Consider the following 56,393-nt stretch of genomic DNA (forward strand, 5'->3'; position numbering starts at 1 on the left):
TCTTTTCTCGATCCGATTTCCTCGGTGCTTTCCAGGTTTCCGCTCTCGCGTTTCCCTTTCCGGCGGTTCCGACTCTATCAGATCCTTTCGGCGTCTGACCCCCAGTCAGCGGGGCTTGTCCTCGCGGCCGTTGGGCCGTTCCGACGTCTCAAACCTTAGCGGATCCGCTCGGCGATTCCCAATCGGGCCGTCGAGTCCCTATTCGAATTGAATTCAGGCATGCTGAAATCAATCCCGTAGGGAGATCGTGCTGATGGTGTGAGGTGCCGCTCGAGGCGGCGGAGGTGTCGTCGAGGAACCGTTACGGCTCCGCGGCAACCCGGAGAACGTTACGGATCGAGCAGGGGGGTGTCAAGCCACCCCTGTCAAGATCTTTTGTGGAGCTCAGTCCAGGTCGGTGAGCCGGCCACCGGCGTCCGGCTGGGCGTGCTCCACCCTGCGCAGGAGCCTGGTCAGCACCTCTCCGAGCACCGTGCGCTCGGCGGGGCTGAGGTCCTGGAGCAGTTCCTCCTCGAAGACGGTGGCCAGGCGCATCGCCTCCAGCCACTTCTCCCGGCCCTCGGGAGTCAGCTCGACGATCACCCGGACGCGATTGGTCTCGTCACGCTCACGGGTGACCAGACCCTCCGTGACCATGCGGTCGATGCGGTGCGTCATCGCGGCCGGCGTGAGGCCGAGCCGCTTGGCCAGGTCGCTGGGTCCCAGGCGGTACGGAGCGCCGGAGAGGACCAGGGCCTTGAGGACCTCCCACTCGGCGTTGCTGATGCCGAGGTCGGCGGTCTGGCGGCCGTACGCGACGTTCATACGGCGGTTCAGCCTGGACAGCGCCGACACGATCTTCTCGACCTGGGGGTCGAGGTCCTGGAACTCGCGCTGGTAGGCGGCGATCTGTTCTTCGAGGGTCGGCTCCGTGACGCCGGGCGTGTCGGCCATGGCCGCAGTATGGCACGACGTCCCTTTGCCTTGAAGTCCTTCAGTGTGTACTCTTTAGCTTCGAACTTTAGCTTCGAAGTCTTCACTCCTAACTAGTGAGAGAGGTGAACGTGACCAGGGCGATGGGCGCAGCGATGCGCCGGATCCACGTGGGCAACGCACTCAGCGCATTCGGGCTCGGCTTCACGGTCCCCTACCTGTACGTCTATGTGGCGCAGGTGCGGGGACTCGGTGCCATGACGGCGGGTCTCGTACTCGCCGTCTTCGCCGTGGCCGCGCTGATCGTGCTGCCGTTCGCCGGCCGGGCGATCGTGCGCCGCGGCCCGCTGCCGGTTCTGCTCGCCGCCCTGGTCACCGCCGCGCTGGGCGCGCTGAGCCTGGGGCTCGCGGGCAACGCCGGCGCCGTACTGCTGTCGGCCGCCGCGCTCGGCGCCGGGCAGGCCGTGATGCAGCCGGCCCTGGCGACGATGATCGTGGACTGCTCCACTGCGGAGACCCGGTCGCGGGCGTTCGCGATGCAGTTCTTCCTGCAGAACCTGGGGCTGGGCGTCGGCGGCCTGATAGGCGGCCATCTCGTCGACACCACCCGGGTCTCCTCCTTCACTCTGCTGTTCGCGATCGAGGCGGGGATGTTCCTGCTGCTGGTCGCCGTGATGGCGACCGTGCGGACGCCGCACTCGCCGCGTATCGCCGATGCTCCTTCCGATGGGGCGAGGGGAAGCTGGAAGCGGCTGCTCGGGAACCGGGCGATGGTGCAGCTGTGTGTGCTGGGCTTCGTGCTGTTCTTCGCCTGCTACGGACAGTTCGAGTCGGGACTGAGCGCGTACGGCGTGGAAGCCGCGGGCATATCGACCTCGGCGCTCGGTACGGCGCTGGCCGCCAACACGCTGATGATCGTCGTCGCGCAGTTCGCCGTGCTGAGGTTCGTCGAGCGTCGCCGGCGGTCGCGGGTGATCGCCGGTGTCGGGCTGGTCTGGGCCGTTGCGTGGCTCGCGGCGGGTTACGCGGGGCTCGGGCACGGCAGCCAGGAGATGGCCACGGCCGCGTTCGTGTCGACGTACGCGCTGTTCGGTCTGGGTGAGGCGATGCTGTCGCCGACGGTCGCCCCGCTGGTGGCGGATCTGGCGCCGGAGGGGATGGCCGGGCAGTACAACTCGGCGTTCGCCCTGGTCAAGCAGTTGGCGCTGGCCGTCGGGCCGGCGGTGGGCGGGCCGCTCGGTGCCTCGCTGCACGCGCCGTACATCGTGACGTTCCTGCTGTTCTCGCTGGGGATCACGGTGCTGGCGTTGCGACTGGGGCGGGGGCTGACCGTCGCACAGGATCAGCCCTGGGCTGCCGCGAGGAGTCGAGTGGTGGCGCGGGGTGCGGCGGCGGAGCCGGTTTCCGCCGAGGCGTAGACGGCGTGCCCGGAGCTGCGGCGGTGCGGCTGTCCGCTGCTGTGTGGGCTTCCTAGCTCTTCGGCAGCAGGAACTCGCACCAGACGGCCTTGCCGCCGCCCGGGGTTCTTCTCGAGCCCCAGGTGGAGGCGATGGTGGCCACGATGGCGATGCCCCGGCCCGATTCGTCGGCCGGTTCCGCCTGGCGGCGGCGGGGGAGGTGGTCGTCGCCGTCGGTGACCTCGATGATCAGGCGGCGGTCGGTGCGGCGCAGCCGCAGGCGCATCGGGGGCGTGCCGTGCTGGAGGCTGTTGGCGACCAGCTCGCTGGTGGCGAGGACGCCCAGGTCGTGCAGTTCGGCGGGGAACCGCCAGCTGGTCAGGACACCCGAGGCGAACGCTCTGGCCCGGGGGGCCGCTTCCACACCGCCGAGGAGTTCCAGGGCCGCGTTGCGGAAGAGGTCGCCCTCGGGGCCCTTGCGGGCGGGGTGCTGCAGGACGAGGACGGCCACGTCGTCGTCGTGGTCGGCGGTGACGCCGGCCGAGCGCACCAGGCGGTCGCAGACGACCTGGGGGGTGCCGGTCGCGCCGGACAGCGCGCGTTCCAGGGACGCGATGCCCTCGTCCAGGTCCTCGTCCCGGCGCTCGACCAGGCCGTCGGTGTAGAGGACCGCCGTGGAGCCGGGGCCCAGCGCGATCGAACCGGAGGCGTGCATCCAGCCGCCGGTGCCGAGCGGCGGGCCGGTGGGCTCGTCGGCGCGCAGCACCGTGCCGCTCTCGTCGCGGACGAGGATCGGCAGATGGCCGGCGGAGGCGTACACCAGGCGGCCCTCGTTGGGGTCGTGGACGGCGTAGACGCAGGTGGCGATCTGGTTGGCGTCGATCTCGGTGGCGAGGCCGTCGAGGAGCTGCAGTACCTCGTGCGGGGGGAGGTCGAGGCGGGCGTAGGCCCGTACGGCCGTGCGGAGCTGTCCCATGACCGCGGCCGCCCGCACGCCCCTGCCCATGACGTCGCCGATCACCAGGGCCGTGCGGCCGCCGCCGAGGGTGATCACGTCGTACCAGTCGCCGCCCACGGCGGCCTCGGTGCCGCCGGGCTGGTAGGTGGCGGCGATGCGCAGGTCGTCGGGCTCTTCGAGTTCCTGCGGGAGCAGGGAGCGCTGCAGGGTGACGGCGGTCTCGCGCTGGCGGCGCTCGCTGGCGCGCAGGCGTTCGGCGGCCTCGGCGTGGTCGGTGACGTCGGTGGCGAAGACGAGTACACCGGCGTCCCGGTCGCCGCCCTCGGCGACCGGGGTACAGGTGAACGTGTACGAGCGGCCGTCGACGGCCTTGCGGGACTTCAGGGTGCGGGACCTGCCGCTGCGCAGTACCTGGTCGAGGAGCGGGAGCAGGCCGAGTTCGGCGAGTTCCGGGAGTGCTTCGCGGGCGGGGGCGCCCGGGGGCCGCAGGCCGAAGGCCGAGGCGTAGGCGCCGTTGACGTAGGCGACGCGGTGGTCGGGGCCGTGGACGAGGGCGACGAGGGCCGGGACGCGGTCGAGGACGTCGCGCGCGGGCAGTTCGTCGACGACGGGCACCGGCGCGGTCCCGTCGGCCGGCTGTCCGGCGCGGGCCATGGGCACGGAGCCTTCCCCCCGGCGGTCCGGGGAGACCGCGGTGTCGGTTCGCGCGGCGGCGCGGCGCTGCGTTCCGGGGAGCCGGGCGCTCCAACGCGTGAAGTTCACAGTGGGGAAAGCCTCGTGGGTGCTGAGGGCGGGCAGGTGCCCGTCCGAGGACGTGGGGCAGTCTGTCAGGTGGCCGTCCGCGGCGATATTCGTCAGACGCCGGGGCGGCCCGTGGAGTTCCCGGGTCCGGTCAGGACGACCCCTTCGGGTCGTCGGAGGGGCTGTGAGGAGGCTTTCCACCGGCCGCGAGTTCGAACTCCGCTCGGGGGTGTTCGAGTGAACCCAGCGAGACGATCTCACGTTTGAAGAGCCCGGCGAGGGTCCACTCCGCCAGGACCCGTGCCTTGCGGTTGAAGGTGGGCACCCTGCTGAGGTGGTAGACGCGGTGCATGAACCAGGCAGGGTAGCCCTTCAGCTTGCGCCCGTAGATCTGGGCGACGCCCTTGTGCAGGCCGAGGGAGGCCACTGAGCCGACGTACTTGTGCGCGTACGTCTCCAGGGGCTCGCCGCGCAGCGCGTGGGCGATGTTGTCGCCGAGCACCCTGGCCTGGCGGACGGCGTGCTGGGCGTTGGGCGCGGTGTGGGTGCCGGGTTCGGCGGCGGTGACGTCGGGGACGGCCGCGGCGTCACCGGCGGCCCAGGCGTGCGGGGTGCCGTCGACGGTCAGCTCGGCGGTGCACCGCAGGCGGCCGCGCGCGTCGAGGGGCAGGTCGGTGGCGGCGAGCAGCGGGTGCGGTTTGACGCCCGCCGTCCACACGAGCGTGCGGGTCGGGAAGCGCTGGCCGTCGCTGAGGACGGCGACGCGGTCGGCGCAGGAGTCCAGGCGGGTGTTCAGCAGGACCTGGATGTTGCGGCGGCGCAGCTGGGTGACGGTGTAGCGGCCCATCTCCTCGCCGACCTCCGGCAGGATGCGGTCGGAGGCCTCGACGAGGATCCACTTCATGTCCTCGGGGCGGACGTTGTGGTAGTAGCGCGCGGTGTAGCGGGCCATGTCCTGCAGTTCGCCGAGCGCCTCGACCCCGGCGTAGCCGCCGCCGACGACGAGGAAGGTGAGGGCCGCGTCGCGGACCGCCGGGTCGCGGGTGGAGGAGGCGATGTCCATCTGCTCGATGACGTGGTTGCGCAGTCCGATGGCCTCCTCCACGGTCCGGAAGCCGATGCCGTATTCGGCGAGGCCGGGGATGGGCAGGGTGCGGGCGACCGAGCCGGGGGCGAGGACGAGTTCGTCGTAGCCGATGAGTTCGGCGGTGCTGCCCTCCTCGGCGGTGGCTAGGGTGGTGACCGCGGCGGTGCGCACCGCGTGGTCGATGGAGGTGACCTCGCCGACGACGATGTGGCACTGGTCGAGTACGCGGCGCAGCGGTACGACGACATGGCGGGGGGAGATGGAGCCCGCGGCCGCCTCGGGGAGGAACGGCTGATAGGTCATGTAGGGGTCGGGAGTGACGACGGTGATGTCGACCTCCCCCCGCCTGAGCTCCTGCTTCAGCCTCCGCTGCAGGCGCAGGGCCGTGTACATCCCGACGTAGCCGCCGCCGACAACCAGAATGCGCGCACGTTCCTTCACCATCCCATGACGCACCCGACGCTCTTGTTTGTCCACAGCCCCGGCAATTTGTGTGACCGGCGAGCGGGTGTACGCGTGTCGGCGCGCGCTGCCGGAGCGGGGAGAAAGCGGGCAGGTCAGCACGGGCGGGCGAGAGGGGGCGAAGGTGCGTTATCGGGGCGCAACCGGCCCGTACTCCGATCGAGGGGCGCACTGTGCGGAACCTGCCCCTTCTGAATTGACTGCCTCTCAACTATGTTCGTGTGTCGACGGGGTGTAGGGGATGTGGTCGAACGGGTCCGCGAAGGACGGTCCCGCTCGGGACCGATGCCAGGTCCGCGCACTCCGGATTCAGTGGCGGGGAGTCTCCGGGGGGAGACGTCATTCACCGGGGGAAACACATGCATGTTCAGGACACTCATTGGTCGTCGGCAGCCGCCCTCGCCTCGGGCGGCACGGCGGTGAGCGCGGCGGCGGGCAACGGGCGCGCGGACTCGGCGCGTACGACGCCGCTGCGGGTGGACGCACAGCGCAATCTGGAGCACGTGCTGCGTGCGGCGCGTGAGGTGTTCGGCGAGCTGGGGTACGGCGCGCCGATGGAGGACGTGGCACGGCGGGCGCGGGTCGGGGTCGGCACGGTGTACCGGCGCTTCCCGAGCAAGGACGTGCTGGTCCGGCGGATAGCCGAGGAGGAGACCGCTCGGCTGACCGAGCAGGCGCGGACCGCGCTCGGGCAGGAGGACGAGCCGTGGTCGGCGCTGTCCCGCTTCCTGCGGACGTCCGTGGCGTCGGGTGCGGGGCGGCTGCTGCCGCCGCAGGTGCTGCGGGTCGGCTCCACCGGTCCGGGCGAGCCGGGCGGCCCCGTCGGGCTGGTGGGCGCGGTCGGTGCGGGTGGTCCGTTGGGTTCGGGCGGCTCGGGCGATGAGCCCCGGGTGCCCCAGCAGCGGATCCAGCCGGGCGCCGGTGAGCTGCGGCTGGTGCCGGAGGACGCGTCCCCGGCCGTGGCCGACGACGCCGGGGTCGGCGCGCTGCTCGAGGTCGTCGGGCAGTTGGTGGACCGGGCCCGGGAGGCGGGGGAGCTGCGGACGGACGTGTCCGTGGCGGACGTGCTGCTCGTGATAGCCACGGCGGCGCCCTCGCTGCCGGACGCGGCGCAGCAGGCCGCGGCTTCGGCGCGGTTGCTGGACATCCTGCTGGAGGGGCTCCGGTCCCGGCCGGCGTAGCGGCGGTGGCCGTTCGCCGCCCCGGCTCCGCTTCGGCGGGGTCCTCCACACCCGCACCACCCGTGTGCCATCGCGGCCGGGGGGGGTGCGGGTGGCCCCGCGCGGGGTGCGCTGTACCGGCCGGTGCGGTGCCAACTGGGCCCGGACCGGCCGAATTTCTCGTTCGGGTGACGCCTGCTACTGCGGGGATCGGCGCTGTGGCACCCTGAGCCGGTGACGGGTTGGGCTTTGCCGGTTTCGGGGGCTTTGCGCGATGGGCATTGACGGGTGGGACGAGTCGCGTGGTGACGGTGACTCCGAGGCCGGTGGGCTGACCTCGCCGCAGGTGCCGAAGCAGGGCGGGCCGGCCGGGGCGCCCGCCGAGCCGGGCGTGCCCGCCCAGCGGGACGGCAGGGTGCCCTCGCCTCGCCGGACGCCGCCCGCGGACGGCGAGCTGATCCACCGGATGCGTACGGGCGACGACTCCGCCTACGAGGAGCTGTACCGGCGGCACGCGGACGCCGTGCGGCGCTACGCCCGTACCTGCTGCCGTGACGCGCACACCGCGGACGACCTGACCGCCGAGGTCTTCGCCGGGATGCTCCAGGCGGTACGGGGCGGCGCGGGGCCCGAGTACGCCGTGCGCGCCTATCTGCTGACCTCGGTGCGGCGGGTGGCCGCGCACTGGGCGAGGTCCGCCCGGCGCGAGCAACTCGTCGACGACTTCGCGGTGTTCGTTCAGCAGGCCGCACGGCCCGCCGAGGGGGCCGGTGACGACGCGGTGGACGTGGGCGCCGATGTGCGTGCGCTGCACGAGGCCGAGCAGTCCATGGCGCTGCGCGCCTTCCGGTCGCTGCCCGAGCGCTGGCAGGCGGTGCTGTGGCACACCGAGGTGGAGGACGAGTCGCCCAGTGAGGTGGCCGTTCTGTTCGGGCTGGACGCCAACGGCACCCGGGTGCTGGCGAGCCGGGCCCGGGAGGGGCTGAAGCAGGCCTATCTGCAGGCCCATGTCAGTGCGGCGCTGACCGGGGACGAGGAGTGCGCCCGTTACGCCGACCGGCTCGGCACCTATGCCCGGCGCAAGCTGCGGCTGCGCGCCGAGCGGGGGCTGCGCAAGCATCTGGAGGAGTGCGCCAGGTGCCGGCTGGCGGCGGCGCAGATCGAGGAGGTCGCGGGCGGTATCCCGGCGGTGGTGCCGGTCGCGGTCATCGGCTGGTTCGGGGCCGCCGGGTACGGGAAGGTCCTCGGGATCATCGCCGGTGGCGCCGGGGTGGGCGCCGCGGGGGCCGCCGCGGCCGGCGGATCCTCCGCGGGTTCGGGGTCGGGTGCGGGCGGCGCGGCCGTCGCCGAAGGGCTCGGGGCGCCGGTGAAGGCCGGGATCGCGGCCGGTGTGGTCGCGGTGGCGGCGGCCGCGGTGGCGCTGGCCCTGGTGAACGACGGCCACCCGGCGAGGGAGGTGGCCGGGCCGTCGGCGGCCGCTCCCGTCGTGCGGACACCGCGGCCGTCGGTCTCACCGCCGGCGTCCGCATCGCCGCCCGCTTCGCCGCCCGCTTCATCGGCCGCCACGAGGAAGCCGCCCGTCGCGCCGCCGGTGGTGCCGGCCTCCGGGACGAGCCCGGCGCCGGCCTCTTCGGCTCCCGCTCCCGCGCCGAAGCCGACGGGCGCTCCGCGGCCCACTTCGCGGCCGGGTCCCGATCCGCGTCCGACGGCCACTCCCAGTCCGGCCCCCACTCACCCGCCGGCTCCCGTCGTCTACGAGTGGAGCGGTCTGCGCTACGACGTCGACGGTGACGGGGACGGGCCGGAGATGCGGCTGTGGGGGAGCACTTGGGTGTGGCAGCGGTACGGGATGTCTGTCGGCGGGAAGCGGTACGGGCGCGGTGTCAGCGTGCACGGGGGGTCGTCCGTGGTCGTCGACCTCAATCGCCGGTGCACCGCGTATGACGCGCTGGTCGGCGTCGACGACATGACTCCGGGTCTCGGCAAGGCCGTGTTCTCCGTGTACGCCGACGGGGTCCCGGTGTGGCGGTCCGGGGTGGTCGGGGGGCGGGACGCCGCTGTGCCCGTGCATGTCGATCTCACCGGGCGGGAGACCGTACGGCTGGTGGTGTCGCCGGGGAGCGGGCGGTTCGGGCAGGTGGCGCTCGCCGACTGGGCGGAGGCGCGGTTCAGCTGTTGATCGTGCCGGTGCGGGTGTTCTCGGCGGGGTTCTGCCGGGCCGGTGCTTGTCGGTTCCGCCTCGGTGCCGCCCTGGGGGTCCCAGGCCCTCGAGGCACTGAGGGAGGCACGCGTGCCCGCAGCTGCCCGGGGACGTCAGCCGTCTGCTGGGTGGGCGCCCACCCGGCGGTGCGGCCGACCGCGGCTGCGCGATCACGTGAGCCACGGCGTCGCCCACCACCCTCCCGCCCTCACGGCTGACCTGATCGGCGGAATGCCGCACGCGGCCCTTACCGCCGTCGAACACGGCGCCCCGCTCGATACGGTCACGGAGCGCGCTCTCGTACTGGTGCGCCGCCGCCTCGCTCCGGCCGGCAGCATGGTCCACCAGCCAGAGGCAGGGCACTGAAGCCCTCGCACGGCATCCCGAGGGACAAGGTCTTCAGCGAGAAGACCAGCACCCGGGTGCGGGTCCGCCCCCGTTCGAGGACAGGCGCCCGGAGGGTCAGGCGCCGGAGGCGAGGGCGTTCTTGCGGGGCTGGATGCCGGAGGGGACCGCTCGGGCTCGGGCCGGGGTGCCGGTCCAGCAGGTGCCGCGGCGGGACAGCAGGCGGCGGAGCCAGAGTTCGAGGGCGGTCAGGTCGGCCAGGCCGTCCAGGGGCAGGGGTTCGCCCGCCGCCGCGGCGCGGACGGCCTTGCGGATCACCCGGGCCTCCACCAGGCCCGCGTCGGCCAGCAGGGGTGTGGCGAAGAGATCCATCAGGTCGTCGGCGGCGAGGCGCAGGCCCGCTCGGGTGGCCGCCGCCGAGGAGGCGTGGGACGGGGCTCCCCAGCCGTGCGGGAGGTCGGTGACGCCGGCGCCCTCCAGGACCCTGCGCAGGACGGCGGCGCGGGCGCCCGGCTGGACGCGCAGGGCCTCGGGGAGGGCCCGGCAGGCGCGGACGACCTGGTTGTCGAGGAAGGGCGCGTGCAGCCGCTGGGAGCGGACCTCGGCGGCCTGTTCCAGGACGCGGAGGTCGGCGGCGTGGCGGGCGAGGGCGGCACGCGCGCGGTAGTCGCCGGGGCGCTGGCCGGAGCCGAGGGCGGACCGGTCCGCCTCCCCCTGCAGCAGAACCGATACTTCAGCCAGTGCCTCCCCGGTCAGCCAGCGGGCCGCCGGGCCGGGTCTCGCCCAGGTGAGCCCGGCGAGGGAGGCACCGACCGCGCCCTTGGGCTCGTCGAAGCGGTGGCGCATCAGCCGCTCGGCGAGCAGTTCCAGGCCCGTCCGGTACGGGGTGCGGGCCAGCCGCCGGGCGGCGCCGTACACGCGTGCGGGGACCATCACCGAGCCGTCGGCCCGGGCGAGCGCGGCGACCGGCCGGACCATGTGGCGCCGTCTGCGGTCCAGGAGGAGGTCCGCGAGGCGGGCGGGGTGGGCGTCCAGGACCTGGCGGGCGCCGTGTCCGGTGAAGTGGTCGGCGCTGCCGGCTGCGAGGCGGGCGCGGTGGCGGGCGGCCGTCACCAGGGAGGGTCCCGGCTCGTCGGTGAGGGGGCCGTCGAGATCGGCGTACGGCAGGCTCTCCTCGCCGCCGGTGACCACCACGTGGTGCAGGCGCGGGTTGGCCGCGAGGGTGCCGGCCCGCTCGACCTCGGACTCGCGTCCGCGGACGGCCAGGTCGTTGAAGGTGACGGCGAGCAGCCGCTCACCGGCGCCCGTGCCGTGGCCGAGCAGCGTGCCGGGTCTGCCGGGCAGCCCGGCGGCCAGCAGGGCGAGGGTGCCGGAGGCCGGTCCGCCGGACAGGTCGGCGCCGATGCCGGGCACGGGCATCCCGCGCGCGGCCCGCCGCTCGGCCGGTCCCATGCCGGGCACCGGCCCGGGGTCGAGGTCGGGCACGTGCCGGGGTGCCGACAGCCGCGCGCGTACCGCCTCGATGAGGGCGTCCCGTACGGCGTCCACCGCGACGTCCGGGTCGGCGGGGGGCGCGGCGACCGCGAGGGAGGCGACCGGCTCGTAGCCGGTGATCTCACGTGCTCCGGCGCGCAGGACGAGCGCGTGCCCCGGCGGAACGCGCCGCACGCCCTCGTACGGGGTGGTGTCGCGCAGCGCGGCCGGTACGTCGGGGGCGGCGAGCAGGGCCGCCAGGTGGCCGAAGTCGAGGTTGGCCTCGATGAGGTCGGCGAGCGGCAGCGCCGCGGTGGCGTAGGCCGTGCCGCCGTCCCAGGGGGTGTGGAAGACCGGGCGGGCGCCCGCGAGGTCGCCGCAGACGGTGATGCGGCGGCCCACCTGGACGACGGCCGTGTAGCTGCCCGGCCAGGTGGTCAGATGGCGCAGCGCGCCCCCGCGCGCGGTGAACAGGCCGCGCCGCAGTTCCTCGTCGGTGGCGCCGCAGGTGCCGAGGACGGCGATGCGGTTCTGCGCGTCGGCGTGCACCACACGCACCTCGTCGGGGCGCCAGTCGCCGACGGCCCACAGTGGGTCGGGGTCGCCCCACAGGAGGTGGGAGCCGACCGGGTGGAGCGTCTCGCCGTCGTACCCGGTGGCGCCCGCTGAGCCGATTTCGGCGACGCCAGCGGCGGTGCTGCTCCAACCCACCAACCACCGCATCGACGCCTCCACACAGCGTGGACAACCAGTGCACCGTACGAACCGGACCCATGCTGCCATGAAGAACGCGCCACGGAGGCGCGGTGACGCCGCCTTCGATCGAGGAAAACCGGTGCCGGGGGCCGCAGGGGGCGGCAGAGTATCGGTTGCGGGCCCGTGGATGAACACCTGGGCGGCCAGGCGAGGATGCCGGAAGTGAGTGCGAGGGGTGCGACGCGAATGCGCCCCCTGTGTGCGCCCCGAAAACGCCCTTCACGCCCTCAAGTACCGTGGTGGGAGCGGTAATCGCTCATCCGAGGCGGGGGCCTTTTTCAGCCAAATCGGTGACAGCCGCACGGGTTTGAGCACGCTCCGTACAGGCCTGCGCAAGACCCTCCGGCACGGGCACGCGCACGGTCCGGGAGGCGGTCTTCGCCTCCCGGACCGGTCCGCCACCCGCGGGGATGAAGGCGGCGGTGTCCCCCAGCCCACTGGATCCAGTACAGCGGGCCGACCCACGCGACAGCCATGGAACCGCTCCCCGGGTGGCCGGAGAAGAGCGCACGGACGGGCGCACGGCCACACGTGCGGGGGCACGCGGCGACGCCCCGTGCACGGTGCGTACAGGGCCGTACTCCCGTACGGACCACAATCCCGCCATCCGGAACAATGCCCCTTAACGCTTGGGATGCGGCGAACTACGCTGGGTTTACGAATGCCGCACGGTTATGCCAGCGCGGCAGCCGTCTGTGTCGAGGGGTGGCTCATGTCCAGGGAGCAACGCGGGCCGAACGACAAACTCGGCGCCGTTCTCGCCCTCGCGGGAATCAGCAACGCGGGACTCGCGCGACGCGTCAACGACCTTGGCGCCCAACGCGGTTTGACGCTTCGCTACGACAAGACCTCGGTGGCGCGCTGGGTCTCGAAGGGGATGGTGCCGCAGGGCGCGGCGCCGCACCTCATCGCGGCCGCCATCGGCCAGAAGCTCGGCCGCCCGGTGCCGCTCCACGAGATAGGCCTGGCGGACGCGGATCCCGCACCCGAGGTGGGTCTCGCCTTCCCCCGGGACGTGGGGCAGGCGGTGAGGTCGGCCACCGAGCTGTACCGGCTCGACCTGGCCGGGCGACGGGCCGGCTCCGGCGGCATCTGGCAGTCCCTCGCGGGGTCGTTCGCGGTGACCGCGTACGCGACGCCCGCGTCACGGTGGCTGATAACCCCCGCCGACAGCTCGGTCGCGCGGGAGGCGAACGCCGCCGAGGACTCCGGCGCACCGATCAAAGTCGGCCACAGCGATGTGCAGAAGCTGCGGGAGGCCGCCGAGGACGCCAGACGCTGGGACTCCAAGTACGGAGGCGGCGACTGGCGTTCGTCCATGGTGCCGGAGTGCCTGCGGGTGGAGGCGGCGCCGCTGCTGCTCGGCTCCTACTCGGACGAAGTGGGCCGCGCCCTGTTCGGGGCCTCCGCCGAACTGACCCGGCTGGCCGGCTGGATGGCCTTCGACACCGGGCAGCAGGAGGCGGCCCAGCGCTACTACATCCAGGCGCTGCGGCTCGCCCGCGCGGCGGCGGACGTCCCGCTCGGGGGCTATGTGCTGGCCTCCATGTCGCTGCAGGCGACGTACCGGGGCTTCGGCGACGAGGGCGTAGACCTGGCGCAGGCGGCCCTGGAGCGCAACCGGGGACTGGCCACCGCCCGCACCATGAGCTTCTTCCGGCTGGTGGAGGCGCGGGCACACGCGCGTGCGGGGGACGCGCCGGCCGCCGGCGCGGCACTGAAGGCGGCGGAGAGCTGGCTCGAGCGGTCCAGGGACGGTGACAACGATCCTTCTTGGCTTGGTTTCTATGGTTATGACCGGTTCGCCGCCGATGCGGCGGAGTGCTACCGCGATCTGAAGGCGCCGCGCCAGGTGCGGCGGTTCACCGAGCAGGCGCTGTCGAAGCCGACGGAGGAGTTCGTCCGGTCGCACGGGCTGCGCCTCGTGGTGTCCGCCGTCGCCGAGCTGGAGTCGGGCAATCTGGACGCCGCCTGCGAGCAGGGGGTGCGGGCCGTCGAGGTGGCCGGGCGGATCTCCTCCGCGCGCACGACCGAGTACGTGAAGGACCTGCTGCACCGGCTGGAGCCGTACGGGGACGAGCCGCGGGTGGTGGAGCTGCGCGAGCGGGCCCGGCCGCTGCTGGTGGCTCCGGCATAGGAGCCCCGATCCGGGTTTGAAGGCATTGTCAGTGGCGCAGTGCACTATCGGAACCGGAGGTGGTGCGGGTGCGTGAGGGTGCGTACGACTGCGACGTGCTGGTGATCGGAGGCGGGATCGTCGGCCTGTCGACGGCCTACGCGATCACGCGTGCGGCGCCGGGTACGCGGGTGACCGTGCTGGAGAAGGAGCCGGGGCCCGCCCGGCACCAGACGGGGCGCAACAGCGGGGTCATCCACAGCGGCGTCTACTACCGGCCGGGCTCGCTCAAGGCGCGGTACGCCGTGCGGGGCGCGGCCGAGATGGTGAAGTTCTGCGCCGAGTACGGCATCGCGCACGCGGTCACCGGAAAGCTGATCGTCGCCACCGAGCGGGACGAGCTCCCCCGGCTGCACGCGCTCGTGCAGCGCGGCCGGGAGAACGGGATACAGGTGCGCGAGCTGGGCGCCGCGCAGATCGGCGAGTACGAGCCGGAGGTGCGCGGGCTGGCCGCGATCCACGTCGGCACGACGGGGGTGTGCGACTTCGTGGGCGTGGCCCGGCAGCTCGCGCGGGCCTCGGGGGCGGAGATCCGGTACGGCGCGCGGGTCGTCCGGGTGGACCGGCGCCCGGATCGGGGCGTCGCCGTGCTGACCGCGGCCGGGGACGTCGTGCGGGGCCGGGTGCTGGTGAACTGTGCCGGGCTGCACTGCGACGAGGTGGCGCGGCTGACCGGGGACGAACCCGGGGTGCGGATCGTGCCGTTCCGGGGCGAGTACTACGAGCTGGCGCGGCCGGAGCTGGTGCGTGGGCTGGTGTATCCGGTGCCGGATCCGGCGTTCCCGTTCCTCGGGGTGCATCTGACCCGGGGGATCGACGGCGGCGTGCACATCGGGCCGAACGCGGTCCCGGCCCTGGCCCGGGAGGGTTACGGGTGGGGGGTCGTACGGCCCGGGGAGCTGGCCGGGACGGTGGCGTGGCCCGGCTCGTGGGTGATGGCCCGGCGGCACTGGCGATACGGAGCCGGGGAGCTGCGGCGGTCGGTGTCGAAGGGGGCGTTCCTGACGGCGGTGCGCCGGCTGCTGCCGGCCGTCGAGGAGGCGGACCTGGTGCGCGCCCCCGCCGGGGTGCGGGCGCAGGCGGTGCTGCGGGACGGGACGCTGGTGGACGACTTCCTGATCAGGGAGGGGAGCCGGGCGGTGCACGTGCTCAACGCCCCGTCCCCCGCGGCGACCGCTTCGCTGCCGATCGGCCGGGAGATCGGACGCCGGGTGCTGGACATGCTCGGTGCGCTGTGACCCCCGTGCGCTGTGACGTCGCCCTCCCCTCCGGGCGCCGTCCCGGGAAATCGCGCCACCGCCGTAAAATCGGTGTCACTGTGTCTGACTCGCTGAACCTCCCCGAAGCCCCCCGGCCCGCGACCGCCGCCGCGCCGCGGCCCTCGCACGTCCCCGGTGTGTCCGTGCGGCACAGCCGGGCCAAGGGGGAGCCGCGGTTCCCCGACGGGCCCAGGGCGGACCCGGCAGGATCGCACTTCGAGCGGCGGATCCGGAGCTTCCAGCCCCGGCGGAGCCGGGTCACGGCGGGGCAGGCCGACGCGCTGCAGCGGCTGTGGCCGAAGTGGGGTCTGGACATCGACGGGCAGCGGGTCATCGACCTCGGCGAGCTGTTCGGTGACGGCGGCCCCGTCGTGCTGGAGATCGGGTTCGGGATGGGTGAGGCCACCGCGCGCATGGCGGCCGGGGACCCCGGCACCAACATCCTCGCGGTCGACGTGCACACCCCGGGCCAGGGCAACCTGCTCAACCTCGCCGACCAGAGCGGGCTGTCCAACGTCCGGGTGGCCAACGGCGACGCCATCATCCTGCTCCGGGAGATGCTCGCGCCCGACTCGCTCGACGGGCTGCGCGTGTACTTCCCCGACCCCTGGCCCAAGAAGCGGCACCACAAGCGGCGGCTGATCCAGCCCGAGTTCCTGACGCTGGCCGCGAGCCGGCTGCGGCCGGGTGCGGTCCTGCACTGCGCGACCGACTGGGAGCCGTACGCCGAGCAGATGCTCGAGGTGCTCACCGCCCACCCGGACTTCGAGAACACCCGGACCGACGGCGGTTTCGCGCCGCGTCCGCAGTTCCGGCCGCTGACCCGTTTCGAGGGACAGGGGCTGGAAAAGGGACACGTGGTGAACGATCTGCTCTTCCGCCGCGTACCGCACCGGGATCGCTAGGTCCTGTCCTTCCGACCAGCACCAGCCCGTTCCCCCGGTCACCGTTAGGGTCGATGCCGTGGCCATCAGTCCCCCGTACCCGAGCTACTCACCCGGCCCCGGAAGCGGAACGCACCCGCACTGGTGGCAGCGCCGGTGGGTGCGCTACGGGGCGCTGATCACGCTGCTGGCGCTGTCCGGCCTGGTCATCCTGGCCCTGGTGCGCCGGCAGACCGGCACCACGGGGTTCCTGGTCGGTCTCGGGCTCGCCGTGCTGCCCGTGCCCTGGCTCCTAGCCGCCTTCCGCTGGCTGGACCGGGTCGAACCCGGCCCCTGGCGGAACCTGGTCTTCGCGTTCGCCTGGGGCGCCTGCGCGGCGGCGCTGATAGCCATCGTCGCCAACAGTTTCGCGACGAAGTGGATAGCCACCTCGACCGCCGATCCCGCCGGTGCCGACACCCTGGGCGCCACCGTGATAGCTCCCGTCGTCGAGGAGTCCGCGAAGGCCGCGGCCGTGCTGCTGGTCTACCTCTTCCGCAGACGGGACTTCACCGGGATCGTCGACGGCGTGGTGATAGCCGGGGTCACCGCCACCGGCTTCGCGTTCACCGAGAACATCCTCTACCTGGGCACGGCCTTCGGGACCGACCAGCTCAGCGGCGGCCACGGCATCGCCTCCGTCACCGCCGCGACCTTCTTCGTGCGCGTCGTGATGTCCCCGTTCGCGCACCCCCTGTTCACCGTGTTCACCGGCATCGGCTTCGGTGTCGCCGCGCTCTCCACCGAACGGCAGCCCGCCCGGCGCGTGCTGGTCCCGCTCGGCGGACTGCTGCTGGCGATGAGCATGCACGCCCTGTGGAACGGCTCCGCGACCTTCGGCCAGTTCGGGTTCCTCGCCGTCTACGCCGCCTTCATGGTGCCCGCGTTCGGGCTGCTGACCTGGCTGGCGGTCTGGACCCGGCAGCGGGAACTGCGGACCGTGCGGGAGGAGCTGCCGGCGTATGTCCACGCCGGGTGGCTCGGGCCGGCCGAGCCGTTCGTCCTGGGGTCGATGCGGGCGCGCCGCGCCGCCCGGGATCACGCCCGCCGCCACCTCGGCGGGCGGCCCGCCGGGCGGGCGGTCGCGCAGTACGAGGCGTACGCCACCTCCCTGGCCTTCCTGCGCCACCGGGGGCGGCGGGGACGGGCCGGCGCCGACTCCGCCGCGCGGGAGCAGGAGCTGCTCGCCGAGCTGTGGCGGCGCCGGGAGGTGGCCCGGCCGGCGCTGGAGCACGCGGCCAGGACCGTGGCCCCGATGCCGGCGGCCTCGGCGTACTGGGCGCGGTACGGGTATCCGGCGGTGCCCGCCGGCCGCCCGGCGGCGTACGGGCACCCGACGGCCTACGGGCACCCGCCGGGCTACGGGCACCCGGCGGTGCCGTACGGATATCCGGCGGTGCCGTACGGGAACCCGCCCGTGCCGCCGGCCCGGTACCCGGGGTACAACCCGTACCAGTCCTGACCGGGCATCCGCCCCCGGCCGGGGGTCAGGCGGAGGCCTCGTTCAGGCGGTCCAGTTCCTCCTGGGTGAGCCGCAGCTCCGCCACGCCCAGCAGCGCCGGGAGCTGTTCCACCGTGCGGGCCGAGGCGATGGGGGCCGTGACCGTCGGCCGGGCGGCCAGCCAGGCGAGGGCGACCGTGGCGACGGGGGCGTCGTGCGCGCCGGCGATCTCGTCCAGGGCCGTGAGCACCCGCCGGCCGCGGTCGGAGTCCAGGTGCTTGGCGGCCGAGCCGGCGCGGGCGCTGTCGACCGTCGCGCCGGGGCGGTACTTGCCGGTGAGGAAGCCGGAGGCGAGGGCGAAGTACGGGACCGCCGCGAGGCCCTCACCGGCGGCCAGGTCCTGCAGCGGACCCTCGTAGGTGTCGCGGGAGACCAGGTTGTAGTGGGGCTGGAGAGCGACGTACCGGGCCAGTCCCTCGCGGTCGGAGAAGTCGAGGGAGGCCCGCAGCCGCTCGGGGCTGATGTTGGAGGCGGCGATCTGCCGGACCTTGCCCGCCTTCACCAGTTCGTCCAGGGCGCCGATGATCTCCTCCACCGGCACCTCGGGCTTGTCGAAGTGCGTGTAGTAGAGGTCGATGTAGTCGGTGTCCAGGCGGCGCAGGGAGGCGTCGGCGGCGGCCTTGATGTTGGCCGCGGTGAGCCCCTGGTACTCCGGGTGCTGGCTCACCTTGGTCGCGACGACGACGTCGGAGCGGTTGCCGCGGGCCTTGAGCCACTTGCCGATGATGGTCTCCGACTCACCGCCCTTGTTGCCCTCGATCCACGCCGAGTAGGAGTCGGCGGTGTCGACGAAGTTGCCGCCGGCGGCCGTGTAGGCGTCGAGGACGGCGAAGGAGGTCTTCTCGTCGGCGGTCCAGCCGAAGACGTTGCCGCCGAGGGCGAGCGGGAAGACCTCGAGGTCGGAGGATCCGAGTTTGCGCAGAGAAGCAGTCATGCCCTGTTACAACGATCACCCCGGTACCGCCCATTCCGGGATCTCGCGAACGGTGTGTGAACACGACCGGCCGCCCTGACACCGGGGTGGCGTCGGGGCGGCCGGGGAAGCGGTCCGAGGTGCCGGGCCGGTCAGGAGGCTCGGGGCCGGCTCAGGGGTTGAGGCCCTTGCCGTGCAGCCACGCCATCGGGTCGATGCCGGTGGCCGCACCGCCGGGGTGGACCTCCAGGTGCAGGTGCGGGCCGGTGACGTTGCCGGTGGCGCCGACGCGGCCGATGACGTCGCCGGTGCTGACCTTCTGGCCGACGGAGACGCTGATCGAGGACTGGTGGCAGAACCAGAGCTCGGTGCCGTCGTCGAGGGTGAGGATGGTGCGGTAGCCGTAGGAGCCGGCCCAGCCCGCCTCGGTGATGGTGCCGCTGTGGACGGCCTTGATCAGCGTGCCGGTGGGCGCGGCGAAGTCGAGGCCGGTGTGGTAGCCGGAGGACCACATCGAGCCGGCCTGACCGAAGGTCGAGGTGATCGTGTACGAGGACGTGGGCAGCGTGTACTGCTTGGCCAGCTCGGCCAGCCGCTCCTCCTCGGCCTTCTTCTTGGCGGCGGCCTCGGCCTCCTCCTTGGCCTCGGCGGCCTTGGCGGCGGCTTCCTTCTTCGCCTTGGCGGCCGCGTCGGCGGCCTGCTTCTCGGCGGCGGCCGCCGCTGCCGCTGCGGCCTTGGAGTCGGCCTTGCTCTGCTGCTGCTCGGCCTGGGCCATGATCCGGTTGCGCAGGGTCTCGCCCGCGTCGGAGCCGTCCTGGTCGCTGTCGGCGGCGGCGGTGGTGCCGACCGTGCTGAGCGAGGCCGTGGTGGCCTCGGACGCCTCTGAGTGGTCGTCGTCGAACAGGGAGCCGACGGAGGGCAGATCGGGCATCGAGATGGACACCGGCGGCTTTCCGGTGTGGGCGCTGGCCATGCCGCCCGCTCCGACGGCCGCTATGACGCCGACGCCGAGGACGGTGGAGCTGCGGGCGAGTCCGCCGCCGCGCTGCTTGGCGACGCGGTGCCGGCCGCGTACGGGGCGGATGGACTCCTCGGTGGGGTTCCACTCCTCCCAGGGGCCCTCTTCGGCGCGGTAGCCGCCGTAGCCGAATGTTTCGGTGTCACGCTGGCTGGGCACGAATGGGGCTTCGGGGGCAGGCCGGTTGGACGCCACGCGGGCGTACTCCTTTCCTTCCTCCGCCTACCGGGTTAGCTGACGGGTTCGGAGCAGGAAGGTCTCCTACGCGCGTATACGTGCCGGGAACCGGATCGGTTCACGGTGGCATCCGCGTGATTCACCCCAAGGTGGTGGTTCCCCGGTTCCCTTGCGGGATTCGGCGCGTGCGCACGGAGCCGCCTCTTGTGACGGCTGGGACGACCGCGCTGCGTTATCGAACGTTAATAGACCCACCTGTGAGATTCCAAGCCGTTCGGCTTGATCATTAATGTTCCCCAGGGTGGACGTACGCCGCACGACCGTGAAAAACGGGCGAGTTGACCTGCTTTCAGGAGTCAGCGGGTTTTTGATGGTGACTCAGCGGGCAAGCGGAGGGCTGCCATCCGATCACTGTTGGTCACATCGGCCGGGTCGGCGCACGGCCAGCAGCGCCATGTCGTCCGCCATGCCGCCCCCGGAGTGCCGCCTGACGTCGGCGGCGAGCCGGGTGAGCAGGGTGCGCGGATCGGGGAAGCGGCGCCCGGCGAGCCGGCGCGCCGGGTCGTAGAACCGGCCGTGGGTGTCACGGGCCTCGGTGAGGCCGTCGGTGTGGAGCAGCAGGGTGGCGCCGTCCGGGAAACGGGTCTCGGCCGCGCGGTCGGGCCACCGGCCGAGCTCGGCCATGCCGAGCGGCAACGCGGGCTCGTCCGCGGTCAGGGCACGCAGGGTGCCGTCGGCGTGCAGCAGCAGGGGCGGCGGATGACCGCGGTTGACGATCCGCACCACCCCCTCGCCGTGCGGCAGTTCGGCGAGCACGACGGTGGTGAAGCCCTCCAGCGCGTCGACCCCGTCGCGCCGGGTGCCCTCGCGGGCCAGCGCGCGCTCCAGCCGCCCGGCCACCGCCTCCAGCGTGGCCTCCTGCTCGGCGGCCTCCCGGAACGCCCCGATCACCACGGCGACGGCGGCGACCGCGCCCATGCCCTTGCCGCGCACGTCCCCGACGACCAGCCGTACGCCGTGCGGGCCGTCCTGCACCGCGTACAGGTCACCGCCGATGAACGCGCCCTCCTGCGCCGCCTCGTACCGGGCCGCGATGTCGAGGCCGGCGATGCGCGGGGCGGGCTCGGGCAGCACGGCCCGCTGGGCGGCCTCGGCGATCTCCCGGACGGAGGCGAGCCGCCGGTCGCCGAGGCGTACGACGCGGTTGATGGCGACGGCCAGCAGGGCGACCGTGGCCACGGTGACGACCTGGGTGACGGTGTTGACGTCCAGCCCCGGTCCGAAGTGGGCGTGCACCACATAGGTGGCGGCCAGGGCGGCCAGCCCGGTGAGGAGCGTGGTGCGCAGCGAGGTCAGGGGCGCGGCGACCAGCGGTGCGGCCGTGAAGAAGGGCACGGCGGTGAAGTCGCGCGGGGTGAGCAGGTCGTACAGGAGCCCGCCGGCGATGAGCAGGAGGGCGAGGAGGCTGGGCAGGGCGTGTGCGACGGGGCGGCGGCACCGCTCCGGAGGCACGGGCGCGGGGCCGGTACCGAGGCCCGGATCCGGGACGGGTCCGCCGGGGAGCCGGCCGCCCGCCCTGGCGTACGGGCTCTCCTCCACCTCACCAGGGCGCACTGCTGGTCTCCCGTGTCCTCGACGTACGACCAGCGTGGCGGGGGCGCGGGAGGCGGGCGACTGCTGTGGCCCGAGCGGATGACCTGCTGTGACGTACGCCACTCGACTCGCGAGGCGGCCTTCCCCGGGTCCGGCGGGAGTCCAGTGGGAAACACTCAGGGCCGGAATCCATGAACTGGATTCCGGCCCTGAGTCTTCAGTAGCGGGGACAGGATTTGAACCTGCGACCTCTGGGTTATGAGCCCAGCGAGCTACCGAGCTGCTCCACCCCGCGTCGTTGTGTCTCAAGCATACGCCATGCGCGGGGGTGCTCCGCACACACGTTTCCGCGCGGCGCCGGTCAGGGCAGCAGGTGGGCGTTCGGCGCCTTGGCCGGGCCCTCGTACTCGGGGAGCAGGACGACGTCCACGCCGGCGGCCGCCAGCACCCCGGTGCCGTCGGCCCCGGGTACGAAGGTGTCCGGCTCCCGCCAGGCCGTGACGACCCGGCGCACGCCCGCGCGCAGGATCAGCTCGGCACAGGGTGCGGGGCGGGAGGCGCGGCGGGAGCAGGGCTCCAGGCTGCTGTAGACGGTGGCGCCGGGCAGCCGGGGGTCGGCCGGGTCGAGCTTCGCCAGGGCCGCCTCCTCGGCGTGCACCACGGGGTCGCCGCCCTCGCGCGAGTGGCCCCGGGCCAGCTCGCTGCCGTCGGCGGCCACCACCACCGCGCCGACGCTGAACGCCGTGCGGGAGGGCGGGCACAGGGCGGCCAGCTCACAGGCGGTGGCCAGCCAGCGCCGGTCGGCGGCGGCCGGCGCCGAGCCGGTGCCGGGGGCGGTGGGTTCGTAGCGCATGAGGACGACGTCCTCGATCCGGCGGTACTCGGTGAGCCGGAGCCGGCCGCCCTGGTACTCCCCCGGGCCGAACAGGCGCGGAGCGGCCGGGTCGCCGACGAACAGCGGAGCGAGGACGAGCTGGAGCTCGTCGGCGAGGCCCTGCTGGAGGAGCTGGGTGTGGATGGTTCCGCCGCCCTCGACCATCAGGCGCCGCACCCCGCGCACGTCGTGCAGGTGCTCCAGCAGGGCGCGCCAGTCGAGCTCGGGGCCGAGGGGGACCACGTCGGCGGTCCCGCCGAGGGCGCGGGCGGCCCGTTCGGCGCCCCGGTCGGTGGTGTACACGAGCTTCTCGCCGCCGGTGTGCCAGAAGTTCGCGGCCGGGTCGAGGTCGCCGGAGGCGGTGACGGCGATCTTCAGGGGGTACGCGGGCCGGCCCTCGGCCACCCGGGCGGCGCGGCGGCCGGGCGAGTTGACGAGGAGCCGGGGGTTGTCGGCGCGGATGGTGCCGGCGCCGATCAGGATGGCGTCCACCGAGGCCCGCACCTCGTCGACGCGGTCGAAGTCGGCCGGACTGGAGAGCAGCAGCCGGTCGGGGCCGGTGTCGTCGAGGTAGCCGTCGAGGGAGACGGCGGCGGACAGCAGGACGTACGGGTACGGCATCGGCGCGCTCCCTCGCGAAGACTCCGGCGGAGTCTTGGTTCAAGTTTGAAACAAACTTACACTGGCGGCATGACGACCCGCTGGCTCACTCCCGAGGAGCAGCGCGCCTGGCGCGCCTACATCGCCGCCTCCCGGCTGCTGGAGGACGCCATCGACCGGCATCTCCAGCAGGAGGCCGGCATGCCCCACCTGTTCTACTCCGTGCTGGCCAACCTCTCCGAGGCACCGGACCGGCGACTGCGCATGACCGACCTCGCCGAGACGCTGAAGATCACCCGCAGCAGGCTGACCTACGCGGTGACCAGGCTGGAACGGGACGGGCTGGTGCGCCGGGAGGACTGCCGCTGGGACCGGCGCAGCAGTCTCGCGGTGCTGACGCAGGAGGGGATGGCCGTGCTGGAGCGTACGGCACCCGGACATGTCGAGACGGTCCGCACGACCCTGTTCGACCGGCTCACGCCCGAGCAGGTGGGGCAGCTGGAGGAGATCTGCGCCGGGGTGGCCCGGGTGCTGGAGGGGGAGGAGGCGGGGGCCGCGGCGGAGGACGTGCCGTGGCGGCGGCGGTCGTCGCCCTGTTCGGGGCAGCCGCCCGAGCCACCCCGGTCCTGAGCGCGGGCCGGGCGCGGGCGCCGGGTGGTGCCTCGCAAACGCGTTGCTTTAACTTTTAAGCATGCGGTAGGGTCCCGGACCGAGCTGCTGCTTCAAATCTGAAGCAGGTGCCAAGGGACGGAACCCGGAGGCCCGCATGACCGACACCCCCGCCGCCACCCCGCGCGCCCGAGTCCGGGTGCCGCTGCACTTCCACGACGGCTACCGCGTCGACGCCGAACTCGTCACCTTCCACGGTCTGGACGACGGCCGGGAGCACGTCGCCGTGGTCCTCGGCGAGCCCGGGGCGGTTCCGCTCGTGCGGCTGCACTCCGAATGCCTGACCGGGGACGTCTTCGGCTCGGCCCGCTGCGACTGCGGGCCCCAGCTCCGCGAGGCGGTCGAACGCATCGCCGAGCGCGGGGGCGTGCTGCTCTACCTCCGCCAGGAGGGGCGCGGCATCGGCCTGTACAACAAGCTCGACGCCTACGCCCTCCAGGACCAGGGCCTCGACACCTACGAGGCCAACGCCGCGCTCGGCCTCCCGGAGGACGCCCGCGACTACACGGCCGCCGCGCAGATGCTGCGAGCGCTCGGCATCGGGGAGCTGGACCTGCTCTCCAACAACCCGGACAAGGCCGAGCAGTTGCGCTCGCTCGGCGTCCTCGTCCGGGACCGGGTGCCGACCGGTGTCTTCACCACGGCCCACAACGTCCGCTACCTGCGCGCGAAGGTCCTGCAGACCCAGCACACGCTGCCGCTGGTCGAGTTGGACGTCCTGCCGGAACTGAGCGCGGGCTGAGCGGGGCCCGCACGGCGCCGGGTGGGGCCGAGCGGGGCCGAGCGGGGCCGGGTGGGGCCGGGTGGGGCCGAGCGGGGCCGGGTGGTTGCCGGACTAGTGCACGGACAGGCCGCCGTCGACGAAGACCGACTGGCCGGTGACATAGGCGGCCGCGCGGCTCGCCAGGAACACCGCGGCGCCCGCGAAGTCCTCGGCCAGGCCGTTGCGCCCCACCATCGTGCGGGCGGCGAGCGCCGCCACCCGCTCCGGGTCGGACGACAGACGGGCGTTGAGCGGCGTCATGACGAACCCCGGCACCAGCGTGTTGCAGGTGACGCCGTACGGCGACCACGCCTCGGCCTGTGACCGGGCCAGCGACTCCAGCGCGCCCTTGGAGACGCCGTAGGCGCCGCTCTGCACGAAGGCCCGGTGCGCCTGCTGGGAGGTGACATGGATGATCCGCCCGAAGCCGCGTTCGGCCATGCCGGGTCCGAACCGCTGTCCCAGCAGATAGGGCGCCTCCAGGTTCACCGCCATGGTGGCGTCCCAGACGTCCTCGCCCAGCTCGCTCATCGGGGGCCGCAGATTGATCCCGGCGCAGTTGACGAGGATGTCGGGCTCCCCGAACACCCCGGCCACCTCCTCGGCTGCCGCGCGCACCCCGTCGCGGGTGCTCAGGTCGGCGCTCACCCGGGCCGCCCGGCAGCCGTGGGCCGCCAGCTCCTCGACCGTGGCGGCGAGTTCAGCCTCCCGGCGCGCCACCACCACCACGCTCGCCCCGGCCCGCGCCAGGGCACCGGCGACGGCCCGCCCGATGCCGGAACTGCCTCCGGTCACCACGGCGGCCAGACCGTCCAGCGAGAACAGCTCCGACAGATACGCCCGCGAACTCATCCCCGCACCCTAGGACCCGCGGCGAGAGTCCCCAGGACCGCCCCATCCGTCGAGCGACACCTGGGTGGCGCCGCCGAGGTATCCGGAGAGCGCGCGGCGGATGCCGGGCACGCTGTTCTCCGGAAGCTCGTCGATGCCGGTCCAGCGGACCCGGGCGTGCTTGGCCGGTTCCCGGTTCGCGGGCTCTCCTCCGTCGGTCTGCGGGCGGGTCACGGCATGTCCCTCCGGCGGGCCGTCGGGCACCGGCCCGTGGTCGCGGAGAGCCCCGGGAAACGGCTCGCCCCCGGCTCGGTGTGTCGTTGAGCCGGGGGCGTCACTGCGTAGGCCCTGTGGGACTCGAACCCACAACCAATGGATTAAAAGTCCACTGCTCTGCCAATTGAGCTAAGGGCCCTGGCGATGTTGCCTGTCCGAGCATAGCCGGACGCGGCCGGGTCTCCGATCGGGTATTGCCGACCCGGCCGCGTCGGATGGGGGACGTGACTAGTTCTCGACCGGTTCGGCCGGCTCGGGGGTGTGGGTGCGGGCCGGCCGCAGGAACCAGTGGCGGGCCGAGGCCAGCCACCAGGTCGCGGCGAAGCCCAGGACGACGAGGACGGCGACCGGGGCGTAGTTGAAGGTCTTCCAGGTGACCGGGGAGACCTGGGGAAGCATGAACAGGACCGTGATGACGGCCACCCAGGTGACGGAGACCAGGCCGATCGGGACCGACCAGCGGCCCAGGTGCCACGGGCCCCGCTCGAAGGCGTCGCCCTTGCGGACGCGGAGGAAGGTCGGGACGACGTAGGCGATGTAGAGGCCGATCACCGCGATCGAGGTCACCGCCGCGTAGGCCGTGGAGTTGATGAGGTAGGGCAGACCGAGGGCCAGGGCGCCGAGCGCGGCCAGCCAGACCGCCGCCACGGGGGTGCGCGTGCGGGGGCTGACCGTGTGCCAGACCCGCGAGAAGGGCAGTGCTCCGTCGCGGGAAAAGGCGTAGATCATGCGGCTGTTGGCGGTCACCGAGGCCATACCGCAGAAGAGCTGGGCCCCGATCACGACCAGGAGCAGGAGCTTGCCGGCCGTGGCGCCCAGGGCGTCCAGGAGGATCTGGGCGGGCGGTGCGCCGGTCGGGGACGCCAGCTCCCTGTCGTACGACTGGATGGCGAAGGTGAAGCCGAGGAGCAGGACGAAGCCGGCGATCCAGGAGGTCCAGATGGAGCGGACGATGCCCTTCGGGCCCGCCGTCGAGGCGTCGTGGGTCTCCTCCGTCATGTGGGCGGAGGCGTCGTAGCCCGTGAAGGTGTACTGGGCCATGAGCAGGCCGAGCAGGACGACGTAGAAGCCACTGCCCCAGCCCGTCTCGTTGACGAACTCCGTGAACACGAAGGACGCCGACTGGTGGTGGTCCGGGACGAGGGCCAGCGCGCCGACGATCACCGCCACGCCCAGGACGTGCCACCACACGCTGACGCTGTTCAGGAAGGCGACGATCCGGACGCCGAAGGTGTTCAGCAGGCCGTGCAGGAGAAGGATCGCCGCGAAGAGCAGGACGGTGCGGCCCGGAGTCACCCCGAAGCCGAACTGGAGGTTCAGCCAGGCGCCGAGGAACGACGCCGCCCCGAAGTCGATACCGGCCGTCACCGCCACCTGGCCCAGCACGTTGAACCAGCCGGTGAACCACGCCCAGGCCGCCGCCGAGCGGGGCGGCGCAAGGCGGTGGGCCCAGAAGTACAGGCCCGCCGACGTCGGGTACGCCGAACAGATCTCGGCCATCGACAGACCCACGGACAGGGTCATCAGACCGACCGCCACCCAGCCCCAGGTGATCACCGCGGGACCGCCGGTGACCATGCCGAACAGGTACAGGGTCAGGCAGCCGGACAGGACCGAGATGATCGTGAAGGACACGGCGTAGTTCGAGAACGCCGACATACGTCGGGCGAGGACCTGGGTGTAGCCGAGCTGGGCAAGCCGTTCCTCGTCCGACGGCCCGTCCGTGCCACTCGTCGCTATCGCGTCTTCTGTCATGCCCCCAGCGATTCCCTTCCATCTGCCGTGACATGCGTCACACGGGCTCCGCCCTCCGCGCACACCCCCCGCTTCCCCACCGCGGGCGGGCCCGGGCCCGCCCGGAGACCGCCGGCGTCGTCGGTGGGGGGACGGCGGAAGGGCGGCCCGGGGTGTCCGGGGCCGCCCTTGCCGGGTTGGAGGGGTCAGGGGGTGTGGAGGGTGTGGGGTACTGCGGGGGCCTTGGTCTCTATGAGGATCTGGCAGGAGAGGCCGCAGACCAGGAGGGCCTCCAGCAGCAGGGCCGGCAGGTCGCCGCCGGCCAGGCCGAAGAGGGTGAACGCCGCGGCGAGGCCCAGCCGGGACCAGGCGCGCAGGTCGCCGCCGAGGCCCACGTTGAGCAGGTGGATGCCGCCGACGCCGAGCAGGAACACGGCCATGCCGAAGCACAGCACCGGACCGCCGTCCAGGGCCGGGTGCCCGTGGCCGCGGGCGTTGGCGGCCTGCGCGGCGAGCAGCCCGCCGACGCCGGTCACCGTGATGCCGCCGTGCACGAACAGATGGCCGTAGACGTAGGCCTGGCCGGTCAGCCGCCACTGGCGCAGCGGTGACGGGTCGACGTGGTCGAAGACCAGCCACCACTGGCAGGCGGCGATCAGGAAGGAGCCCGCCACCACGGCCATGGTCTCGGCCCGCAGCCCGCTGGCGGCGATGCCGATGGCGTTGAGGGCGACGACCTCCCCCAGCACGATGATGGTGAACAGGCCGAAACGCTCCGGGATGTGCGAGGCGTTGAACGGCACCCGCGCCACCGCCGAGGCGGACAGGATCGGTGTCAGCAGCTCGGCCAGCAGGCCGGCGCCCCACAGCACGTAGCAGTGGGGCGTGGGCAGCAGCGCCGACGCTCCCCAGATCCCCGCGCCGAGCCCGTACCCCTGGAGGAAGCGCCTGGTCAGGGTCCGGGCCCGGGGCACGTGGTAGTGGGCCCGCAGATAGAGGCCCAGCAGGATCAGCCGTACGAGGAAGTAGCCGAGGGCGAAGCGTTTCGCCCCGGCGGTGCCCGTGAACGCCCCTGGCACGGCCACCGACACCGACAGGACCGCCATCATCGCGATGATCATGATGAGCCGGTAGATCCGGTCGTCGTTGTCGAAGCGGTCGGCGTAGAAGGAGTAGCCGACCCAGGCCCACCAGATCGGGACGAACAGCGCCCCGAACCGCAGCACGCCCGCCCAGGTCGGGGCATGCAGCAGGACCTCGGTGAGTTCGGCCACGGCCACCACGAAGACCAGGTCGAAGAAGAGCTCCAGGGGTGAGGCGGCCCGGTGGTGCCCCTCCTCGGGCACCCTGAGCCGCACTCGCCCCCGGTGCAGTCGCACCTTGCCGGTGTAGGTGCCGCGCGCGACGCCCGCCTCCGGCGCGCCCACCCCCCGCATGCCGGTCAGCCCCCGGCGACCTGGGTGTGGGCGTCGTCGTGGTAGCCCTTGATCTCGGTGATCAGGCCGTCGTCGCCGACCCGGAACGTGTCGATGCCGCGGTCCTCCACCACTCCGCCGTCCTTCTTGTGGGCGGTGATGTGGAAGGTGAACGCGGCCTCGTCGCCGCTGATCACCACGTCGGTGACGCGGAACTCGACCCGGTCGATGACCTCGAAGACGCCGTCGAAGAAAGCGGTCACCGCGGCCCGGCCCCGGTTGGCGGGCGCGCCGACCGGCTCGTACTGGACCACGTCCGCGGCGAGCAGGGCGGTGAACCGCTCCCGGTCCCGCTTGGCGAAACTCTCCGCGTACCCCTCGACGGCGGCGCGGATCTGCTGCTGGTCTGGCATGACTTCTCCGTACGTAGGTGTGGGGCGGTGCGGGCGGGGTCAGGCCTGCGCTTCCACCTCGCGGACGAAGGCGGCCATGAAGTCCCCGGTCACCTGCGGGTGCTTGGCGGTGATCAGGTCGCCGTCGACCACCAGGTCGGCGGTGCCGTCGCCCTCGTAGACGATCTCGGCGCCGGCGTTCTCCACGTCGCAGACGATGTTGTGCGCGCAGGTCACCCTGCGCCCCTCCAGCAGGGTGCGGTCGGCGCACAGCAGCCACAGCGAGTGGCAGATGGTGCCGACCTTGAAGCCCGGCGCGGCCATCGCGGCCCGCAGGAACTCCACGGCCGGCGCCTTGTTGCGGCTGCCCGGGCCCGGCACCTCGACCTGGTAGCGCAGCCGGTCCATGGCGTACGCGCCGATCAGGACCACGCCCACGTAGTCGGCCGGGTCCAGCGCGGACACCTCGCGGGTGACGGTGACGTGCTCCTCGACGTAGCCGTCGTCGGGGTTGCTGCCGAACGTCAGCGACGGCTGCCCCCACAGGTGGGAGACGTAGTCGACGGCGTACCCCCGCTCGGGGAAGTACGCGTTGAAGTCACGGAACTCCGACGGGTCGAAGTGCTCCTCGATCAGGACCGCGATCCGGCCCCTGTCCGCCGCCACCCGCTCACCCGCCCAGGCCGAGCGGGCCGAGGAGCTGGCGCGGGTCGAAGAAGGCGTGGACCTCCTTGATGCGCCCGTCCTCGATCCGGAAGATGTTCGCGCCGCGGACCGTGATCGGCTCGCCGGTGGGGGCCGCGCCCATGAAGACACCCAGGTGGGTACCGGTGATGGTGAAGGACGCGGCGACCTTGTCCCCCTGCTCCAGCAGTTCGTCGATGGTGAAGACGCGGTCCGGGAAGCCGCCGTACCAGCGCAGCGCGAACTCCTTGTACGCCGGCAGGCCGTGGATGCCGTCCGGGGAGATCGGGTTGTCGAAGACCACGTCGGTGGCGAGGATCCCGTCGGCGATCCGGAGGTCGCCGGGAGCGGTCAGGAACTGCTCGTAGTACGTGCGGACGAGCTTGGAGCCCTCGTCGGAAACTTCGGCCATGGGTTCAACTCCTCAAGTGTGGCGGGGTTCACAGGCCCGGACCGCCGCCGCCGTAAGGTCACGCGGCGGTCCGGGATCCGTCCGGCGGCTCAGGCGTCCGCGAGGAACCACTCGGCGGCGCGCTCGCCGATGACGTAGCAGGTCAGGTTGGGGTTGGCGCTGACGTGCGTGGGCATCACGGAGGCGTCCACCACGCTGAGGTTCTCGATGCCGTGCACCCGCAGCCGCTGGTCCACGACCGCGCTCTCGTCGCCGCTCGGGCCCATCTTCGTGGTGCCGACCGGGTGCCACAGGGTGGCGGAGTTCTCCCGGATGTACCGCAGCAGTTGGGTGTCGTCGTCGACCTGGGCCTGTGTGAGCTTGTCCGACAGACCGCTGGAGAGGTCCCTGATCTGCTTGGAGTTGGCGATCTCCCAGGCCAGGCGGACGCCGTCCAGGGCGATGGCGCGGTCGGCGTCGGTGCCGTAGGAGTTGAGGAAGATGTCCGGCTGGACGGTGGGGTCGGCGCTGCTGAGCGAGACCCGGCCGCGGCACTCCGGCTTCTGCAGCACGCTCATCACGCTGATCGGCCGGTGGGTGACCGGGACGTAGCGGCTGACGAAGTACATCTGCATGTCGTTGAAGTGCTGCGAGCCCGGGTTGGTGTAGCGGACCAGGACCTGCACGTCCGGGTCGTCGGGGTCGGTGACGCCCTCGCGGGGCAGCAGGCCGACGGTGATCTGCTGGTGCTCGATCAGGTTCTCGCCGACGTTCGGCTGGTCGAGGACCACCTCGATGCCGAGGGCGCGCAGCCGCCGCTCGGGGCCGACGCCGGAACGCAGCAGGATCGCGGGGGAGTTGAGGGCGCCGGCGGAGAGGGTGACGTGGTCGGCGTACACCTTCTCCAGGCGCCCGCCGGTCTCCACCTCGACACCGACCGCCCGGGTGCCCTCGAACAGCACCCGGTGCACGGTGGCGCCGGAGCGGATGGTGAGGTTCTTCCGCTCACGGGCCTCGGTGAGGTAGGCGATCGCGGTGGAGACACGCAGGTCGCCGCGGCGGTTCATGGGGATCGGGCCGACGCCGGTGGACTCCGGGTCGTTGTGGTCGGCGACATAGCCGAAGCCCTGGTCGATGCAGGCCTCCAGATAGGCGGCCTGGAACGGCACGAACTGGTCGCGGGTGTGCCGGACGATCGGGGTGGGGCCATTCTTGCCGTGGAACGGGCCGTCGAAGTCCTGGTCGTCCTCGATCTTGGTGAAGTACGGCAGCATCGAGCGCCACGACCACTCGTCGTTGCCCAGGTCGGCCCACTCGTCGTAGTCCGCCGGGATGCCGCGCAGCGCGATGGCGCCGTTGACCGCGGAGCAGCCGCCCGCCACCTTGCCCCGGGCGTAGGTGAGGGACCGGCCCGGCACCGCCTCGGCGCTGTAGCCCCAGTCGTGGTCCTCCACGGAGACGGTCCGCGCGTTGGTGATGTCACCGGGGATCTCTGAGACGTCCGCCCAGTCGGGTCCGGCCTCCAGGAGCAGGACACTGACGCCGGCGTTCTCGGTGAGTCGGCTCGCGAGCACGGCACCCGAGGAGCCCGCGCCGACGACTATGTGGTCATACTTCATGGGTTCTCCCTCTTGGGACCGCTACCGGGGTCCGGGGTCACAGACCCGGGAACTCATCGGTCTCGATCCAGGTCTCGATGGCCTGCTTCTCCGCGAGATCGACGTACTCGTACCGGACTCCCAGGGCGTCGGGCTCCGTGATGATCCAGCCCGGGGTGGCGCCCTCCGCGCTCCGGGACGCCGCCGCGACGCCGATGCCCTCGGCTTCGAGCGCTCTGAGCCGGCCCTCCATGTCCGGCTCCCAGAGGCCGAGGTAGAGGATCCGGCCCTCGTTGGCGGTGGAGAAGATCCCCTCGTCCCCGTCGGCCTCGATCAGCTCGTAGTACGGCGGCCCCTGTTTCGAGAAGGCCACGTGCACGACCTGCTCATGCGGGTGCGGATCCTCGAGTCGCGGATTCGTCACGTGCGCGGGCTTGGTGAATTCAAGACCGTGCGTCCGCTCGTAGTACTCGATCGCCTTCTCCAGATCGGGCACGACCACGCCGATGTGGAAGTAGGGCTGCTCGCTCATGTCCGCTCCCTGTAATTCCCGTTCACTCGTCGACCGGGTCGTACGCGTCGAGCTGCGGCGGCTGCGCGAGGTACGTCAGCATTTCCGGGACGATTTCCTTGAGGTATTCCTTGGCGCTGTGTTCGGCGAGCGCCGCCTCGTCCACGTACTGTTCGACGACCAGGTACCTGCGGGGGGTGGTCCGGTGCCGTACGAACTCGAACACCGGGGTGCCCGGCTCGTTCGCCCGGACCTGCCGCACCAGGAGCTTCAGCACCTTCTCGAAGGGCTCCTCGCTGCCTTCGGCGACGTCCAGGACGGTGGTGCACGTGATCACTGGTCCTCCAGTTCCGCTCGGCGGGCGGCGTCTCAGTGCAGGGGCGGCAGCAGGATGTCCGCCGTCTCGTCCTGGATCTTGGCCTCGGCCCCGGGGTACGCGAACAACTCGGTGCCCAGGTCGCCGAAGAGGGAGTAGCCCTCGGCGGCGCGGGTGTCGAACCACATCGACATCTCGTGGCCGACCTCCTCGCCGAACAGGTGGTTGACCATCGCGAGGGTGCCGGCGTTGATGGAGGCGGCACCGGCGGTGGTCCAGATGCGGTCCTCGGGCGCGCCGAGCCACATACGGCGGGGCTCCACCACGTTGGCGCCCTCCTCCTTCAGCCGCCGGGAGATGGGCGGGCTGCAGGTCACCGGGGTCTTGCCGAGGATGCCGGCGCGCTGCAGGATGCCGACGCCGACGCAGTTGGCGCCGATGAACCTGCCGTTGACGTGGTGGTGGCGGATGGTGTCGAGGATCCGCTCGTTCTTGGTGGCGGCGCCGGAGCCGCGGCCGCCGGGGACGTACAGCACGTCGTACAGGTCGTCGTCCTGGAGCACCGCGTGCGGCTCGACCCGGGCACCCATCTGCATGGTGACCGGGCCCTCCTCCAGGGCCACCAGCTTGACCTCGATGTCCTCGCCGGCCGTCTCCTTCAGATAGACCGCGACACCGATCATGATCTCCCAGGGGATGATGGTGTCCGACTCGCTGCACCGGTCGTACGCGAGCACCGCGATGCTCTTGATCTCAGCCATGGATTGCTCTCCAGTCCACTCCGGGATTACCGGGCCGCGGCATTCGCCGAACACTCGGCGGCTTGCGCGGAATTACCGGTCTCTGGTGGCGAAGCTAGCGTGCCGTGGAATGCACCCGGAGCCTTCCACGGATACTTTCTGAACTCCCGGCCGGGGCCGACGGAAGGCGCTTTTACGCAACTCGCCGATACTTTCTGAACTCGCCGCCGCATAGCGCGACGCCGCACCCGGACGCCCCGGAGGGGGCGGCGCGGTCCGCCCGGACCGGTCGGTCGGCGCGGGGCTCCCGGCCCCGGTGGCCGGGGCACACGGCCCGGCGGGCCGGCAGTAGGACCATCGGTTCAATCACGCCCGCATCCGGCCGAGTTCACGAAGTCGTGGTGGGTTTCTGGCCGCACGCGCGGGTGTCCAGAAGCCTGACGGCATGACATCTGAGAGCTCTGAGCTGCTGATCCGGCCTGCCGGCGGGAGCCCGCCGGGACGGCGGAGCGCGGGGACGGCGGGTCGCTTCTTCGGCATCGTCGTGGGCAACTTCCTGGTCCTGCTCGACGCCTCCATCCTCAACGTGGCGGTGCCGGACCTGCGGGACGATCTGCACGCCTCGGCCAGTGCGCTGCCGTGGACGGTGGACGCCTACACCGTGGTGTTCGCCGGCCTGATGCTGGCCGCGGGCTCGATCGCGGACCGCTTCGGACCGCGCCGGATCTACCGAACGGCCCTGATCTCGTTCGGCGTCGTCTCGGCGCTGTGCGCGGCGGCGGACTCCGCAGGGCTGCTCATCGCCGGGCGGGCCCTGCTGGGTGTCGCCGCGGCGGGCCTGGTGCCGGCTTCGCTCGCCCTGCTCGCCGGGCTCTACCCGGACCCGGCCAAGCGTTCCCGCGCCGTCGGCGCCTGGGCGGCGATCAGTGCGCTCGGTCTGGTCTCGGGGCCCGTGCTCGGCGGGGCCCTGGTCGCCCTCGGCGGCTGGCAGCTCGTCTTTCTCGTCAACCCGCCGATCGCGCTGGTCACCGTGGTGCTGGCGAGGTCGCTGTCGGCCGACCGGCCCACCGCGCACCGCCCGATCGACTACCCCGGCCTGCTGCTGTCCATCGCCGGCCTGGGCGCGCTCACCTTCGGACTCGTCGACGGCGGCACCGACGGCTGGGGGCGTGCCGTGCCGGTGACCGCCCTCGTGGTCGCGCTGCTGGCCTTCGTCCTGCTCGCCGTCGTGGAACGCCGCGCCGAGGACCCGGCCCTGCCCCCGGCGCTGCTCTCGCTCTCCCGGGTGCGGGCCGACCTGGTGGCGGGCTCCGCCGCCTCCTTCGCCTTCTACGGGCTGCTGTTCGCCATGACCCAGTGGATGGTCGAGGACCGGGACATGTCGGCGCTGCGGACCGGGCTCGCGTTCCTGCCCATGACGCTGCCCCTCGCCGTCCTGCCGTTCTTCACCGGTCGCCTGGTCGCGAAGATCGGCACCCGGCCGCTCATCCTGTTCGGCCTCACCGCCGGTGCCGTCTCCGGGCTGGTCCTCTCCTTCTCCGGCACCGAGACCCCCCTCGCGCTCCTCGTCGCCGCCCAGCTCGCCCTCGCGCTGTGCGCCACCACCGCGATCCCGGCCTCGACCGCCGACATGGCCACGGCCGCGCCGCAGCGCTTCGCAGCCACCGCCCAGGGCGCACTGAACGCCTCCCGCCAGGCCGGCTCGGCACTCGGCGTCGCCGTGCTCGGCACGCTCGGCTCGATGCACCGGATCGGCCTCGGAGTCGTGGCGCTCGGCGTCGGCTCGACTCTCGTGGTCGGTCTGCTCGGCCGGGCGAAGCCCGAGCGGGACGCCTGACCCGCCCCACCGCACCCCGCCCGCCCCGACCTTGCTGACACGTTGAAAGGAAGCGAGCCATGACCACCGCCCAGGACGAGACCGTCTCGGCCCCGGTCCGGCGCAACGTCGCCTGGATCCGCTCCGCCCTCCAGACGGCGATCGAGCTCGAGCACTCCACGCTGCCCGTCTACACCGCGGCGATGCTCTCGCTCGAGGTGCAGAACTTCACCAGCTACAACACGATCCGCAGCGTGCTGATGGAGGAGATGGTGCACATGTCCATCGCCGCCAACATGCTCGCCGCGATCGGCGGCCGGCCCCGGATCAAGGACCTCGACCCGAAGTACCCCTCGCACGGCCTGCCCGGCGGTGTGGAGCCCGACCTGCACTTCGGCCTGGCCAGGCTCTCCAAGCCGCAGCTTCGCAACTTCATGCGGCTGGAGTCCCCGCTCTTCCTGCTCCCGGAGGAGTACGGCCACGAGGACTTCCCGACCATCGGCAAGCTCTACGCCCAGATCAGGGACGCCATCGTCGCCAATGCCGCCGAACTGCGCGCGGCGGTGCAGGGCGGCGGGGTCGCCAACCAGGTCGGCGACAACATCGGCTTCAAGACCATCGTGCCGACGCCCGGCGTGGACCCGGTGGACCAGTTGCTCGAGGGCATCGACGAGATCCTGCAGCAGGGGGAGGGCGCGGCCAGCGGCACGATCCGGACCGGCGCCGCCTACCAGCACGAGGAGTCCCACTACGGGAAGTTCGCCGAGCTCTGGTACGGCCGCACCTACCGCGAGCCGGAGCCGGCGGTCGAGCTGACCCCGGAGACCGAGGCCGTGCACTTCCAGGGCGCGCGGATCGACTGGCCGTCGGTCATCAACACGCTCGCGGTGCCCGCCGACGGCTACGACAAGCTGCTGGCCGAGGACCCGGACGGCAAGGAGATCTCGGAGGCGCTGCTCGCCTTCGACCAGGACTACAGCGACATGATGGCCCACCTCGACGCGATGTGGAACGGCGACCCCGACCAGCAGTGGCCGACCTTCGGCGAGGCGGTCCACAACATGATGAAGCTGCGGGTCTTCTCCTCCTTCACCTTCATGCAGCGCCGGATCCCGCCGGCGCTCATCGACGACCTGCCCCGGCTGTACCCGGCCGAGTTCGGCTTCCTGCACACCTACACCGACCTCGACAAGCCGGTGTTCTACGGCCCCCGCTTCCGCAACCTCAACGCCGACCAGGCCTGAGCGCCCCCGCAGGAGAGAGTCACCATGTCCCGTACGAAGAGGGTCCTCATCGTCCTCACCAGCCACGCGGAGCTGGGCGACACCGGCCGCGAGACCGGCTACTACATGCCCGAGGTCGCCCACCCCTGGCGGGTGTTCACCGAGGCCGGCCACCGGGTGGACCTCGCGTCCGTGCGCGGCGGCCGTCCCCCGGCCTCCGGGACCGACCTGACCGACCCCGTGCAGAAGGCGTTCCTCGCGGACCCGGAGATGGCCGGGAAACTCTCCGGCACCCTCCGGCCCGAGGACGTGGACCCCTCCGCGTACGACGCCGTCTTCTTCGCCGGCGGCCACGGCACCATGTGGGACTTCCCCGACAACCCGGCGCTGTCCGCGCTGGCCCGTGACGTCTACGAGGCGGGCGGCGTGGTCGCGGCGCTCTGTCACGGGCCGGCGGCCCTGGTCGGGGTCCGGCTCTCCGACGGCCGCCCGCTGGTCGACGGCAAGCGGCTGACCGCGTTCAGCAACGCCGAGGAGACCGCGGTCGGCCTCACCGGCGTCGTCCCGTTCGCCCTGCAGACCGCCCTGGAGGAACTGGGCGCCAAGCACGAGGCGGCGCCCGAGTTCACCGCCCACGCGGTGACCGACGGCCGCCTGGTGACCGGCCAGAACCCGGCCTCCGCCACGGACACCGCCATGGCGACGGTGCTCGCCCTGGCGGCCACGTGACGACGCAGCCGGCCGCGGGCGGCCGCGCCGCCGCGGGTGGTGCGGCCGCCCCCTCGGCGGGCGGCCGCACCGCCGCCGTGACGGCGCCCGCGCCGCGGCGGACACCGGCGCCGGACCCGTACGCGACGGGCCGCGCCCGCTGGTTGGTCCTCGCCGTGGGGCTCACCTGCACCTTCCTCGTGGTCGGCGGGGTCTCCATCGCCAACCTCGCCATGCCCTCCCTCCAGCAGACCCTGCACGTCGGCTTCGGCGCAGTGCAGTTCGTCGTCGCCGGGTACGGACTGGTCTACGCCGTCTTCCTGATCACCGGCGGCCGGCTGGGCGACGTCCTGGGCCGCCGCCGCGTACTGCTCGCCGGCCTGGTCCTGTTCACCGCCGCCGTGCTGGTCAGCGGACTCGCCCCGAACGCGGCCGTGCTGATCGGCGCCCGCCTGGTGCAGGGCTTCGGCGCCGCGTTGATCTACCCGCAGATCCTGTCGATCATCCAGGACACCTTCGAGGGCGCCGAACGCAACTTCGCCCTCGGCCTGTTCGGCGCCACCATCGGCGTCGCCATCGTCGTCGGCCAGCTCGTCGGCGGGGCGCTGATCCAGCTCGACATCGGCGGCCTGGCCTGGCGGCCGGCGTTCCTGGTGCTGGTCCCGCTCGGCACCGCCGCGCTGCTCACCGGCCGCCGCGTCATGGCGCCGGACCGGCCGGCCGGCCGCCCGCACATCGACCTGGCCGGCACCGGTCTGCTCGGCGGCGCCCTGCTGCTGCTCGTGCTGCCGCTGCTGGTCGGCCCGGGCACGGGCTGGGCCTGGTGGACCTGGCTGATGTTCGCCGCCGCCGTCCCGGCGTTCACCGTCTTCGTCCGCTACGAACGGCACCTGGACCGCACCGGCCGCACCCCGCTGCTGCGCCCGTCGCTGTTCCGGCAGCGCGCCTTCGGCATGGGCATGGCCATCGGGGTGCTGTTCTTCATCACCATCGTCGGCCTGGCCGTCTACACCTCGCTGACCTTCCAGGTCGGCCTCGGCCTGGACCCGCTCCAGGCGGGCCTGGCCTTCGCGCCGGTCGGCGTCGCGTTCTTCGTCTCGTCCCTGCTGGTGCCCCGGCTGGTCCCGCGGCTCGGCCGGTCCGTGTTGGTCATCGGTCACGTCCTGCTGCTCGGCGGCCTGATCGCCGCCTGGGCCGTCGTGCACGCGGCCGGCACCGGCCTGTCGGCGGGCGAGCTGGCCCTGCCGCTGCTGTTGGTCGGCACCGCCCAGGGACTGACCATGTCCCCCTTGATCGGGGTCGTCCTGACCGGCATCCGGGTCGACGACAAGGGCTCGGCCTCGGGCGCCCTGACCACCGCCTTCCAGGTCGGCCAGGCCCTCGGCGTGGCCGGAATCGGTACGGTCTTCTCCGTCCTCGGCGCCCGGCCGGGCGTGAGCGGTGCGTCAAGCCGTTACCAAGTCGCCTTTCAATCCGCCCTGTTGGTGATGGCCGCGCTTACGCTGGTCTCGTTCGTCCTGGTATTCCGGCTTCCGAACCCCCACGACAGCCGGCCCCACCACCACTTCCTGTGGGTGCGGCACGGCCGCCGCACGGGCCTCGCACACGCCTTGTACCTGCTGACCGGCGGTCACGCGGTGGGCCGCCGGCTCGGCCACTGGTTCCACCACCACGAAGGGAAACACTGATGCGTCAGGTCGCTCTGGGCACCCAGGGTCTGCGGGTCTCCGCGCAGGGTCTCGGCTGCATGGGCATGAGCCAGTCGTACGGAGTCGGCAACGACGAGGAGTCGATCAGGACCATCCACCGGGCCCTCGATCTGGGCGTCACCCTGATCGACACGGCCAACGTGTACGGGGCGACCGGCCTGTACGGCATCGGTGCCAACGAGAAGCTGGTCGGCTACGCCCTCCGGGAGCGCCGGGACGAGGTCACCCTCGCCACCAAGTGCGGCATCGCCGACGTGCGGCCCGGTGCCGGCATGGAGCTGCGCGCCGACCCGGAGTACATCCGGCAGTGCTGCGACGAGTCGCTCCAGCGGCTCGGCGTGGACCACATCGACCTGTACTACCTGCACCGGATCGACCCCCGGACCCCCGTCGAGGACTCCATCGGCGCCTTCGCCGACCTGGTGAAGGCGGGCAAGGTCCGCTACATCGGGGTCTCCGAGGTGTCCGCGGACGAGCTCGAGCGCGCCCACGCCGTCCACCCGGTGACGGCCCTGCAGAGCGAGTACTCGCTGTGGAGCCGCGAGATCGAGGCGGAGGTGCTGCCCACGGCCCGCCGGCTGGGCATCGGCGTGGTCCCATTCTCCCCGCTCGGCCGGGGCTTCCTGACCGGCGCGGTCACCAGCCGGGACACCATGGCCGCGAACGACATGCGCCGCAACCTGCCGCGCTTCTCGCAGGACAACATCGACGCCAACCAGAAGGTCGTCGACGTGATCCGGGACATCGCCGCCGGCCACGACGTGCTGCCCGGACAGGTCGCGCTGGCCTGGGTGCACGCCCAGGGCCCCGAGGACATCGTGCCGATCCCGGGCACCAAGCGGACGAGCTACCTGGAGCAGAACACGGCCGCCGCCGGTCTCACCCTGACCGACGACGACCTGTCCCGGCTGGCCGAGGCGGCCGCCCGTATCCAGGGCGCCCGCCGCTAGGGCCTGTCCTTCCCGGCTCAGTCCGCCTTCAGCTCCGGCGGATGCAGGAAGTAGTTGGCGGCCGACGCCGCCTGCGCCCCCTCGTGGACGGCCGACGTCACCTGGTGGGAGTGCAGGGCGGTGAGGTCGCCGGCCGCGTAGACGCCCGGCACGCTGGTCTTCTGCTCGGAGTCCACCTCGACGTAACCGGTGGGCGCGAGCCGGACGCCGAGCTGCCGGGCGAGCGTGGTCTCGGGGGTCGCGCCCTGGATGGAGAACAGCGCGTCCAGTTCCAGCCGGCGGCCCCCGCGGGTGACCACCGCGGTGAGCAGCCCGCCGGCGCCCTCCACCTCCCCGATCCGGTCGTGCACCACGGGGATGCCGGCGCCCTCGAGCCGGCGGCGGAACTTCGGGCTGATCTCGTCGCTCGCGCTGTTCGTCAGCAGCCGCACCCGGTCGGTGAGGCTGTGCAGCTGCATCGCCTCGCCCGCGGCCGCGTCGGTGTGCCCGACGACCAGGATGCTGCGCCCCCGGTTCTCGTACCCGTCGCAGGTGATGCACCAGAACATCGACCGGCCCACGTACGACTCCCAGCCCGCGAAGTGCGGGAAGTGGTCGAGGACGCCGGTGGCCAGCACCAGCGTCCGGGCCCGCCAGGAGTGGCCCTGGGAGCGGACCGTGAAGCCGCGCTCCGCGTCGCCCTCGGCATGGGTGATCAGATGGTGCGCGATCCTGGCGCCCGGGTACCGGCCGAGCTGCTCCCGGCCGAGCTTGCGCAGGTCGACGGTCGGGATGCCGCCCGGGAACCCCAGGTAGTTGTGGTTGGTCTGGTGGTGCGTGGAGCGCCCGTGGCCCGTGTCGAAGACCAGGACCTCGCGGTTGTAGCGGGCCAGGTAGAGCGCGGCGGACAGCCCGGCGGGGCCGCCCCCGACGACTACGGCGTCGGCAGCCTGCATGGTCGTGTCCCCTTCTCAGGTCGTGCGGCTGGGTTCCCCCGCCAGCTCCAGCTCCGCGTGGACCGCGCCGAGGCAGCGGTTCATGACCACGCGCAGTCCCCCCGCCACGGCGATGTCCCGCGCTTCGTCGGACACGATGCCGAGCTGCAGCCACAGCGTCCGGGCCCCGATGGCGACGGCCTCCCGGGCCACGTCGGGGGTCTCGGGCGCCGGCCGGAAGACATCGACCACGTCGACCGGCTCCCCGATCTCGAGAAGCGAGGCGAAGGCGGGCCGGCCCAGCACCTCGCGGTGGTACGGGTTGACCGGTATCACCCGGAAGCCCTTGCGCTGGAGGTAGGCCGGGATCTCGTGCGCGGACTTGCCCTCCTCCGCCGAGGCGCCCACCACCGCGATGGTGCGCGCCCCGCCGAGAATCCTCCGGTACTCGTCCCACAGGTGATCGCCCATGGTCACGTCCCCTCGTCGTGTCGTTCGCCGCCCGCGGCCCGGTGCCGTGGACGCAACCAGATGACGCCGAGGGGCGGCAGGGTGACCTCGACGCTCCGCTCCTGGCCCTGCCAGGGCACCGGACGGGCGAGCAGCGGCCCGGAGTTGAGCACGTCCGAGCCGCCGTAGCGGGCCGCGTCGGTGTTGAGGACCTCGGTCCACTCACCGCCGTCCGGCACCCCGATCCGGTAGCCGTGGCGCACGCTCGGCCCGAAGTGGTGCACGCACACCAGCGGGCCGCCGTCGCCGTCGTAGCGGACGAAGGCGTACACGTTGTCCTCGGCCGCGTCCGCGTCCAGCCAGGCGAAGCCGCGGGGGTCGGCGTCCAGGTCCCACAGGGCGGGCAGCCGCAGATAGTGGGCGTTGAGGTCGCGCACCAGGTCCCGTACACCCGCGTGCGCGCCGTCGGCCGTGGCCGCCCAGTCGGTCCCGGTGTCGTGCGACCACTCGCTCTCCTGGGCGAACTCCTGGCCCATGAAGAGCAGTTGCTTGCCCGGGAAGCCCCACATGAAGGCGAGGTAGGCCCGCGCGTCCGCGAACCTCCGCCAGCGGTCGCCGGGCATCCGGCCGAGCAGCGAGCCCTTGCCGTGCACCACTTCGTCGTGGCTGATCGGCAGCAGGTGGTTCTCGGCGTACGCGTAGACCATGGGGAAGGTCAGCGCGTGATGGTGGTACTGCCGGTGCACCGGGTCCCGGCCCATGTAGCCGAGGGAGTCGTGCATCCAGCCCATGTTCCACTTGAACCCGAAGCCGAGCCCGCCGTGGTCGGTGCGCCGGGTCACGCCGTCCCAGGCCGTGGACTCCTCGGCGATGGTGATCACGCCGGGGCAGCTCCGGTACACGGCGGCGTTCATCTCCTGCAGGAACTCCACCGCCTCCAGATGCTCCCGGCCGCCGTAGGCGTTGGGCAGCCAGCCGCCCTCGGGGCGGGAGTAGTCGAGGTAGAGCATCGAGGCGACGGCGTCCACCCGGAGCCCGTCGACGTGGAACTCGGCGCACCAGTACAGGGCGTTGGCGACCAGGAAGTTGCGCACCTGCTCGCGGCCGTAGTCGAAGACGAGGGTGCCCCAGTCGGGGTGCTCGCCGCGCCGCGGATCGGGGTGCTCGTACAGGGCGGTGCCGTCGAAGCGGGCCAGCGCCCAGTCGTCCTTGGGGAAGTGCGCCGGCACCCAGTCGAGGATGACGCCGATGCCCGCCCGGTGCAGGGCGTCCACCAGGTACCGGAAGTCGTCGGGGGTGCCGAGGGCGGCCATGGGCGCGTAGTACGAGGTGACCTGGTAGCCCCAGGAGCCGCGGAACGGGTGCTCGGCGACGGGCAGGAACTCCACATGGGTGAAGCCCAGCGCCTTGACGTAGGCGGGCAGTTCGCCGGCCAGCTCGCGGTAGCCGCGTCCCGGCCGCCAGGAGCCCAGGTGCAGTTCGTACACGCTCATCGGCGCCCGCTCGGCGCGCAGCCGGCCGCGTTCCGCCATCCATGCGCCGTCCGTCCACCGGTGGCGGGAGGCGAAGACGACGGAGGCGGTGCCGGGCGCGGCCTCGGCCGAGCGGGCCAAAGGATCGGCCTTCTGCCGCCAGGTGCCGTCCGGCCCGAGGATCTCGAACTTGTACCGGCAGCCGTCGCCGACGCCCGGCACGAACAGCTCCCACACCCCCGAGGCGCCCAGGGAGCGCATCGGGTGCCCGGCGCCGGCCCAGTGGTTGAAGTCCCCGACCACCCGGACGGCGCGGGCGTTCGGCGCCCACACCGCGAACGCGGTGCCGCTGACGGACCGGTGCTCGCACACCCGGGCGCCCAGCACCGTCCACAGCCGCTCGTGCCGGCCCTCGGCTATCAGGTACAGGTCCAGCTCCCCCGGCACCGGCGGGAAGCGGTAGGGGTCGTCGGTCTCGCACTCGCAGTCGGCGTACCGCACCCGCAGCCGGTAGTCGGGCACGTCGTCCGGCCCGCCGGGGCCGGGCAGCGTCCCTGAGAAGACCCCGCCGCCCTCGTGGCGCAGCTCGGCCAGCACGTTCCCGGCCGGGCCGACGGCCCACACCGCCTCGGCGAGCGGCTTGAGTACGCGCAGGGTCAGGCCCCCGGGCCCTGGGTGCGGGCCGAGCAGCGCGTGCGGGTCGGCCGTCTCTCCGGTGGTGAGGCGCTTGAGATCGGAGGCCGTCGGCCGGGCCGGGGCCGGGCGGACGGGGTGGGGGGAGACCTGCGGGTTCACGAGAGGTGCGTCCTGTCCGTGATGATGTGGGCGACCTGGTTCCGCGGGTCGAGGCGTACGTAGTTGTCACGGCCCCAGCGGTACGTCTCGCCGGTCAGCTCGTCGTGCGCCTCGAAGGTGTCGGCGCGGTCCAGGCCGAGGGCGGGCAGGTCGAGGTGGACGGTGGCCTCGCGCACGCTGTGCGGGTCGAGGTTGAGGACCACCAGCACCCAGTCGTCGCCGGCCCGCTTGGAGAAGCAGACGACGGCGTCGTTGTCGGCGCGGTGGAAGCGCAGGTTGCGCAGCCGGCGCAGCGCCGGGTGCTCCCGGCGCAGCCGGTTGAGGGTGGTGACCAGGGGGGCGAGGGTGTCGCCGGAGGCATCGGCGGCCTTCCAGTCCCGGGGCCGGTACTGGTACTTCTCCGAGTCCAGGTACTCCTCGCTGCCGGGACCTGCGGGCACGTTCTCATACAGCTCGTAGCCCGCGTACATCCCCCAGGCCGGGGCCGCCGTCGCGGCGAGCACGGCCCGCACCGCGAAGGCCGCGCGGCCCCCGTACTGCAGGAAGGCGTTCAGGATGTCGGGGGTGTTCACGAAGAGGTTCGGGCGCAGGTAGGCCGCGCTCTCCTCGCCGCCGAGCCCGGCCAGTTCGGAGAGGTAGGACTCCACCTCCTCCTTGGAGTTGCGCCAGGTGAAGTACGTGTACGACTGGTGGAAGCCGATCCGGGCCAGGCTGTGCATCATCGCGGGCCGGGTGAACGCCTCGGCGAGGAACAGCACGTCGGGGTCGGTGGCGTGCACCTCCTCGATGAGCCGCTCCCAGAACCAGACCGGCTTGGTGTGCGGGTTGTCCACGCGGAAGATCCGCACCCCGTGCGCCATCCAGTGGCGCAGCACGCGCAGGCACTCCGCGTACAGCCCCTCGGGCTCGGTGTCGAAGTCGAGCGGATAGATGTCCTGGTACTTCTTCGGCGGGTTCTCGGCGTAGGCGATCGACCCGTCGAGCCGGTGCCGGAACCACTCCGGGTGACCGGTGACCCAGGGGTGGTCGGGCGAGCACTGGAGCGCGAAGTCCAGCGCCACCTCCAGGCCCAGTTCACCGGCCCGGGCGACGAAGTGGTCGAAGTCGTCCAGGGTGCCGAGGTCGGGGTGGACGGCGTCGTGGCCGCCGGCCGGGGAGCCGATCGCCCACGGTGATCCGGGGTCGTGCGGGCCGGCGGCCAGGGTGTTGCCGCGGCCCTTGCGGTGGGTGGTGCCGATCGGGTGGACCGGCGGCAGGTACACCACGTCGAAGCCCATCGCGGCGACGGCGTCGAGCCGCTCCGCCGCGGTGCGCAGGGTGCCCGAACGCGGCGGCTCCAGCACTCCCTCGGCGTTCACCGTCTCCGCGACGGCGCCCTCGGAGCGCGGGAAGAACTCGTACCAGGAGCCGTACAGCGCCCGCTCCCGGTCGACGCGCAGCGGCAGTTCCTCCGAGCGGGTCACCAGCTCGCGCAGCGGGCGGGCGGCCAGGACCGCGGTCACCTCGGCGCCGAGTGCGGCTGCGAGCCGCTCGTCGGGGCCGAGGGTGCCGTCCACGAGCCCGCCGAGGGCCGCCGTGAGCACCTCGCGGGCCCGCTCCTCGGCACCGGCCGGCAGGGCGTCCAGGGCCCGTTCGAGGAGCCGCGCGCCCTCCGCGAGGACCAGCTCCACATCGATCCGGGCCGGGATCTTGATCCGGGCGGTGTGCCGCCAGGTGGCCACGGGATCGCTCCACGCCTCCACCCGGTACGTCCACTCGCCCTCCCGGCCGGCCGCGACCTGCGCGGCGTACCGGTCGGTGCCCGGCGCGACCAGCCGCATCGGCGTCCAGGGGCCCGCCACACCGTCCGGGCCGGTCAGGACCACGTTCGCGGCGACCGCGTCGTGTCCCTCCCGGAAGACCGTGGCGGACACCTCGAACAGCTCGCCCGGCACGGCGCGCGCGGGACGGCGGCCCGCGTCCACCTGGGGGCGGACGTCCCGCACGGGTATCCGGCCGACGGTGGGTGCCGGCCGACGGACGTCGGGCTTGCCTTGCATGGTCATGCCTCCTGGCACTAGGGGCCTGTCCGGCGGATCAGGGCCCGGCGGTGGCGGGCACCGGGGTCAGGGCAGGGAAGGGGGATGCGGCGCGGGCCGGCGCAGCGCCGTGGTCCGTTGCTCACGTCGGCGATGATGCGGCGGTAGCCCGCCACCAGCGGATGGTGCGGATAGGCCGTGCTGAACAGCCGTTCCCCGGCCAGAGCCGCCATCTCCGGGGCGTAGGGCAGGGACACGGTGACCGGGGCGCCGAAGGCGTCCTCCACCTTCGCCCGCAGCGGCTCGTGGGGCGTCCCGGACGGCACCAGGTTCACCGCGACGCTCAGCCGTCCGCAGCCGAGGCGGTCCGCGAGCGACATCGTCTCGGCGGCGCCCGCCATGTCCAGCCGGTCCGCCCGGGTGACCACCACCAGGGCGTCCGAGCTGGCCATCGAGGTCACCGTCTCGTTGTTGAACCCGGCGTGGGTGTCGAGGAGCAGCACGTCCAGGGCGAGCGAGTCGATCAGCCGGTCGAAGCCCTCCCGGAGCAGGCCCACGTCGTAGCCGCGGCCCATGATCTCGTTGATGCCGGCCCGGCTGCGGGCCGTCACCACGAAGAACCCGTCGTGCCCGGCGTCCGCCTCGGCCGGATAGGCGGCCTCCTCGATCTCGCAGCGCCCGATCAGGTAGTCGCTCAGGGAGCGCCGGACGGTGCCGAGCGCGTCCCCGAACATGACGTCCAGCGCCGGGGTCTGGATGTCGGTGTCCACCAGTGCGACCCGGTGGCCGGAGGAGGCCAGGAGCACCGCCAGGTTGGCGGCCGTGCTCGACTTCCCCGTACCGCCCCGGTACGAGTGCACGGTGATGATCTGCGACATGGTCTCCACCCGGGGTCTTCCATCAGGAGGCGCGCCGGTGCACGGCCATCATGGTGATGTCGTCCGACTGCTCGGCGGGTCCGACGAACTCGTTCAGCACCCCGTCCATGTGGTCGAGGAGTTCCTCGCCGCGCACCGCCGCCCCGGTGAGCTGCTTGAGCATCAGGTCGTTGCCGAAGAACCGGCCCGAACCGGACCGCGCCTCGGTCACCCCGTCGGTGTAGATGAAGAGCGTGTCACCGGGGCTGATCTGCGCGTAGCCCAGCGAGAAGGTGACGTCGGGAATGACGCCGACCGCGGGCCCGGTGGGTTCCAGCAGCACCGGTTCGGCGCCGTCGGCGCTGACCAGCACCGGCGGGTTGTGGCCGCCGTTGATGTAGACGAGGTTGCCGGTCAGCGGGTCGAGCACGCCGAAGAACAGGGTGGCGAAGTAGCCCTGCCGGATGTGGTTGCGGGTCAGGTAGTTGTTGGTGCCCACCACCGCGTTCAGCAGCGGGGTCGCCCCCACGACGGGGATCGCCCGGGTCTGCTCCTCCCAGACGGTGGACTCGTTCAGCACGTCGGCCGCGATCAGGCTCTGCAGTCCGCTCTGCTCGGCGGTGTGCCGCAGCAGGCTGCGGATCAGCGCCATGAACAGGGCGGCGCCCACGCCCTTGTCGCAGACGTCCGCCACCACCAGCGCCAGCCGGCGCCGGTTGACCAGCTCGAACACGTCGTAGAAGTCTCCGGCGACGGTCCGGGCCGGACGGAAGCGGACGTCGATCTCCCAGTCGTCGGGGCTGGGCAGGGTGTCCGGCAGGAAGCCGAGCTGTATCTCCCGGCCGATCTCCAGCTCCCGTTCGTAGCTGAGCAGTTCGGCGTGCGCGGCGACGTCCTGCAGGGTGCGGCTGAACTCGTTGCGCTCGTGACAGTCGCGCAGCCGGGCGCGGACCAGTTCGGGGTGGAACGGCGGCACCAGGTAGTCGGCGCCCGCCTGGACGTGCCCGCCGAGCAGGTGCAGATCGTGGTCGGCGAACGCCACCACGGTGGGCTGCCGCCCCTCGTCGTCCAGTCGCCGTACGACCGCCTTCACCGTGGCCGGGGCGAGCCGGGCGGAGACGAGCAGCACGTCGGTCTCCCCCAGCTCGCCCGGCGCCTGTGCGAGGGTCTCGCCGGGTGTGCGGCGGCGGACCTCGAACCGCAGCTCCCGCAGCGTCGCCAGGAGTTCGTCCGGGGCGCGGCGGTGTTCGTCAAGGAGCAGCACCTTCGTGTGTGACATCTCGTCTCATCCGTCGTGGTGGCCGCGGCGGATCGTCAGCGTGCTGACGTTCCGCCCCGCCACCAGCTCGTAGTCGAAGCGGTCCACCGCCGTCAGCGCCAGGAAGACACCGAGCCCGCCGACGGCGCGCCGGGCCAGCGGCATCTCCAGGTCGGGCGACTTCATCCCGCCGCGCGGGTCGAAGGCCGGGGCGTCGTCGACGAAGCGCACCCACACCCGGTCGGGGGCGACCCCGCCGTCCACGCAGATGTCGCCGCTCGCCCCGCGGTAGCCGTGCATCACGATGTTGGTCGCCAGCTCGTCGGCCGCCAGCCGCAGCCGGTAGGTCTCGCTGTCGCTCAGCCGTCCCGTCCGCCCGAGCTCCAGGACGAACCCGGCGACCAGGTCCAGGGATTCGAGGTCGGCCGGGATCCGCAGCCGCTCCGCGGTCCGCGCGGCGAGCGGCATGTCGCACCACTCCTGCTCGGCGGTGTGCTTGGCCGACGCGGCCCCCGAGTCGATCGCCATCTCCGTGGCCCCTCTCAGGCGTCGATCAGCTCGATGCTGTGGTCGAAGCCGGCCAGCCGGATGGTGCGGCTCACCGGCTCCGTCGCCCCGATCACGGCGATGCGCACCTCGTCGCCCATCTTCTGGCGGGCGAAGACCAGGGAGCGCAGGCCCGCGCTGGCCAGGAAGTCGAGGTGCCGGGCGTCTATCTCGAGACGCACCGCGCCCTGCTCGGCCGCCCGGTCGATCAGGTCGTGGAAGCGGGGTGCGGTGGACGCGTCCAGCTCTCCCTTGATCTCGATCGTCGCGATGCCCTCGGACACGCTCAGGATTCCGTCGAACGACATGGACAGCTCTCCTTCTGTGAGGGGGTTCAGCCGGTGCGCCGGTCACGGCCGACGAGGATCACCAGTGCGTGCGGGCCGAGGTGGTAGCGGCCCGGGTGGTGCAGCTCGGGCTCGGCGCCCAGCGGGCCCGGGCGGTGCGGGGCGCCGATGCCCGTGTCGGCGAACAGGTGCCAGGCCTGTCCCTCGGGCAGCCCGGGCAGCTCCAGGTCGTGCGACTCCCAGTGGGCGTTGACGGCCACGTAGACGTGGTCGTCGCGTACGGTGCCGCCCTTGGCGTGCCGGCCGCAGCGCATCCAGGCGAGAACCCTGCTGTGCGCGGACCAGTCCGGGTCCCAGGCCCGTACGCCGTGCCAGCCGATGTCCGGGTAGCCGCTGCCGACCCGGTCGGAGCCGGTCGGGTGGTCCGCGGAGCGCAGCACCGGGTGGGCGTGCCGGAAGGCGATCAGGGCCCGGGTGAACTCCAGCAGTTCCGCGTTGTCCTCGACGAGCCCCCAGTCGAACCAGGACAGCTCGTTGTCCTGGCAGTAGCCGTTGTTGTTGCCGAGCTGGGTGCGCCCGACCTCGTCCCCGGCCAGGAGCATCGGGACGCCCTGGCTGGTGAGCAGGATGCCCAGCATGTTCTTCATCTGGCGGGTCCTGAGGCCGCGTACGTGCGCCGAGCCGCTGGGGCCCTCCTCCCCGCAGTTCCAGCTGTGGTTGTCGTTCGCCCCGTCGCGGTTGTCCTCGCCGTTGGCCTCGTTGTGCTTGTCGTTGTACGAGACCAGGTCGTGGAGGGTAAACCCGTCGTGCGCGGTGACGAAGTTGACCGACGCCGAGGCGGTGCGCCCCCGGTACAGGTCGGGGGAGCCGGCCATGCGGGTGGCCAGCTCGCCGACCAGTCCGGGCTCGCCCTTGACGAACCGGCGCACGGTGTCCCGGTACTTGCCGTTCCACTCCGACCAACGGCCGTAGTTGGGGAAGGCGCCCACCTGGTAGAGCCCGGCCGCGTCCCAGGCCTCGGCGATCAGCTTGGTGTGCCGCAGGATCGGGTCGTGGGCCAGTTGCTCCAGCAGCGGCGGGTTGGGCAGCGGGGTGCCGTCGGGCGCCCGGTCGAGGATGGCGGCGAGGTCGAAGCGGAAGCCGTCGATGTGGTACTCGGACACCCAGTAGCGCAGGCAGGACAGCACGAAGTCGCGGACCACGGGGTGGTTGCAGTTGACGGTGTTGCCGGTACCGCTGAAGTTGTAGTACTCGCCCTGCGGCGTGAGCATGTAGTAGGTGGCGTTGTCCAGGCCCCGGAACGAGATGGTCGGGCCCTGCTCGTTGCCCTCGGCGGTGTGGTTGAAGACCACGTCGAGCATGACCTCGATGCCGGCCCGGTGCAGTTCCCGGACGAGGGTCTTGAACTCGTCGGCCTGCATCCCGAACCGGCCCGTGGCCGCGTAGCCGGCCTTGGGGGCGAAGAACGAGACGGTGTTGTAGCCCCAGTAGTTGTACAGCCGCCCGCCGGTCGCCGGGTCGGTGCGCGGGTTGTCCAGCTCGTCGAACTCGAACACCGGCAGCAGCTCGACGCAGTTGACGCCGAGGTCCCTCAGGTGCGGGATCTTCTCCCGCAGGCCCGCGTAGGTGCCCGGGGCGCTGACCCCGGACGAGGGGTGCATGGTGAAGCCCCGGACGTGGGTCTCGTAGATGACCAGGTCCTCGGTGGGGATGCCCAGCGGGGTGTCGTCGCCCCAGTCGAAGTCGTCGTCGAGCACCTTCGCCCGGTAGGGGTAGACGTCGTCCCAGTCCGGTTCCCGGCCCCATACGTCCCGGCCCGAGATCAGCCGGGCGTAGGGGTCGCTGAGCACCTTGCCCGCGTCGAACCGGTCACCGGCCCCCGGGTCGAAGGGGCCGTCGGCGCGGAAGCCGTACTCCAGGTTCTCCGCGTCCAGGTCGAAGACCGTCATCGCGTACACGCTGCCGATCCGGAACTCCGGTGGGAACTCCAGTTCGGCCATGGGGTGCCGGGCACCCCGTTCGAAGAGGACCAGCCGCATCGCGGTCGCCCGGTCGGAGTAGACCGAGAAGTTGATCCCCCCGGGCACCGGATGGGCGCCGTACGGGAAGGGCCGTCCGGCCCGCACCCGGTGGCCGCCGATCCGGCGGGTGGGGAACGCGTCGACGCGCTCACGTACGTCCTGGGTCGTCATCGGCCCGTGTGTTCCCGTGCGGCGTCCAGGTCTTCCTCGATCTCGAAGAAGTCCAGGAACCCGGTGGCCGACATCACGAACCGGACCTCCTCCGACAGGCCGACCAGCGTCACCCGGGTCTCGAGCTGCTGCGCCCTGCGGTGCACGATCAGCAGGGTGCGCAGCCCGGCGCTGGAGACGTAGGAGACCCCGCTGAGGTCGATGAGCAGCCGGCTGCCCTGTGCGACGAACGGCAGGAGCTGGGCCTGGAGCCCGCCGGACGTGGTCGAGTTGATCTCTCCTTCGAGGACGACGACCGCGGTGTCGCCCTCGGTGCGGGAGCTGAGCTTGACGGTCATCCCGCCACCTCCGTCCGGGCCACGGGGGCCAGCCGAACCTTCACCTTGACCCGGCCGGACGTCTCGGGGAGCTGCACCAGCAGGCCCTCGGCGTCGAAGCCGGTGTCCGGCTCACCGTCGATCTCCACGGACTCGATGCGCACCGAGCCCCGCGGCAGCAGATCGGGAGCCACCCGCAGCACCCGGCCCTCGATCAGCGCCGGGTCGGGCTTGAACCAGAAGTCCATCGCGCTGCCGCCGAGCAGCAGGTTGTTGTAGACGGCCGCCAGGTAGCACAGCTCGGCCGAGTGGTACATCGACATCGAGTGGCTGCCCTTCAGCCGCTCGACCCCGAGCAGGTACGGCAGCCCGCTGGCCAGCGTGTTGAAGTAGACGGCGCCCTCGTCGTGGTCGAGGAAGAAGGCGTTGTAGAAGGCCTGCGCGCCGCGGGCCTCGCTCTGGAAGTCGGCGCGGCCGGTGACTCCCCGCAGGATGAGATAGGCGAGGATCGCCTGCTCCTGCTGCCACCACGCCTTGCGGTCGTGCCAGGTGAACCGGTGCCGGTCCTCGCCGTCCCGCCGCACGCGCTCCACGACGTCGTACCAGCCGCCGCGCTGCCGGTCCGCGCCCCACTCGGGCATGGTCTCGCCGAGGGAGGTGGCCAGCTCCAGGTAGGCGTCCTTGGGACGCAGCGAGTGCATCCGCAGCAGGTTCCAGGCGATCTTGAGGTTGTGGCCGACGACCGCCCGGTTCTGCTGCCAGCCGTGCGTGGTGTCGTGCGACCAGTCCTTGTGGAACCGCTCCTGGACGAAGGGGCTGTGCTCCGGGTCGGGGAAGCGGCCGACGATGGTGTCGAAGGTGTACTCCAGCATGTCGGCGTAGGTCTTCTCACCGGTGGCCAGGTACAGGTTGATCAGATAGGCCGGCGCGTGGTCGCCGACGGAGTTCCAGTTCTTACGGGCCCGGTTGGGGCCGAGCGACTCGTGCTCGGCGCTGAGCAGGATCGGGTCGATGTGGGAGAAGTACCCGCCGTGCTCCGGGTCGAGGTAGAACCGGTCGAAGAGCCGGATGGTGGCGTCCGCGTCCGCCTTGATGCGGGGGTCGCCGGTGATCCGGTACGTCTGGACGGGGCCGGCCAGCGCGTAGATCTGCTCGTAGGCGGGCAGCGCGTCGTAGTCGTCGGAGAACTCCGAGGTGAAGAGCTTGGTCTCGACATCGCCGTCGACCTTCAGGCCGTGGTACCAGTACACGACGTTCTCGTCGGCGTCCACGAACCGCATGTGCTCGCGCAGGTACTCGGTGCCCCGCTCCGCGACCTCCAGGTACTCGTCGTCGCCGGTGAGCAGGAACGCGGAGGCCATGCCGTACACCAGCCGGGAGATGGTGTCGGTCTCCTGCACGTGGCTCGCGGTCTTGTCGCCGCTGAGCCGGATCTCGGTGCGGTACCGGGCGAAGTCCACCGGTCCGTCGCCGAACTGGGCCTTGCGGTAGAAGGCGGCGATCTCGCGTATCTGCCGGATCCACCAGCCGGCCTCCTCGAACCGGTGGTCGTCCGGCTGCCGCCCGGTGAAGATCAGCCGCTTCGCCTCGAACCGCAGCCCGCCGGTTCCCGGGTAGAAGATCCCGTACGCCAGGACGTACCGGCCCTCCTCGAGCAGCGAGTCGATGTGCCCGGTCGCGTCCTGGTAAGGCTCCCCGAGGTTGTGCAGCAGCTCGGCGGACGGCCCGCCGTCCAGGGAGACCTCGAAGGGACGGCCGTCGGCGGTGACGAGGGTGAAGACGCGTGCCTCGCGATCGAATCCGGCCACCCGGCCCGCGACGGTGTCGGAGAACGTGAAGTTGACGGTGTCGGACATGGTCACACCCTTCGCTTTATGTTTTCGAATTCGTCCGGGACTGATGAACCATCGAATCTCCCGTTCTTGACATTTCGCGAACTTGTCATATCTTCAGCGCACTCGTTTGCCGTGGACAAAGAGCGGTCGCGGACTTCCTGAACTTTCAACTCTGCCGTCGGCGTTCTTCCGTGAGCCGGCGGACGGCGGCCAGCGGGATCGGCAGCCAGGCGGGCCGGTTGTGGGCCTCGTAGACCGCCTCGTACACCGCCTTGTCCGCCTCGAAGGCGCGCACCAGCAGGGGCGCCCGGCGCGGGTCCTGGCCACCGCCGGCGGCGTAACCGGCGCAGTACGCCTGCCGGTTGTGCACCGACCAGGCCGTGGCCCGGCGGCTCAGCCGGGTGGCGCGCGGGTCGCCGGCCGGGATCTCGCCGGGCGGCAGGCCCAGCAGCTCGGTCAGCGCGTGGTGGGCCGCGTAGTCGAAGGAGCGCAGCATCGCCGCGACGTCGCGCAGCGCGGGCTGCGGCCGGCGTCGCTCCTGCGGGGAGTGCCCGGGCTCGCCCTCGAAGTCGATGAGCACCCAGCCCTGCCCGGTGCGCAGCACCTGCCCCAGGTGCAGGTCGCCGTGGATCCGCTGGACGAGCGGCGCCCGGCCGCGCAGCACCCGGATCCGCAGGTCGTCGTGGAGCCCCCACAGCTCCTGCGCGTACGGCGCCAGGTGCGGCACCGCCCGCAGTCCCGCCGTCAGCCGGTCGCCCAGCAGGTCCAGCAGGTCCACGGACTCCCGGCCGCTCAGCGGCCTGCTGCCGAGCTGCCCGGCGAGCGCGGTGTGCACCCGGGCGGTGGCGAGCCCCAGCCCGTACGACTCCTCGGCGAAGCCGCCGAGCGGCGCGGGAACGCCGCCCTCCCCCTCCAGACAGGCGCGGGCCCGGTCGGTGGCCGCCGCCCAGCCGTCCCCGCCGGAGCGTACGAACTCCTGGAGGACGCCCAGGGTGCAGGCGCCGAGCGGGGAGTCGCCGGTGGCGCGCACCTGCCCCAGCGGGGCCGCGCCCGGCACACCGCCGGCCCGCTGCAACGCGCCCAGCAGCTCCAGTTCGGGGTTGGTCCCGGGCACCGGCCGGCGCAGCACCTTGAGCATCGCGCGGTCCCCGAAGGCCACCGAGGTGTTGGACTGCTCCGCCGTGCTCGCCACACCGGGGAGGCCGTACGGAAGCTCGCTCCCCGGCAGCCGCTCGAAGCGCACCGGGCCGCTCTGCTCGGCGCCGAAGCACTCCAGCAGCCGCGTCATCAACTCCGGGTCCTGCGTCGCCTCGTACAGCGTGAGAGCGGTGCCGTCCGGGGCGTCGAGCCGGCCGATCACCGATCCGGGCGGCTCCGCGCCGGGCCCGCGCCGCAAGCCGATCAGCGCCTGGTACGGCCCGTCCGGTCCGGCGTCGAACACCGCGAGCAGCAAACCGGGTTCGCCCGGCAGCACCCGCTCCAGCAGCCGGACACCGACCGGCGGCACCCCGCCGTTCTTGCCCGCGAACCAGCGCCGCCCGGGCAACCACGCCCCGAGCAGCCCCCCTAGCCCGGCCCGCACCCGCTCCGACTCCGCGTCCACCAAGGTCGTCATCCGCCCCGCACCTCCGTCCACCAGGGGCCCGCCGACGCCCGGCCCGCACCCTCGCGGGCCCCCGGCTCCCCGCGCTCACACCCGCCGACCAGTGCCTCCCGCGCGGCCGGCGGACGCACGACCCGCCGAGCCCCGCGCGCACCGGCCCCCATTCCGCGTCCACCGGAGCCGTCGCACGCACGGTGCCCGATCCGCTCCCGGGCGGCCGGCACCCACGCCGGCCCGCCCCGCACGCGTCCCGCATCCGTCTCGGCCGAAGTCGTCACGCGGCCCGCACCCCCACCCGCACGGGCGCCGCGGACACCCGTAGTGCCGGAGGGCGGGACCCGGTGCGTGCTGTCGCCGAGAGGACCGTGGCCGCGTGGGCCAGGGAGACCATCGTCATGTGGTGGTGCCAGCCCCGGTAGGAGCGGCCCTCGAAGTCCCGGATGCCGAGGCTTTCGCTGACCTCCGTCAGGTCGCGGGACACACGGCGCGCGAGCATGGCGGTGCGGTAGACCGTGCCGAGCTGGGACTGCGGCAGGTTGGACAGCCAGTACCCGCTCGGGGTGCGCCGCCCGGGGTCCTGCCAGGCGCCGACCAGGATCAGTTCCTGCGGGTCGGCGGGGACCGGCCGGGACGCCTCGGGGCCGGTCCGGCGCAGCAGGACCCGGGTGGCGCCGACCGAGGTGGCCCGCAGGGCGTCCGCCTCGTGGTCGTACCACTCCACCGGCAGGCACTGCCTGCTCAGCTCCGGGACCAGGGCCAGCGGGGAGCCGGGCGGGCACGGGGCGCCGGTGTCCTCCGAGACGGGCTCCGGCGTCCCGGGCCGCACCGCGGGCCGCACCGGCCGGAGCGCCAGGGAGCGGGCCGCCGGGTCGACGCGGACGACGAACGGCACCCGGCGCTCCAGCAGCAGCGCGCAGACGCCGTACGCGTCGCTCTCCCGCAGGTCCATCACCACCGGCCGGTGCGGCAGGCCCCAGTCCTCGGCCATCGCGGACACGGCCTGGACCGCGCACTGCTCGGGCGGGCAGGAGCCGACGTCCTCCGGGATGCAGGCGCGCCGGCGCAGCGCCGCCTCGCCGGCCCAGCTCTCCGGCAGCGCCAGCCGCCAGTCGACCGGGCACGACGCCCGGTCCGAGGCCAGCCACACGCCCACCGCCTGCTGGCAGTTGACGACCCGCCCGTACTGCGACACCCAGCGCCGCTCCACGCCCACCGAGTGCTGCCCGACCTTGGCGATCACCAGCGGCTGCACCACCCAGGCACGCGGCTCGATCCGCAGCAGCAGCTCCGCGAGCTCCCGGCGGACCGGCTCCGCGGCCCATGGGGACTTGGTGATGAACTGGTAGAGGCTCTGCTCCACTCCGCCGCCCGCGCCGTCGGCGATCGCCCGCATCGTCTTGCGGCCGGGTACCGACAGCAGGCCTCTCACATACAGCTCGCCCCAGCGCCGCTGATCGCTGCGCGGAATGGAACGGAAGGTGCGGGAAAGGATCTCGGAAACCAATTTCTCGGAGACGGTGGAAATCTGTGCGGAAACCGCGGAGGCAATGTCGGCGGGCCCCGCTGTCTGACGTTCGCCGGGCATGACTCGGCCCTCTCTGGAAAGCGTGAGGATTCACCCGGGGCCGGCGCGGCGGACGCGTTGGGGCGTCCGTCGGCGCGCCGGCCCCGGCAGGAGCCCGCCGGCCCAGGGGGGTGGGCGGACGGGTACGGGACGGGGACGGGCGGTCGGGGGGATGACCCGCCCTCGTCCTCCGTACGGCCCCGGGTCGGGGCCGCGGCCGGGCGGGTCCTACGGCCGCAGGGCGAGCAGCGGGTCCGGGGCCAGACCGCGGAACAGCGGCTCCCAGTCCGCGGGCGCCGGGCCCGGCTCGTTGTAGACCTCGAACGTGCGGCGGGTGGCCGCCGGTGAGCCGAGCGCCCGCACGCAGGCCTCCGCCACCGAGGCGCGCGAGACCCAGCCGTCACCGCGGTCGTCCTGCTCCAGCCGGACGCCCGCGCCCGCGCTGCCGTCGTCGGTCAGCCAGCCGGGCCGTACGACCGTGTAGGCGCACCCGGAGTCGCGCACCGCGTCCTCGCCGCGCAGCCGCCAGTCGAGCAGCCGCCCGTAGGCGTTCATCGGGTGCTCGCGCCGGGTCACGAATATCTGGCTGACCAGCACGAACCGGGGCCGCTCCGCGTACTCGGCGGCCGCGGCGAGCACATTGCGCACACCGCTGAACACGGTGGTCTCCGGGCTGTCCGGACCGGAGTCGGCGGTGCCCGGCTCGACGCTGAACACCACGGCGGCGCAGCCGCGCAGCGCGGGTCCCAGCGTGTCCGCGTACCGTACGTCCGCCTGCCACAGCTCGGTGCCGGGCGGCGGGGGCGTTCCCCGCTCCGGGTGCCGGCTCACCACGCGGACCCGCTCGCCCGCCTCGGCCAGTCTCCTGGTCACGAGGGCGCCGAGCCGGCCCGCCCCGCCGATCACCGCAATGGGGCCGTGCATGTGCATGATTCCCCCTATGTGTCTGCCGTCCGCCGTCCCCGGCGGTTCACACCCAGCGCAGGACGTCGTCGGCGTTCGTCAGCTCGGTCGCGGCCGGCACCCCGGTCAGC

General features: G+C 72.6%; 48 protein-coding genes, 2 tRNA genes and 1 riboswitch (1 of these 51 running past the window's edge). Of the genes, 14 read left to right on the forward strand and 36 right to left on the reverse strand.

All coding sequences use genetic code 11. The features are described from left to right. Positions 1–384: 384 nt before the first annotated feature. Positions 385–933 carry a MarR family winged helix-turn-helix transcriptional regulator gene (locus ACZ6B1_RS32240; RefSeq protein ID WP_468784242.1) on the reverse strand — a complete coding sequence of 183 codons (549 nt, stop codon included), beginning with the start codon at positions 931–933 and terminating at the stop codon, positions 385–387. Positions 934–1,043: 110 nt separating this feature from the next. Here ACZ6B1_RS32240 and ACZ6B1_RS32245 point away from each other — a divergent pair, with 110 nt between their 5' ends. After that, on the forward strand, positions 1,044–2,330 hold the full coding sequence (locus ACZ6B1_RS32245) for an MFS transporter (protein WP_468784457.1): 1,287 nt from the start codon (positions 1,044–1,046) through the stop codon (positions 2,328–2,330). A gap of 52 nt (positions 2,331–2,382) precedes the next feature. Here ACZ6B1_RS32245 and ACZ6B1_RS32250 read toward each other — a convergent pair whose 3' ends face one another. Further along, positions 2,383–4,029, reverse strand: coding sequence for an ATP-binding SpoIIE family protein phosphatase (locus ACZ6B1_RS32250; RefSeq protein ID WP_468784244.1), 1,647 nt, complete (start codon positions 4,027–4,029; stop codon positions 2,383–2,385). A 130-nt stretch (positions 4,030–4,159) separates the two neighbouring features. Further along, positions 4,160–5,539: an NAD(P)/FAD-dependent oxidoreductase gene (locus ACZ6B1_RS32255; protein ID WP_468784247.1), complete on the reverse strand. Its 1,380-nt coding sequence runs from the start codon at positions 5,537–5,539 to the stop codon at positions 4,160–4,162. A gap of 377 nt (positions 5,540–5,916) precedes the next feature. Here ACZ6B1_RS32255 and ACZ6B1_RS32260 point away from each other — a divergent pair, with 377 nt between their 5' ends. Both ACZ6B1_RS32260 and ACZ6B1_RS32265 read left to right on the forward strand, forming a co-directional pair. Further along, the gene (locus tag ACZ6B1_RS32260) at positions 5,917–6,738 is read left to right on the forward strand and encodes a TetR/AcrR family transcriptional regulator (RefSeq protein WP_468784249.1); all 822 of its coding nucleotides are present in this window, start codon (positions 5,917–5,919) and stop codon (positions 6,736–6,738) included. A 253-nt stretch (positions 6,739–6,991) separates the two neighbouring features. Next, positions 6,992–8,896, forward strand: coding sequence for a sigma-70 family RNA polymerase sigma factor (locus tag ACZ6B1_RS32265; protein ID WP_468784252.1), 1,905 nt, complete (start codon positions 6,992–6,994; stop codon positions 8,894–8,896). A 483-nt stretch (positions 8,897–9,379) separates the two neighbouring features. Here the strand turns inward: ACZ6B1_RS32265 and ACZ6B1_RS32270 are convergent, their stop codons facing one another. Next, positions 9,380–11,458 (reverse strand): asparagine synthase-related protein, encoded by a 2,079-nt coding sequence (locus tag ACZ6B1_RS32270; protein WP_468784254.1) that lies wholly within the window; start codon positions 11,456–11,458, stop codon positions 9,380–9,382. Positions 11,459–12,203: 745 nt separating this feature from the next. On the opposite strand from ACZ6B1_RS32270, the gene ACZ6B1_RS32275 reads away from it, so the two are divergent. The 4 genes from ACZ6B1_RS32275 to ACZ6B1_RS32290 all read left to right on the forward strand — a co-directional run bounded on the left by ACZ6B1_RS32275 (position 12,204) and on the right by ACZ6B1_RS32290 (position 17,311). Then, positions 12,204–13,628 (forward strand): MFS transporter, encoded by a 1,425-nt coding sequence (locus ACZ6B1_RS32275; RefSeq protein WP_468784256.1) that lies wholly within the window; start codon positions 12,204–12,206, stop codon positions 13,626–13,628. Positions 13,629–13,687: 59 nt separating this feature from the next. Beyond that, positions 13,688–14,905 (forward strand): L-2-hydroxyglutarate oxidase, encoded by a 1,218-nt coding sequence (gene lhgO, locus ACZ6B1_RS32280; RefSeq protein ID WP_468784259.1) that lies wholly within the window; start codon positions 13,688–13,690, stop codon positions 14,903–14,905. 80 nt (positions 14,906–14,985) lie between these two features. Continuing rightward, complete coding sequence (gene trmB / locus ACZ6B1_RS32285; RefSeq protein ID WP_468784261.1) at positions 14,986–15,831, forward strand: tRNA (guanosine(46)-N7)-methyltransferase TrmB; 846 nt, start codon at positions 14,986–14,988, stop codon at positions 15,829–15,831. A gap of 58 nt (positions 15,832–15,889) precedes the next feature. Beyond that, entirely contained in the window at positions 15,890–17,311 is a 1,422-nt protein-coding gene (locus ACZ6B1_RS32290) for a PrsW family glutamic-type intramembrane protease (RefSeq protein ID WP_468784264.1), read from the forward strand. Between the two features lie 25 nt (positions 17,312–17,336). Here ACZ6B1_RS32290 and ACZ6B1_RS32295 read toward each other — a convergent pair whose 3' ends face one another. The 5 genes from ACZ6B1_RS32295 to ACZ6B1_RS32315 all read right to left on the reverse strand — a co-directional run bounded on the left by ACZ6B1_RS32295 (position 17,337) and on the right by ACZ6B1_RS32315 (position 22,546). Then, positions 17,337–18,284 carry an aldo/keto reductase gene (locus ACZ6B1_RS32295; RefSeq protein ID WP_468784266.1) on the reverse strand — a complete coding sequence of 316 codons (948 nt, stop codon included), beginning with the start codon at positions 18,282–18,284 and terminating at the stop codon, positions 17,337–17,339. A 151-nt stretch (positions 18,285–18,435) separates the two neighbouring features. After that, positions 18,436–19,476: a M23 family metallopeptidase gene (locus ACZ6B1_RS32300; RefSeq protein WP_468784268.1), complete on the reverse strand. Its 1,041-nt coding sequence runs from the start codon at positions 19,474–19,476 to the stop codon at positions 18,436–18,438. Positions 19,477–19,485: 9 nt separating this feature from the next. Next, a riboswitch (cyclic di-AMP (ydaO/yuaA leader) is annotated at positions 19,486–19,652 on the reverse strand. 214 nt (positions 19,653–19,866) lie between these two features. Then, positions 19,867–21,072 (reverse strand): PP2C family protein-serine/threonine phosphatase, encoded by a 1,206-nt coding sequence (locus ACZ6B1_RS32305; protein ID WP_468784270.1) that lies wholly within the window; start codon positions 21,070–21,072, stop codon positions 19,867–19,869. Between the two features lie 200 nt (positions 21,073–21,272). Beyond that, positions 21,273–21,346, reverse strand: a tRNA-Met gene (locus ACZ6B1_RS32310). A gap of 66 nt (positions 21,347–21,412) precedes the next feature. Next, on the reverse strand, positions 21,413–22,546 hold the full coding sequence (locus tag ACZ6B1_RS32315) for a dihydrofolate reductase family protein (protein ID WP_468784272.1): 1,134 nt from the start codon (positions 22,544–22,546) through the stop codon (positions 21,413–21,415). A gap of 69 nt (positions 22,547–22,615) precedes the next feature. On the opposite strand from ACZ6B1_RS32315, the gene ACZ6B1_RS32320 reads away from it, so the two are divergent. Both ACZ6B1_RS32320 and ACZ6B1_RS32325 read left to right on the forward strand, forming a co-directional pair. Continuing rightward, complete coding sequence (locus ACZ6B1_RS32320) at positions 22,616–23,155, forward strand: MarR family winged helix-turn-helix transcriptional regulator (RefSeq protein ID WP_468784274.1); 540 nt, start codon at positions 22,616–22,618, stop codon at positions 23,153–23,155. 136 nt (positions 23,156–23,291) lie between these two features. Continuing rightward, positions 23,292–23,936, forward strand: coding sequence for a GTP cyclohydrolase II (locus tag ACZ6B1_RS32325; RefSeq protein ID WP_468784277.1), 645 nt, complete (start codon positions 23,292–23,294; stop codon positions 23,934–23,936). Between the two features lie 93 nt (positions 23,937–24,029). On the opposite strand, the gene ACZ6B1_RS32330 is transcribed toward ACZ6B1_RS32325, so the two are convergent. The 12 genes from ACZ6B1_RS32330 to ACZ6B1_RS32385 all read right to left on the reverse strand — a co-directional run bounded on the left by ACZ6B1_RS32330 (position 24,030) and on the right by ACZ6B1_RS32385 (position 32,866). After that, positions 24,030–24,809: an SDR family NAD(P)-dependent oxidoreductase gene (locus tag ACZ6B1_RS32330; protein ID WP_468784279.1), complete on the reverse strand. Its 780-nt coding sequence runs from the start codon at positions 24,807–24,809 to the stop codon at positions 24,030–24,032. A 9-nt stretch (positions 24,810–24,818) separates the two neighbouring features. Further along, positions 24,819–25,022, reverse strand: a complete 204-nt coding sequence (locus ACZ6B1_RS32335; protein ID WP_468784281.1) for an NUDIX hydrolase — start codon at positions 25,020–25,022, stop codon at positions 24,819–24,821. 108 nt (positions 25,023–25,130) lie between these two features. Further along, positions 25,131–25,203: transfer RNA gene (locus ACZ6B1_RS32340), tRNA-Lys, on the reverse strand. 89 nt (positions 25,204–25,292) lie between these two features. Beyond that, positions 25,293–26,819 (reverse strand): amino acid permease, encoded by a 1,527-nt coding sequence (locus tag ACZ6B1_RS32345; RefSeq protein ID WP_468784283.1) that lies wholly within the window; start codon positions 26,817–26,819, stop codon positions 25,293–25,295. A 185-nt stretch (positions 26,820–27,004) separates the two neighbouring features. Next, a complete protein-coding gene (locus ACZ6B1_RS32350) occupies positions 27,005–28,234 on the reverse strand; it encodes a low temperature requirement protein A (RefSeq protein ID WP_468784285.1) in 1,230 nt (409 codons plus the stop codon). Positions 28,235–28,239: 5 nt separating this feature from the next. Then, a complete protein-coding gene (locus ACZ6B1_RS32355; protein ID WP_468784287.1) occupies positions 28,240–28,626 on the reverse strand; it encodes a nuclear transport factor 2 family protein in 387 nt (128 codons plus the stop codon). A 39-nt stretch (positions 28,627–28,665) separates the two neighbouring features. Then, positions 28,666–29,271 (reverse strand): DJ-1/PfpI family protein, encoded by a 606-nt coding sequence (locus ACZ6B1_RS32360; RefSeq protein WP_468784289.1) that lies wholly within the window; start codon positions 29,269–29,271, stop codon positions 28,666–28,668. Positions 29,272–29,275: 4 nt separating this feature from the next. Next, entirely contained in the window at positions 29,276–29,701 is a 426-nt protein-coding gene (locus tag ACZ6B1_RS32365; protein ID WP_468784291.1) for an ester cyclase, read from the reverse strand. A gap of 89 nt (positions 29,702–29,790) precedes the next feature. Continuing rightward, a complete protein-coding gene (locus ACZ6B1_RS32370) occupies positions 29,791–31,299 on the reverse strand; it encodes a GMC family oxidoreductase (RefSeq protein WP_468784293.1) in 1,509 nt (502 codons plus the stop codon). Positions 31,300–31,336: 37 nt separating this feature from the next. Then, on the reverse strand, positions 31,337–31,810 hold the full coding sequence (locus ACZ6B1_RS32375; RefSeq protein ID WP_468784295.1) for a VOC family protein: 474 nt from the start codon (positions 31,808–31,810) through the stop codon (positions 31,337–31,339). A gap of 22 nt (positions 31,811–31,832) precedes the next feature. Then, positions 31,833–32,126 (reverse strand): putative quinol monooxygenase, encoded by a 294-nt coding sequence (locus ACZ6B1_RS32380; protein WP_390054065.1) that lies wholly within the window; start codon positions 32,124–32,126, stop codon positions 31,833–31,835. A 32-nt stretch (positions 32,127–32,158) separates the two neighbouring features. Beyond that, positions 32,159–32,866 (reverse strand): DJ-1/PfpI family protein, encoded by a 708-nt coding sequence (locus ACZ6B1_RS32385; protein WP_468784298.1) that lies wholly within the window; start codon positions 32,864–32,866, stop codon positions 32,159–32,161. A 424-nt stretch (positions 32,867–33,290) separates the two neighbouring features. Here ACZ6B1_RS32385 and ACZ6B1_RS32390 point away from each other — a divergent pair, with 424 nt between their 5' ends. Genes ACZ6B1_RS32390 through ACZ6B1_RS32410 form a run of 5 tightly spaced genes read left to right on the forward strand, consistent with a single transcriptional unit; the run spans position 33,291 to position 39,251 of the window. After that, entirely contained in the window at positions 33,291–34,682 is a 1,392-nt protein-coding gene (locus tag ACZ6B1_RS32390) for an MFS transporter (RefSeq protein WP_468784300.1), read from the forward strand. Between the two features lie 59 nt (positions 34,683–34,741). Then, positions 34,742–35,905 carry a ferritin-like domain-containing protein gene (locus tag ACZ6B1_RS32395; RefSeq protein ID WP_468784303.1) on the forward strand — a complete coding sequence of 388 codons (1,164 nt, stop codon included), beginning with the start codon at positions 34,742–34,744 and terminating at the stop codon, positions 35,903–35,905. 24 nt (positions 35,906–35,929) lie between these two features. Then, the gene (locus ACZ6B1_RS32400; RefSeq protein ID WP_468784305.1) at positions 35,930–36,613 is read left to right on the forward strand and encodes a type 1 glutamine amidotransferase domain-containing protein; all 684 of its coding nucleotides are present in this window, start codon (positions 35,930–35,932) and stop codon (positions 36,611–36,613) included. Further along, positions 36,610–38,280 (forward strand): MFS transporter, encoded by a 1,671-nt coding sequence (locus tag ACZ6B1_RS32405; protein ID WP_468784307.1) that lies wholly within the window; start codon positions 36,610–36,612, stop codon positions 38,278–38,280. Before ACZ6B1_RS32400 ends, ACZ6B1_RS32405 begins: the two co-directional genes overlap by 4 nt. Next, positions 38,280–39,251, forward strand: coding sequence for an aldo/keto reductase (locus ACZ6B1_RS32410; protein ID WP_468784309.1), 972 nt, complete (start codon positions 38,280–38,282; stop codon positions 39,249–39,251). The genes ACZ6B1_RS32405 and ACZ6B1_RS32410 overlap by 1 nt, the downstream gene beginning before the upstream one ends. A gap of 17 nt (positions 39,252–39,268) precedes the next feature. On the opposite strand, the gene ACZ6B1_RS32415 is transcribed toward ACZ6B1_RS32410, so the two are convergent. The 15 genes from ACZ6B1_RS32415 to ACZ6B1_RS32485 all read right to left on the reverse strand — a co-directional run. Then, complete coding sequence (locus tag ACZ6B1_RS32415) at positions 39,269–40,186, reverse strand: NAD(P)/FAD-dependent oxidoreductase (protein WP_468784311.1); 918 nt, start codon at positions 40,184–40,186, stop codon at positions 39,269–39,271. Positions 40,187–40,201: 15 nt separating this feature from the next. After that, positions 40,202–40,636 carry a CoA-binding protein gene (locus ACZ6B1_RS32420; protein WP_468784313.1) on the reverse strand — a complete coding sequence of 145 codons (435 nt, stop codon included), beginning with the start codon at positions 40,634–40,636 and terminating at the stop codon, positions 40,202–40,204. A 2-nt stretch (positions 40,637–40,638) separates the two neighbouring features. Beyond that, a complete protein-coding gene (gene glgB / locus ACZ6B1_RS32425; protein ID WP_468784315.1) occupies positions 40,639–42,882 on the reverse strand; it encodes a 1,4-alpha-glucan branching protein GlgB in 2,244 nt (747 codons plus the stop codon). Further along, the gene (locus ACZ6B1_RS32430; protein WP_468784317.1) at positions 42,879–44,927 is read right to left on the reverse strand and encodes an alpha-1,4-glucan--maltose-1-phosphate maltosyltransferase; all 2,049 of its coding nucleotides are present in this window, start codon (positions 44,925–44,927) and stop codon (positions 42,879–42,881) included. The genes glgB and ACZ6B1_RS32430 overlap by 4 nt, the downstream gene beginning before the upstream one ends. An 11-nt stretch (positions 44,928–44,938) precedes the next feature. Continuing rightward, the gene (locus ACZ6B1_RS32435; RefSeq protein ID WP_468784322.1) at positions 44,939–45,778 is read right to left on the reverse strand and encodes a MinD/ParA family ATP-binding protein; all 840 of its coding nucleotides are present in this window, start codon (positions 45,776–45,778) and stop codon (positions 44,939–44,941) included. Between the two features lie 22 nt (positions 45,779–45,800). Continuing rightward, positions 45,801–47,036: a PP2C family protein-serine/threonine phosphatase gene (locus ACZ6B1_RS32440; protein WP_468784324.1), complete on the reverse strand. Its 1,236-nt coding sequence runs from the start codon at positions 47,034–47,036 to the stop codon at positions 45,801–45,803. A gap of 6 nt (positions 47,037–47,042) precedes the next feature. After that, complete coding sequence (locus ACZ6B1_RS32445; protein ID WP_468784326.1) at positions 47,043–47,543, reverse strand: ATP-binding protein; 501 nt, start codon at positions 47,541–47,543, stop codon at positions 47,043–47,045. 14 nt (positions 47,544–47,557) lie between these two features. Beyond that, positions 47,558–47,869 (reverse strand): STAS domain-containing protein, encoded by a 312-nt coding sequence (locus tag ACZ6B1_RS32450; protein ID WP_351661372.1) that lies wholly within the window; start codon positions 47,867–47,869, stop codon positions 47,558–47,560. Positions 47,870–47,895: 26 nt separating this feature from the next. Continuing rightward, positions 47,896–50,040, reverse strand: coding sequence for a glycogen debranching protein GlgX (gene glgX, locus ACZ6B1_RS32455; protein WP_468784329.1), 2,145 nt, complete (start codon positions 50,038–50,040; stop codon positions 47,896–47,898). Next, a complete protein-coding gene (locus ACZ6B1_RS32460; RefSeq protein ID WP_468784331.1) occupies positions 50,037–50,378 on the reverse strand; it encodes an STAS domain-containing protein in 342 nt (113 codons plus the stop codon). Before ACZ6B1_RS32460 ends, glgX begins: the two co-directional genes overlap by 4 nt. Next, positions 50,375–52,213 (reverse strand): AGE family epimerase/isomerase, encoded by a 1,839-nt coding sequence (locus tag ACZ6B1_RS32465; protein ID WP_468784333.1) that lies wholly within the window; start codon positions 52,211–52,213, stop codon positions 50,375–50,377. The genes ACZ6B1_RS32460 and ACZ6B1_RS32465 overlap by 4 nt, the downstream gene beginning before the upstream one ends. 145 nt (positions 52,214–52,358) lie before the next feature. Then, positions 52,359–53,807, reverse strand: a complete 1,449-nt coding sequence (locus tag ACZ6B1_RS32470; RefSeq protein ID WP_468784335.1) for a maltokinase N-terminal cap-like domain-containing protein — start codon at positions 53,805–53,807, stop codon at positions 52,359–52,361. 262 nt (positions 53,808–54,069) lie between these two features. Then, positions 54,070–55,380 (reverse strand): IS701 family transposase, encoded by a 1,311-nt coding sequence (locus ACZ6B1_RS32475; RefSeq protein ID WP_468784337.1) that lies wholly within the window; start codon positions 55,378–55,380, stop codon positions 54,070–54,072. 207 nt (positions 55,381–55,587) lie between these two features. After that, a complete protein-coding gene (locus ACZ6B1_RS32480; RefSeq protein ID WP_468784340.1) occupies positions 55,588–56,283 on the reverse strand; it encodes an SDR family oxidoreductase in 696 nt (231 codons plus the stop codon). A gap of 46 nt (positions 56,284–56,329) precedes the next feature. Beyond that, positions 56,330–56,393, reverse strand: the end of a protein-coding gene (locus tag ACZ6B1_RS32485) for a sugar phosphate nucleotidyltransferase (RefSeq protein ID WP_468784342.1). Its footprint extends 1,283 nt past the window's final position; 64 of the gene's 1,347 nt are visible here — the last part of the coding sequence; its start codon lies off the right edge, out of view; its stop codon occupies positions 56,330–56,332.

The sequence above is a fragment of the Streptomyces sp. NPDC041129 genome (genome assembly GCF_055592265.1).

What these genes read in the sequence shown, in the direction of transcription:
- ACZ6B1_RS32400 (WP_468784305.1), top strand. Translation starts at nt 35,930, where the DNA reads ATGTCCCGTACGAAGAGGGTCCTCATCGTCCTCACCAGCCACGCGGAG.
- ACZ6B1_RS32320 (WP_468784274.1), top strand. Translation starts at nt 22,616, where the DNA reads ATGACGACCCGCTGGCTCACTCCCGAGGAGCAGCGCGCCTGGCGCGCC.
- ACZ6B1_RS32350 (WP_468784285.1), bottom strand. Translation starts at nt 28,234, where the DNA reads ATGCGGGGGGTGGGCGCGCCGGAGGCGGGCGTCGCGCGCGGCACCTAC.
- ACZ6B1_RS32420 (WP_468784313.1), bottom strand. Translation starts at nt 40,636, where the DNA reads ATGGGCGATCACCTGTGGGACGAGTACCGGAGGATTCTCGGCGGGGCG.
- glgX (WP_468784329.1), bottom strand. Translation starts at nt 50,040, where the DNA reads ATGACGACCCAGGACGTACGTGAGCGCGTCGACGCGTTCCCCACCCGC.
- ACZ6B1_RS32390 (WP_468784300.1), top strand. Translation starts at nt 33,291, where the DNA reads ATGACATCTGAGAGCTCTGAGCTGCTGATCCGGCCTGCCGGCGGGAGC.
- ACZ6B1_RS32465 (WP_468784333.1), bottom strand. Translation starts at nt 52,213, where the DNA reads ATGTCCGACACCGTCAACTTCACGTTCTCCGACACCGTCGCGGGCCGG.
- ACZ6B1_RS32480 (WP_468784340.1), bottom strand. Translation starts at nt 56,283, where the DNA reads ATGCACGGCCCCATTGCGGTGATCGGCGGGGCGGGCCGGCTCGGCGCC.
- ACZ6B1_RS32365 (WP_468784291.1), bottom strand. Translation starts at nt 29,701, where the DNA reads ATGGCCGAAGTTTCCGACGAGGGCTCCAAGCTCGTCCGCACGTACTAC.
- ACZ6B1_RS32260 (WP_468784249.1), top strand. Translation starts at nt 5,917, where the DNA reads ATGCATGTTCAGGACACTCATTGGTCGTCGGCAGCCGCCCTCGCCTCG.
- ACZ6B1_RS32375 (WP_468784295.1), bottom strand. Translation starts at nt 31,810, where the DNA reads ATGAGCGAGCAGCCCTACTTCCACATCGGCGTGGTCGTGCCCGATCTG.
- ACZ6B1_RS32410 (WP_468784309.1), top strand. Translation starts at nt 38,280, where the DNA reads ATGCGTCAGGTCGCTCTGGGCACCCAGGGTCTGCGGGTCTCCGCGCAG.
- ACZ6B1_RS32385 (WP_468784298.1), bottom strand. Translation starts at nt 32,866, where the DNA reads ATGGCTGAGATCAAGAGCATCGCGGTGCTCGCGTACGACCGGTGCAGC.
- ACZ6B1_RS32460 (WP_468784331.1), bottom strand. Translation starts at nt 50,378, where the DNA reads ATGACCGTCAAGCTCAGCTCCCGCACCGAGGGCGACACCGCGGTCGTC.
- ACZ6B1_RS32295 (WP_468784266.1), bottom strand. Translation starts at nt 18,284, where the DNA reads ATGACTGCTTCTCTGCGCAAACTCGGATCCTCCGACCTCGAGGTCTTC.
- ACZ6B1_RS32255 (WP_468784247.1), bottom strand. Translation starts at nt 5,539, where the DNA reads ATGGTGAAGGAACGTGCGCGCATTCTGGTTGTCGGCGGCGGCTACGTC.
- ACZ6B1_RS32315 (WP_468784272.1), bottom strand. Translation starts at nt 22,546, where the DNA reads ATGCCGTACCCGTACGTCCTGCTGTCCGCCGCCGTCTCCCTCGACGGC.
- ACZ6B1_RS32325 (WP_468784277.1), top strand. Translation starts at nt 23,292, where the DNA reads ATGACCGACACCCCCGCCGCCACCCCGCGCGCCCGAGTCCGGGTGCCG.
- ACZ6B1_RS32430 (WP_468784317.1), bottom strand. Translation starts at nt 44,927, where the DNA reads ATGACCATGCAAGGCAAGCCCGACGTCCGTCGGCCGGCACCCACCGTC.
- ACZ6B1_RS32275 (WP_468784256.1), top strand. Translation starts at nt 12,204, where the DNA reads ATGTCCAGGGAGCAACGCGGGCCGAACGACAAACTCGGCGCCGTTCTC.
- ACZ6B1_RS32395 (WP_468784303.1), top strand. Translation starts at nt 34,742, where the DNA reads ATGACCACCGCCCAGGACGAGACCGTCTCGGCCCCGGTCCGGCGCAAC.
- ACZ6B1_RS32355 (WP_468784287.1), bottom strand. Translation starts at nt 28,626, where the DNA reads ATGCCAGACCAGCAGCAGATCCGCGCCGCCGTCGAGGGGTACGCGGAG.
- ACZ6B1_RS32435 (WP_468784322.1), bottom strand. Translation starts at nt 45,778, where the DNA reads ATGTCGCAGATCATCACCGTGCACTCGTACCGGGGCGGTACGGGGAAG.
- ACZ6B1_RS32240 (WP_468784242.1), bottom strand. Translation starts at nt 933, where the DNA reads ATGGCCGACACGCCCGGCGTCACGGAGCCGACCCTCGAAGAACAGATC.
- ACZ6B1_RS32370 (WP_468784293.1), bottom strand. Translation starts at nt 31,299, where the DNA reads ATGAAGTATGACCACATAGTCGTCGGCGCGGGCTCCTCGGGTGCCGTG.
- ACZ6B1_RS32415 (WP_468784311.1), bottom strand. Translation starts at nt 40,186, where the DNA reads ATGCAGGCTGCCGACGCCGTAGTCGTCGGGGGCGGCCCCGCCGGGCTG.
- ACZ6B1_RS32270 (WP_468784254.1), bottom strand. Translation starts at nt 11,458, where the DNA reads ATGCGGTGGTTGGTGGGTTGGAGCAGCACCGCCGCTGGCGTCGCCGAA.
- ACZ6B1_RS32440 (WP_468784324.1), bottom strand. Translation starts at nt 47,036, where the DNA reads ATGTCACACACGAAGGTGCTGCTCCTTGACGAACACCGCCGCGCCCCG.
- ACZ6B1_RS32475 (WP_468784337.1), bottom strand. Translation starts at nt 55,380, where the DNA reads ATGCCCGGCGAACGTCAGACAGCGGGGCCCGCCGACATTGCCTCCGCG.
- ACZ6B1_RS32330 (WP_468784279.1), bottom strand. Translation starts at nt 24,809, where the DNA reads ATGAGTTCGCGGGCGTATCTGTCGGAGCTGTTCTCGCTGGACGGTCTG.
- ACZ6B1_RS32450 (WP_351661372.1), bottom strand. Translation starts at nt 47,869, where the DNA reads ATGTCGTTCGACGGAATCCTGAGCGTGTCCGAGGGCATCGCGACGATC.
- ACZ6B1_RS32470 (WP_468784335.1), bottom strand. Translation starts at nt 53,807, where the DNA reads ATGACGACCTTGGTGGACGCGGAGTCGGAGCGGGTGCGGGCCGGGCTA.
- ACZ6B1_RS32445 (WP_468784326.1), bottom strand. Translation starts at nt 47,543, where the DNA reads ATGGCGATCGACTCGGGGGCCGCGTCGGCCAAGCACACCGCCGAGCAG.
- ACZ6B1_RS32265 (WP_468784252.1), top strand. Translation starts at nt 6,992, where the DNA reads ATGGGCATTGACGGGTGGGACGAGTCGCGTGGTGACGGTGACTCCGAG.
- ACZ6B1_RS32345 (WP_468784283.1), bottom strand. Translation starts at nt 26,819, where the DNA reads ATGACAGAAGACGCGATAGCGACGAGTGGCACGGACGGGCCGTCGGAC.